At 68.9% G+C, this 56,962-nt stretch carries 51 protein-coding genes, 1 tRNA gene and 7 pseudogenes (2 of these 59 only partly in view); 33 read left to right on the top strand and 26 right to left on the bottom strand.

Annotation, left to right across the window (positions count from 1 at the left end; genetic code table 11):
* Positions 1-430 carry the 5' end (the start) of a Zn-ribbon domain-containing OB-fold protein gene (locus NF20_RS01410; RefSeq protein WP_003877146.1) on the bottom strand. The gene continues 566 nt to the left of window position 1, outside the view, so only the first 430 of its 996 coding nucleotides appear in the window; its start codon is at positions 428-430; its stop codon lies off the left edge, out of view.
* Between the two features lie 66 nt (positions 431-496).
* Between NF20_RS01410 and NF20_RS01415 the strand changes: the two genes are divergently transcribed.
* Entirely contained in the window at positions 497-1,528 is a 1,032-nt protein-coding gene (locus NF20_RS01415; protein WP_023864170.1) for an LLM class F420-dependent oxidoreductase, read from the top strand.
* 98 nt (positions 1,529-1,626) lie between these two features.
* On the opposite strand, the gene NF20_RS01420 is transcribed toward NF20_RS01415, so the two are convergent.
* Positions 1,627-2,349, bottom strand: coding sequence for an acetoacetate decarboxylase family protein (locus NF20_RS01420; protein ID WP_023864169.1), 723 nt, complete (start codon positions 2,347-2,349; stop codon positions 1,627-1,629).
* 42 nt (positions 2,350-2,391) lie between these two features.
* On the opposite strand from NF20_RS01420, the gene NF20_RS01425 reads away from it, so the two are divergent.
* Positions 2,392-3,612, top strand: a complete 1,221-nt coding sequence (locus tag NF20_RS01425; RefSeq protein WP_003875704.1) for a cytochrome P450 — start codon at positions 2,392-2,394, stop codon at positions 3,610-3,612.
* A gap of 119 nt (positions 3,613-3,731) precedes the next feature.
* Here NF20_RS01425 and NF20_RS01430 read toward each other — a convergent pair whose 3' ends face one another.
* Both NF20_RS01430 and NF20_RS01435 read right to left on the bottom strand, forming a co-directional pair.
* Entirely contained in the window at positions 3,732-4,604 is an 873-nt protein-coding gene (locus tag NF20_RS01430; RefSeq protein ID WP_023864168.1) for a DUF559 domain-containing protein, read from the bottom strand.
* Between the two features lie 154 nt (positions 4,605-4,758).
* Positions 4,759-5,571 (bottom strand): crotonase/enoyl-CoA hydratase family protein, encoded by an 813-nt coding sequence (locus NF20_RS01435; protein ID WP_003875706.1) that lies wholly within the window; start codon positions 5,569-5,571, stop codon positions 4,759-4,761.
* A 64-nt stretch (positions 5,572-5,635) separates the two neighbouring features.
* Here NF20_RS01435 and NF20_RS01440 point away from each other — a divergent pair, with 64 nt between their 5' ends.
* The 4 genes from NF20_RS01440 to NF20_RS01455 are packed head-to-tail and all read left to right on the top strand — an operon-like array spanning position 5,636 to position 10,450.
* Positions 5,636-7,276: an acyl-CoA synthetase gene (locus tag NF20_RS01440; RefSeq protein ID WP_033713106.1), complete on the top strand. Its 1,641-nt coding sequence runs from the start codon at positions 5,636-5,638 to the stop codon at positions 7,274-7,276.
* A gap of 9 nt (positions 7,277-7,285) precedes the next feature.
* A complete protein-coding gene (locus NF20_RS01445; RefSeq protein WP_009974821.1) occupies positions 7,286-8,053 on the top strand; it encodes a fructosamine kinase family protein in 768 nt (255 codons plus the stop codon).
* 22 nt (positions 8,054-8,075) lie between these two features.
* Positions 8,076-8,903 carry an amidohydrolase family protein gene (locus NF20_RS01450; protein ID WP_023864166.1) on the top strand — a complete coding sequence of 276 codons (828 nt, stop codon included), beginning with the start codon at positions 8,076-8,078 and terminating at the stop codon, positions 8,901-8,903.
* Complete coding sequence (locus NF20_RS01455) at positions 8,900-10,450, top strand: acetolactate synthase large subunit (protein WP_023869803.1); 1,551 nt, start codon at positions 8,900-8,902, stop codon at positions 10,448-10,450. Before NF20_RS01450 ends, NF20_RS01455 begins: the two co-directional genes overlap by 4 nt.
* Here the strand turns inward: NF20_RS01455 and NF20_RS01460 are convergent.
* The 4 genes from NF20_RS01460 to NF20_RS01475 form a co-directional block, all read right to left on the bottom strand.
* The gene (locus NF20_RS01460) at positions 10,436-11,149 is read right to left on the bottom strand and encodes a serine hydrolase (protein WP_009974825.1); all 714 of its coding nucleotides are present in this window, start codon (positions 11,147-11,149) and stop codon (positions 10,436-10,438) included. The genes NF20_RS01455 and NF20_RS01460 overlap by 15 nt on opposite strands.
* Positions 11,150-11,537: 388 nt before the next feature.
* Entirely contained in the window at positions 11,538-13,049 is a 1,512-nt protein-coding gene (gene fadD17, locus NF20_RS01465) for a long-chain-fatty-acid--CoA ligase FadD17 (protein WP_019732613.1), read from the bottom strand.
* Between the two features lie 5 nt (positions 13,050-13,054).
* Positions 13,055-14,152, bottom strand: coding sequence for an acyl-CoA dehydrogenase family protein (locus tag NF20_RS01470; RefSeq protein ID WP_023864163.1), 1,098 nt, complete (start codon positions 14,150-14,152; stop codon positions 13,055-13,057).
* Between the two features lie 29 nt (positions 14,153-14,181).
* The gene (locus NF20_RS01475; RefSeq protein ID WP_023871427.1) at positions 14,182-15,360 is read right to left on the bottom strand and encodes an acyl-CoA dehydrogenase; all 1,179 of its coding nucleotides are present in this window, start codon (positions 15,358-15,360) and stop codon (positions 14,182-14,184) included.
* Positions 15,361-15,573: 213 nt separating this feature from the next.
* Between NF20_RS01475 and NF20_RS01480 the strand changes: the two genes are divergently transcribed.
* The 12 genes and pseudogenes from NF20_RS01480 (at position 15,574) to NF20_RS01535 (ending at position 27,454) form a co-directional block, all read left to right on the top strand.
* Positions 15,574-15,765: a ferredoxin gene (locus NF20_RS01480; protein WP_003877155.1), complete on the top strand. Its 192-nt coding sequence runs from the start codon at positions 15,574-15,576 to the stop codon at positions 15,763-15,765.
* Between the two features lie 36 nt (positions 15,766-15,801).
* Positions 15,802-16,716 carry a 3-oxoacyl-ACP reductase gene (locus tag NF20_RS01485; protein ID WP_033713070.1) on the top strand — a complete coding sequence of 305 codons (915 nt, stop codon included), beginning with the start codon at positions 15,802-15,804 and terminating at the stop codon, positions 16,714-16,716.
* A gap of 237 nt (positions 16,717-16,953) precedes the next feature.
* Complete coding sequence (locus NF20_RS01490) at positions 16,954-17,718, top strand: MlaE family ABC transporter permease (RefSeq protein ID WP_003875718.1); 765 nt, start codon at positions 16,954-16,956, stop codon at positions 17,716-17,718.
* Positions 17,719-17,737: 19 nt separating this feature from the next.
* Positions 17,738-18,580, top strand: a complete 843-nt coding sequence (locus NF20_RS01495; protein ID WP_003875719.1) for an MlaE family ABC transporter permease — start codon at positions 17,738-17,740, stop codon at positions 18,578-18,580.
* Between the two features lie 21 nt (positions 18,581-18,601).
* Positions 18,602-19,805, top strand: a pseudogene (locus tag NF20_RS01500) (virulence factor Mce family protein).
* A complete protein-coding gene (locus tag NF20_RS01505; RefSeq protein ID WP_011723688.1) occupies positions 19,805-20,857 on the top strand; it encodes a virulence factor Mce family protein in 1,053 nt (350 codons plus the stop codon). Before NF20_RS01500 ends, NF20_RS01505 begins: the two are co-directional and overlap by 1 nt.
* Entirely contained in the window at positions 20,847-21,911 is a 1,065-nt protein-coding gene (locus NF20_RS01510) for a virulence factor Mce family protein (RefSeq protein ID WP_003875722.1), read from the top strand. Before NF20_RS01505 ends, NF20_RS01510 begins: the two co-directional genes overlap by 11 nt.
* Positions 21,908-23,245, top strand: a pseudogene (locus NF20_RS01515) (virulence factor Mce family protein); the annotation flags it as partial. The gene NF20_RS01510 and the pseudogene NF20_RS01515, both read left to right, overlap by 4 nt.
* Positions 23,246-23,329: 84 nt before the next feature.
* Positions 23,330-24,484 carry an MCE family protein gene (locus tag NF20_RS01520; RefSeq protein WP_009974841.1) on the top strand — a complete coding sequence of 385 codons (1,155 nt, stop codon included), beginning with the start codon at positions 23,330-23,332 and terminating at the stop codon, positions 24,482-24,484.
* A 12-nt stretch (positions 24,485-24,496) separates the two neighbouring features.
* Positions 24,497-26,220: pseudogene (locus NF20_RS01525) on the top strand (virulence factor Mce family protein).
* Between the two features lie 11 nt (positions 26,221-26,231).
* Positions 26,232-26,963: a hypothetical protein gene (locus NF20_RS01530; protein ID WP_019733175.1), complete on the top strand. Its 732-nt coding sequence runs from the start codon at positions 26,232-26,234 to the stop codon at positions 26,961-26,963.
* Complete coding sequence (locus tag NF20_RS01535) at positions 26,963-27,454, top strand: hypothetical protein (protein WP_003875730.1); 492 nt, start codon at positions 26,963-26,965, stop codon at positions 27,452-27,454. The genes NF20_RS01530 and NF20_RS01535 overlap by 1 nt, the downstream gene beginning before the upstream one ends.
* A gap of 7 nt (positions 27,455-27,461) precedes the next feature.
* Here the strand turns inward: NF20_RS01535 and NF20_RS01540 are convergent, their stop codons facing one another.
* From NF20_RS01540 to NF20_RS27035, 3 genes are all read right to left on the bottom strand, one after another.
* Complete coding sequence (locus tag NF20_RS01540; RefSeq protein WP_003877164.1) at positions 27,462-28,040, bottom strand: hypothetical protein; 579 nt, start codon at positions 28,038-28,040, stop codon at positions 27,462-27,464.
* 92 nt (positions 28,041-28,132) lie between these two features.
* Positions 28,133-29,611, bottom strand: coding sequence for an alpha,alpha-trehalose-phosphate synthase (UDP-forming) (locus NF20_RS01545; protein WP_009974848.1), 1,479 nt, complete (start codon positions 29,609-29,611; stop codon positions 28,133-28,135).
* Entirely contained in the window at positions 29,612-29,776 is a 165-nt protein-coding gene (locus NF20_RS27035) for a hypothetical protein (protein WP_003875733.1), read from the bottom strand.
* Positions 29,777-29,857: 81 nt separating this feature from the next.
* Here NF20_RS27035 and NF20_RS01550 point away from each other — a divergent pair, with 81 nt between their 5' ends.
* From NF20_RS01550 to NF20_RS01570, 5 genes are all read left to right on the top strand, one after another.
* Entirely contained in the window at positions 29,858-30,613 is a 756-nt protein-coding gene (locus NF20_RS01550) for a phosphate ABC transporter ATP-binding protein (protein WP_081759490.1), read from the top strand.
* Entirely contained in the window at positions 30,610-31,392 is a 783-nt protein-coding gene (locus tag NF20_RS01555) for an ABC transporter permease (protein ID WP_003875735.1), read from the top strand. Before NF20_RS01550 ends, NF20_RS01555 begins: the two co-directional genes overlap by 4 nt.
* A gap of 82 nt (positions 31,393-31,474) precedes the next feature.
* The gene (locus NF20_RS01560) at positions 31,475-32,410 is read left to right on the top strand and encodes an enoyl-CoA hydratase (protein WP_003875736.1); all 936 of its coding nucleotides are present in this window, start codon (positions 31,475-31,477) and stop codon (positions 32,408-32,410) included.
* A 90-nt stretch (positions 32,411-32,500) separates the two neighbouring features.
* Entirely contained in the window at positions 32,501-33,346 is an 846-nt protein-coding gene (locus NF20_RS01565; RefSeq protein ID WP_003875737.1) for an SDR family oxidoreductase, read from the top strand.
* Between the two features lie 14 nt (positions 33,347-33,360).
* Positions 33,361-34,152, top strand: a complete 792-nt coding sequence (locus NF20_RS01570; protein WP_009974856.1) for an SDR family NAD(P)-dependent oxidoreductase — start codon at positions 33,361-33,363, stop codon at positions 34,150-34,152.
* Positions 34,153-34,156: 4 nt separating this feature from the next.
* Here the strand turns inward: NF20_RS01570 and NF20_RS01575 are convergent, their stop codons facing one another.
* Together NF20_RS01575 and NF20_RS01580 are read right to left on the bottom strand one after the other, a co-directional pair.
* The gene (locus NF20_RS01575; protein ID WP_085989539.1) at positions 34,157-35,719 is read right to left on the bottom strand and encodes an LCP family protein; all 1,563 of its coding nucleotides are present in this window, start codon (positions 35,717-35,719) and stop codon (positions 34,157-34,159) included.
* Between the two features lie 310 nt (positions 35,720-36,029).
* Positions 36,030-36,299 carry a hypothetical protein gene (locus NF20_RS01580; RefSeq protein ID WP_019732234.1) on the bottom strand — a complete coding sequence of 90 codons (270 nt, stop codon included), beginning with the start codon at positions 36,297-36,299 and terminating at the stop codon, positions 36,030-36,032.
* Positions 36,300-36,449: 150 nt separating this feature from the next.
* Between NF20_RS01580 and NF20_RS27535 the strand changes: the two genes are divergently transcribed.
* Complete coding sequence (locus NF20_RS27535; protein WP_003875741.1) at positions 36,450-36,626, top strand: hypothetical protein; 177 nt, start codon at positions 36,450-36,452, stop codon at positions 36,624-36,626.
* A gap of 24 nt (positions 36,627-36,650) precedes the next feature.
* On the opposite strand, the gene NF20_RS01585 is transcribed toward NF20_RS27535, so the two are convergent.
* Entirely contained in the window at positions 36,651-38,147 is a 1,497-nt protein-coding gene (locus NF20_RS01585; RefSeq protein ID WP_019732235.1) for an amidase, read from the bottom strand.
* 61 nt (positions 38,148-38,208) lie between these two features.
* Here NF20_RS01585 and NF20_RS01590 point away from each other — a divergent pair.
* The 4 genes and pseudogenes from NF20_RS01590 (at position 38,209) to NF20_RS27895 (ending at position 41,349) form a co-directional block, all read left to right on the top strand.
* Positions 38,209-39,077: pseudogene (locus NF20_RS01590) on the top strand (alpha/beta fold hydrolase).
* A gap of 82 nt (positions 39,078-39,159) precedes the next feature.
* Positions 39,160-39,828, top strand: a complete 669-nt coding sequence (locus NF20_RS01595) for a S1 family peptidase (protein WP_003877170.1) — start codon at positions 39,160-39,162, stop codon at positions 39,826-39,828.
* A 131-nt stretch (positions 39,829-39,959) separates the two neighbouring features.
* Positions 39,960-40,430: a lipoprotein LpqH gene (locus NF20_RS01600; RefSeq protein WP_023866584.1), complete on the top strand. Its 471-nt coding sequence runs from the start codon at positions 39,960-39,962 to the stop codon at positions 40,428-40,430.
* Between the two features lie 751 nt (positions 40,431-41,181).
* Positions 41,182-41,349, top strand: a complete 168-nt coding sequence (locus NF20_RS27895) for a hypothetical protein (RefSeq protein ID WP_155947427.1) — start codon at positions 41,182-41,184, stop codon at positions 41,347-41,349.
* A 130-nt stretch (positions 41,350-41,479) separates the two neighbouring features.
* Here the strand turns inward: NF20_RS27895 and NF20_RS01610 are convergent.
* Positions 41,480-42,419: pseudogene (locus NF20_RS01610) on the bottom strand (transglycosylase SLT domain-containing protein).
* 140 nt (positions 42,420-42,559) lie between these two features.
* Here NF20_RS01610 and NF20_RS01615 point away from each other — a divergent pair.
* On the top strand, positions 42,560-43,309 hold the full coding sequence (locus NF20_RS01615; RefSeq protein WP_019733301.1) for a DUF732 domain-containing protein: 750 nt from the start codon (positions 42,560-42,562) through the stop codon (positions 43,307-43,309).
* 146 nt (positions 43,310-43,455) lie between these two features.
* The gene (locus NF20_RS01620) at positions 43,456-45,315 is read left to right on the top strand and encodes a tetratricopeptide repeat protein (protein ID WP_019733300.1); all 1,860 of its coding nucleotides are present in this window, start codon (positions 43,456-43,458) and stop codon (positions 45,313-45,315) included.
* Positions 45,316-45,396: 81 nt separating this feature from the next.
* Here NF20_RS01620 and NF20_RS01625 read toward each other — a convergent pair.
* Positions 45,397-45,468 (bottom strand) — tRNA-Thr (locus NF20_RS01625).
* Between the two features lie 29 nt (positions 45,469-45,497).
* Positions 45,498-46,214 (bottom strand): hypothetical protein, encoded by a 717-nt coding sequence (locus NF20_RS01630; RefSeq protein ID WP_003875751.1) that lies wholly within the window; start codon positions 46,212-46,214, stop codon positions 45,498-45,500.
* Positions 46,215-46,372: 158 nt separating this feature from the next.
* On the opposite strand from NF20_RS01630, the gene phoP reads away from it, so the two are divergent.
* Positions 46,373-47,092, top strand: a complete 720-nt coding sequence (gene phoP, locus NF20_RS01635; protein WP_003875752.1) for a two-component system response regulator PhoP — start codon at positions 46,373-46,375, stop codon at positions 47,090-47,092.
* Positions 47,093-47,138: 46 nt separating this feature from the next.
* Positions 47,139-48,585: pseudogene (locus NF20_RS01640) on the top strand (sensor histidine kinase).
* A gap of 79 nt (positions 48,586-48,664) precedes the next feature.
* Here NF20_RS01640 and NF20_RS01645 read toward each other — a convergent pair.
* From NF20_RS01645 to NF20_RS01685, 9 genes and pseudogenes are all read right to left on the bottom strand, one after another.
* Positions 48,665-48,961, bottom strand: a pseudogene (locus NF20_RS01645) (HIT family protein); the annotation flags it as partial.
* Positions 48,962-48,995: 34 nt separating this feature from the next.
* Entirely contained in the window at positions 48,996-49,418 is a 423-nt protein-coding gene (locus NF20_RS01650) for a ketosteroid isomerase family protein (RefSeq protein WP_003875755.1), read from the bottom strand.
* 69 nt (positions 49,419-49,487) lie between these two features.
* Complete coding sequence (locus NF20_RS01655) at positions 49,488-50,615, bottom strand: NDMA-dependent alcohol dehydrogenase (RefSeq protein WP_003875756.1); 1,128 nt, start codon at positions 50,613-50,615, stop codon at positions 49,488-49,490.
* 172 nt (positions 50,616-50,787) lie between these two features.
* Positions 50,788-51,336 (bottom strand): hypothetical protein, encoded by a 549-nt coding sequence (locus NF20_RS01660; protein ID WP_003875757.1) that lies wholly within the window; start codon positions 51,334-51,336, stop codon positions 50,788-50,790.
* Between the two features lie 3 nt (positions 51,337-51,339).
* Positions 51,340-51,549, bottom strand: coding sequence for a ferredoxin (locus tag NF20_RS01665; RefSeq protein WP_003875758.1), 210 nt, complete (start codon positions 51,547-51,549; stop codon positions 51,340-51,342).
* 12 nt (positions 51,550-51,561) lie between these two features.
* A complete protein-coding gene (locus tag NF20_RS01670; RefSeq protein ID WP_009974879.1) occupies positions 51,562-52,917 on the bottom strand; it encodes a cytochrome P450 in 1,356 nt (451 codons plus the stop codon).
* The gene (locus NF20_RS01675; RefSeq protein WP_003875760.1) at positions 52,914-53,741 is read right to left on the bottom strand and encodes an SDR family oxidoreductase; all 828 of its coding nucleotides are present in this window, start codon (positions 53,739-53,741) and stop codon (positions 52,914-52,916) included. Before NF20_RS01675 ends, NF20_RS01670 begins: the two co-directional genes overlap by 4 nt.
* Positions 53,742-54,968 carry a cytochrome P450 gene (locus tag NF20_RS01680; protein ID WP_003875761.1) on the bottom strand — a complete coding sequence of 409 codons (1,227 nt, stop codon included), beginning with the start codon at positions 54,966-54,968 and terminating at the stop codon, positions 53,742-53,744.
* Positions 54,965-55,612 (bottom strand): TetR/AcrR family transcriptional regulator, encoded by a 648-nt coding sequence (locus NF20_RS01685; protein WP_003875762.1) that lies wholly within the window; start codon positions 55,610-55,612, stop codon positions 54,965-54,967. Before NF20_RS01685 ends, NF20_RS01680 begins: the two co-directional genes overlap by 4 nt.
* Positions 55,613-55,825: 213 nt before the next feature.
* Between NF20_RS01685 and NF20_RS01690 the strand changes: the two genes are divergently transcribed.
* Positions 55,826-56,962, top strand: partial view of an aldehyde dehydrogenase gene (locus NF20_RS01690; RefSeq protein WP_033713078.1) — the 5' portion only. The gene runs 333 nt beyond the window's last position; 1,137 of the gene's 1,470 nt are visible here — the first part of the coding sequence; its start codon is at positions 55,826-55,828; its stop codon lies off the right edge, out of view.

The raw sequence follows: 56,962 nt of genomic DNA on the forward strand, positions 1-56,962 counted from the left end.
GCTCGTCGGCCCAGTGCACGTGCACCCGGGTACCGGACTTGATGGCCTTGGGCTCGCCGGCGTCGACCGCGTGCAGCAGCGGGGTGTCCGCGCCGTCGAGCTTGATCAGCGCCCACGCGAACGGCCGGTCCAGCGGCTGACCTTCGATCGGGTCGGGCTGCCAGGCCCACGAGACGACGGTGCCGACCGGCGACACCGGTACCATCTCGCCCAGCGGTTCGTAGGTGACCGGGTCATACTCCGGCGGCGGCACGTGTACCCGGCCATCCGATCCGCGCACACCCAGGACGCGGCGCTCACGCAGTGCGGTGAAGAACTTGCTCAGCGTGGGGCCGACTGAACGGGTGTAGTCGAACGACAACGTCAACGGCGCGGAGAGCGGTGGCTCAGGGTGATCCGTCAAGGTCGGGCTACTCGAGCTGGCTGTCACGCCATCGAGTAGAACAGGTTCTAAGAACGGATTCAACATCGGGTCTACTACCGAAGGGCGAAGACCATGAAGCTGGGACTGCAGCTGGGATATTGGGGCGCCGCGCCGCCGGAAAACCACGGCGAGCTCGTCGCCGCCGCCGAGGAAGCCGGGTATGACGCCATCTTCACCGCCGAGGCGTGGGGATCCGACGCCTACACCCCACTGGCCTGGTGGGGCTCGTCGACGTCGCGGGTGCGGCTGGGCACCTCGGTGGTCCAGCTGTCCGCCCGGACCCCGACGGCCTGCGCGATGGCGGCGCTGACGCTGGACCACCTCTCCGGCGGCCGGCACATCCTGGGCCTGGGCGTGTCCGGCCCGCAGGTGGTCGAGGGCTGGTACGGACAGCGGTTCCCCAAGCCGCTGGCCCGCACCCGCGAATACATCGACGTCATCCGGCAGGTGTGGGCCCGGGAGAAGCCGGTGACCAGCGACGGCCCCCACTATCCGCTGCCGTTGACCGGCACGGGCACAACGGGTCTGGGCAAGGCTTTGAAACCCATCACGCACCCGCTGCGCGCCGACATCCCGATCTTCCTGGGTGCCGAGGGGCCGAAGAACGTCGCGCTGGCCGCCGAGATCTGCGACGGCTGGCTGCCGATCTTCTACACCCCGCGGCTGGCCGACATGTACAACGAATGGCTGGACGAGGGATTCGCCCGGCCGGGCGCGCGCCGCAGCCGCGCGGACTTCGAGATCTGCGCGACCGCCAACATCGTCATCACCGAGGACCGCGGCGCGGCGTTCGCCGCGATGAAGCCCTACATCGCGCTCTACATGGGCGGGATGGGCGCGGAGGACACCAACTTCCACGCCGACGTCTACCGTCGGATGGGCTACGCCGAGGTCGTCGACGACGTGACCAGGCTGTTCCGCAGCGGACGCAAGGACGAGGCCGCCAAGATCATCCCCGACGAGGTGATCGACGACGCCGCGATCGTCGGCGACGTCGACTACGTGCGTAAGCAGATCAAGGCCTGGGAGGCCGCCGGCGTCACCATGATGGTGGTGTCCGGGCGCAGTACAGAGCAGGTCCGCGAGCTGGCCACGCTGATCTGAACCCGGCGCACCACCAACTAGAACACGTTCTAGTTTTCTTGCCAGTGGCCTAGAACACGTTCTAGATTGGCCGGATGGCAGGCCCGACGACGATGCAGTCAGCCCAGCGGGTGGGCGTCGCCGAAGGTCATCTCGACGTGGCCGACCGATCCGGAGATCATCGCGCGCGTCGGCAGGCCCAGCGACGCCAGCTCCTGGGCGTAGGGGTGGGTGCCCAGCCGCAACGTGGCCCCGCCGGGCCGGCCGCGCAGCCCGCGCACCCGCATCTCCCAGGGCACCTCCCGGGTGGTGCCTTCGGCGAAGGTGTAGGTCTTGAGCACCTGCGGCCGCGACGTGAACAGCGACGGCACCGGCAATCCGGGCGCGAAGTCGATGCCGGCGATGTGCGCGCCGTCGGCGCTGACGTCGAACCTGAAGCGGCCCTGCTCGCGAACGGTGAAGTCCGCCATGATCTTCGGGAATCCCCAGATCGAGCGTCCGGCCTCCAGGGTGAAGCTCTGGTCGACGGGCAGGTGATGGATGAAGGCGGCCGCCTCGCCCAGCGCCCGCCAGCCGCGCGCCGTCGAGCCGGGCGGGTTGACCATCACGCAGGTGCCGAATTCGTGGTACTGGCCCAGGTCGCCGTCGATGTAGCGGGCCAGCATCAGGTTGACCACCGCCCGGCCGGGCCGGTGCTGGCAGACCTTCAGGCCGCTGTAGTCGATAAGCCGTTGTGCCGCTTGTGCATCCACCGAAAACATCGCGGTGTGGACGTCCGCTTTTCGGATCCGCACCGGCATGGTGAGGACTGTCCCCGCAACGATGTGTTGTGACTCGGTCATGCCGGTTACTGTAATCCTTTCGTCAACATTTGGAGGCTGTAGATGACTTCGACCATCCCGGAAGCGATCGCGAACATCGATCTGGCCGACGGAAATTTCTACGCCGACCGGCGCGCGTCGCGCGAGGCGTATCGCTGGATGCGCGCCAACCAGCCGGTGTTCCGGGATCGCAACGGGTTGGCCGGCGCCACCACCTATCAGGCCATCCAGGACGCCGAGCGCAATCCGGAGCTGTTCTCTTCCACCGGCGGCATCCGTCCCGACCAGCCCGGCATGCCCTACATGATCGACATGGACGATCCCGCACATCTGTTGCGGCGCAAGCTCGTCAACGCCGGGTTCACCCGCAAGCGGGTGAAGGAGAAGGAGCCGTCCATCGGCACGTTGTGCGACACCCTGATCGACGCGGTGTGTGAGCGCGGCGAATGTGACTTCGTCCGCGACATCGCCGCCCCGCTGCCGATGGCGGTGATCGGCGACATGCTGGGCGTGCTGCCCACCGAACGCGGCATGCTGCTGAAGTGGTCCGACGACCTGGTGTGCGGCCTGAGTTCGCACATCGACCCCACGTCGGCCGAATTCCAAACGGTGATGGACGCTTTCGCCGCCTACACCGCCTTCACCATGGACATCATCGCCAAGCGGCGGGCCGAGCCCACCGACGACCTGTTCTCCATCCTGGTGAACGCCGAGGTCGAGGGGCAGCGGATGTCCGACGACGAGATCGTCATGGAGACGCTGCTGATCCTGATCGGTGGCGACGAGACCACGCGGCACACGCTGTCCGGCGGCACCGAACAGCTGCTGCGCCACCGCGACCAGTGGGACGCGCTGGTGCGCGACCCGTCGCTGCTGCCGGGCGCCATCGAGGAGATGCTGCGCTGGACGTCGCCGGTCAAGAACATGTGCCGCACCCTGACCGCCGACACCGAATTCCACGGCACCGAGCTGCGGGCCGGGGAGAAGATCATGCTGCTGTTCGAGTCGGGCAACTTCGACGAGTCGGTGTTCGACGACCCGGACAGCTTCGACATCCGGCGAAACCCGAACAGCCACATGGCGTTCGGCTTCGGCACTCACTTCTGCCTGGGCAACCAGCTGGCCCGTCTCGAGCTGTCGATGATGACCGAGCGGGTGCTCAAGCGGCTGCCGGACCTGCGGCTGGCCGACGACGGCGATCTGCCGCTGCGCCCGGCGAACTTCGTCAGCGGCCTGGAGGCCATGCCGGTGGTGTTCACCCCGAGTGCGCCGCTGCTGCGCTGAGCGGGCCCGGTCGGCTGCGCGGGCTCGGCGGGCTCGGTGGGCTGCGCTAGCTCCGCTAGCTCCGCTGGCTCCGCGAGCTCCGCTGGCTTCCCGAGCGCCGCTCCTCCCCGAGCGTGTACTCACCGCGAATTTCGGGCCGGTTTTTCGCTGCCAGTGCACGTTCGGCGCGTCCAGGCCGTCGACACCCGGGCGATGATGCCGGCGGGCGTGTCCTCGGCCGTGACCCGGACGACCGTCCACCCCAACTCGGCGAGCACCTCCGCGCGCCGAATGTCCTTGGTGAATTGTCTTCGGTCGGTGCGGTGTTGGTCGCCGTCGTACTCGACCGCCAGTTTGATGTCCTCCCAGCCCATGTCGAGACAGGCGATCAGCGCACCGTATTGGCGAACCGGTAGCTGCGTGCGCGGCCGCGGGAAACCCGCGCGGAGCAGGAGAAGCCGCAGCCACGTTTCCCGGGGAGACTCCGCGCCCGCGTCGACAAGCGGCAGCACGCTGCGGGCACGGCTGATGCCGCGGCGGCCCCGGTAGCGATCGGCGAGCAACTCGATCTCCAACACCTTCAGCTCGGTTGCGCGCGCCAGCGCGTCGATCGCGGCGACGGCCTTGTCGACGGGGGAGCGGCAGGCGATGTCGAGAGCCGTCCGTGCGGGCGTCGTCACCGGCATGCCTCCGATCGTCTGGATTTCGTCACCGACCAGCCGGTCCGACCACGTCTGGATGCCATCCGGCGGGCGGCGGTACGGGTACAGCAGCTGGGCGGGGGCGCGGTCGTCGATCCATTTCGTGCCGTACAGGGCGGCCGCGGATCTGCCCGCGACGACGCCGCGCCGACGAGACCACAACCAGGCCGATCGGGCGCGCAGTCCGGCGGACAGCGCGGTGCCGGCCGGGACGTACACGTCGGGATGGACCCTGACGAACCGGCTCCGCAGCGCGTACGGGGTCACCAGGCCGGACGCGACGGCCTCGCTTCCGATGAAAGGCTCCGCCATGGCAGGAGTGTGCCGGGGAACCCCGACAAGCGTGCCGAGCGTGCACTGAGCGCGAAAATCGGGCCCGAAAGTCGCAGTAGGTACACGCTCGGCGAGAAGAGGAAGCCGGGCGCACGCCAAGAAGGCGCCCCGCGCGCCGAGCGACCCGACCGGGCTAGCGGTTTTGGAAGTTGGGTTTGCGCTTCTCGGCGAATGCGCGCGGGCCTTCCTTGGCGTCCTCGGACAGGAACACCTTGATGCCGATCTGCGTGTCGATCTTGAACGCCTCGTTCTCGTGCATGCCCTCGGTCTCGCGGATCGCCCGCAGGATCGCCTGCACGGCCAGCGGCCCGTTGTTCTCGATCACCTCGGCGATCTCGAGGGCCTTGGCCAGCGCCTGTCCGTCGGGGACGACGTGCCCGATCAGCCCCATCTCCTTGGCCTCGGCGGCGGTGATGTGCCGTCCGGTCAGCAGCAGGTCGCAGGCCACCGTGTAGGGGATCTGGCGCACCAGTCGCACCGCCGAGCCGCCCATCGGGTACAGGCTCCACTTGGCCTCCGAGATGCCGAACTTGGCGCTCTCGCCGGCCACCCGGATGTCGGTGCCCTGCAGGATCTCGGTGCCGCCGGCGATCGCGGGGCCCTCGACGGCCGCGATCAACGGCTTGGTCAGCCGCCGGCCCTTCAGCAGGGCATCGATTCGCGACGGGTCGTAGCTGCCGTCCTTGAAGGATTCGCCCGGCGGTTTCTTGGTCGCCGCCTTGAGGTCCATGCCGGCGCAGAAGTAGCCACCGGCGCCGGTCAGGATGCAGCAGCGGATGTCGTCGTCGTTGTCGACGCGGTCCCAGGCCTGCACCATGATCTCCATCATTTCGGTGCTCAGCGCGTTGCGCGCGTGCGGCCGGTTCAGCGTCACGATGAGGGTGTGACCGCGCTGCTCGACCAGCGCGTCGGGACCGGTTTTTTCGTTTGCTGACGCCTCGGCCACGGGTACCGCCTCTCACTCGACATCGGGCATGAGCTTGCCTCGAAATGTAACACGTTCTAATTTGGTGGCCGTGGCCCTGAATATTGCCGATCTTGCAGAGCACGCCATCGACGCTGTGCCCGACCGTGTCGCCCTGATCTGCGGCGACGAGAAGCTGACCTATGCCGAGCTGGAGGAGAAGGCCAACCGCCTCGCCCACTACCTGCTCGACCAGGGGGTGAAGAAGGACGACAAGGTCGGGCTGTACTGCCGCAACCGCAACGAGATCGTCATTGCCATGCTCGGCATCGTCAAGGCGGGCGCCATCCTGGTCAACGTCAACTACCGCTACGTCGAGGGCGAGCTGCGCTACCTGTTCGACAACTCCGACATGGTGGCGCTGGTCCACGAGCGCCAGTACTCCGACCGGGTGGCCAACGTGCTGCCCGACACCCCCAACGTCAAGACCATCCTGGTCGTCGAGGACGGCAGCGACAAGGACTACCAGCGCTACGGCGGCGTCGAGTTCTACTCGGCGCTGGAAAAGGGCTCGCCCGAGCGGGATTTCGGCCCGCGCAGCGCCGACGACATCTACCTGCTCTACACCGGCGGCACCACCGGGTTCCCGAAGGGCGTGATGTGGCGCCACGAGGACATCTACCGGGTGCTGTTCGGCGGAACCGACTTCGCCACAGGCGAATTCGTCAAGGACGAGTACGACTTGGCCAAGGCCGCCGCCGAAAATCCGCCGATGATCCGCTACCCGATTCCGCCGATGATCCACGGCGCCACCCAGTCGGCCACCTGGATGTCGATCTTCTCCGGCCAAACCACGGTGCTGGCACCGGAATTCAACGCCGACGAGGTGTGGCGCACCATCCACGAGCACAAGGTCAACCTGCTGTTCTTCACCGGCGACGCGATGGCCCGCCCGCTGCTGGACGCGTTGAACAAGGACCACGACTACGACCTGTCGTCGTTGTTCCTGCTGGCCAGCACCGCGGCCCTGTTCTCGCCGAGCATCAAGGAGCGCCTGCTCGAGTTGCTGCCCAACCGGGTCATCACCGACTCGATCGGCTCCTCGGAGACCGGGTTCGGCGGCACCAGCATCGTCTCCAAGGACGCGCCGCACGCCGGCGGGCCGCGGGTGACGATCGACCACCGCACCGTGGTGCTCGACGAGGAGGGCAACGAGGTCAAGCCGGGCTCCGGTGTGCGCGGGCTGATCGCCAAGAAGGGCAACATCCCGGTCGGCTACTACAAGGACGAGAAGAAGACCGCCGAGACGTTCAAGACGTTCAACGGCGTGCGCTACGCCATCCCCGGCGACTACGCACTGGTCGAGGAGGACGGCACGGTCACCATGCTGGGCCGCGGCTCGGTGTCGATCAACAGCGGCGGCGAGAAGATCTACCCCGAAGAGGTCGAGGGCGCGCTCAAGGGGCATCCCGACGTGTTCGACGCGCTGGTGGTCGGCGTGCCCGATCCCCGGTACGGCCAGCATGTGGCCGCCGTGGTGCAGCCCCGGCCGGGGACCCGGCCGTCGCTGGCCGAGTTGGACCGCTTCGTGCGTTCGGAGATCGCGGGATACAAAGTGCCGCGTAGTCTTTGGCTGGTCGATGAGGTGAAGCGGTCGCCGGCGGGCAAGCCCGACTACCGCTGGGCCAAGGAGCAGACCGAGGCCCGCCCGGCCGATGACGTGCACGCCGCCCACGTCTCCGCCTGATCCGGCTGGGTGACCGATTTCGTCAAGCAGCACCCCCGGCCCCCCGAGGGCTTCTTCGGGTGGGAGGCCGCCGGGTTGCGCTGGCTGTCGAGCGTCGACGGCGGCGTGCCCTGCGCCCGGGTGGTGGCGGTCGACGCGACCAGCCTGACCCTGCGCCGGCTGCAGTCGGTGCCCGCCGGCCGGGACGCGGCGCACGAGTTCGGCCGCCGGCTGGCCGTCACGCATGACGCCGGCGCGGCCGCGTTCGGGGCGGGCCCCGACGGATGGGACGGGCCGGGATACTTCGGGCCGCTGTCGCAGCCGTTGCCGATGTCGCTGCGGCGGCACCGGCATTGGGGCAGCTTCTACGCCGAGGAGCGGCTGGTGCCGATGGCCGAGCGCGCCGCGCCGAGGCTGGCGGCCTCCACCCGCGACGCGATCGGCGCCGTGGCGGCCCGCTGCCGGGCCGGTGACTTCGACGACGACGACGGTCCCGCCCGGCTGCACGGCGACCTGTGGAGCGGCAACGTGATGTGGACGCCCGACGGCGTGGTGTTGATCGACCCGGCCGCGCACGGCGGGCACCGCGAAACCGACCTGGCGATGCTGGCGCTGTTCGGCTGCCCGCACTACGACGCCGTGCTGGCCGGCTACCAACAGGTGCGAGCGCTGAAACCGGGCTGGCGCAACCGGATTGGGCTGCACCAGCTCTATCCGCTGCTGGCGCACGTGGTGCTGTTCGGCGGCGGCTACGCGGGCCAGACGGACGCCGCGGCCCGCGCCGCGCTGGCCGCATGACCCCGGTCTAGAGTCGGGTCGCATGACGATCGATGTGTGGATGCAGCATCCCACCGTCAGGTTCCTGCGCAGCGACATGCTGGCCTCGCTGCGGCGCTGGACCGGCGGGTCGATCCCCGACACCGACATCCCCATCGAGGCGACCCTGGCGTCGATGGACGCCGCCGGCGTGCGCTACGGGCTGCTCAGCGCCTGGCGCGGTCCCAACGGGCAGGATCTGGTGTCCAACGACGAGGTGGCGCAATGGGTCGCCGCGCACCCGAATCGGTTCGCCGGCCTGGCCGCCGTCGACCTGGACCGCCCGATGGAAGCCGTCCGCGAGCTGCGACGCCGGATCGCCGACGGCGGATTCGTCGGCCTGCGGGTGGTGCCGTGGCTGTGGAACGCCCCGCCCACCGATCGCCGCTACTACCCGCTGTTCGCCGCGTGCGTGGAGGCCGGAGTGCCGTTCTGCACCCAGGTCGGGCACACCGGCCCGCTGCGGCCGTCGGAGACCGGCCGCCCGATTCCCTACATCGACCAGGTGGCCCTGGACTTCCCGGAGCTGGTGATCGTCTGCGGCCACGTCGGCTACCCGTGGACCGAGGAGATGGTCGCGGTGGCCCGCAAGCACGAGAACGTCTACATCGACACCTCGGCCTACACCATCGAGCGGTTGCCGGACGAACTCGTCAGGTTCATGAAAACCGGGACCGGGCAGCGAAAAGTGTTGTTCGGCACCAACTATCCGATGATCACCGCCGAGCACGCGCTGGCGGGACTGGACGGACTCGGGCTGTCCGACGAGGCCCGGCGGGATTTCCTGCACGGCAACGCCGAGCGGGTGTTCAGACTGGAGGCAGCCACGTGAACGGTGCTCAGGCGCTGATCCGGACCCTGGTCGACGGCGGCGTCGACGTGTGTTTCGCCAACCCGGGCACGTCGGAAATGCACTTCGTCGCGGCGCTGGACAGCGTTCCGCGGATGCGCGGCGTGCTGGCGCTGTTCGAGGGCGTGGCCACCGGCGCGGCCGACGGGTACGCCCGCATCGCCGATCGGCCGGCCGCGGTGCTGCTGCATCTGGGCCCCGGGTTGGGCAACGGGCTGGCCAACCTGCACAACGCCCGCCGCGCGCGGGTGCCGATGGTGGTGGTCGTCGGCGATCACGCCACCTACCACAAAAAGTACGACGCCCCACTGGAATCCGACATCGACGCGCTCGCCGGCAGCGTCTCGGGATGGGTGCGCCGGACCAGCGACGCCTCCCAGGTTTCGGCCGACGCCGTCGAGGGCATCGCCGCCAGCCGGTGGGGATCGCAGATCTCCACGCTGATCCTGCCCGCCGACGTGTCCTGGTCCGACGGCGCGCAGCTGTTCTCCACCATGGACGCGCGGCCGGCGGGTGCCGACCCGCTGCTGGCGCCGGAGGTGGTCGAGGTACTGCGCTCGGGGGAGCCGACGGTGATCCTGGTGGGCGGCGACGCTACCCGCCGCGCCGGGCTGGCCGCGGCCGCCCGGATCGCCGCGGCCACCGGCGCCCGGGTGCTGTGCGAAACCTTCCCCACCCGGATGGAGCGCGGCGCCGGCATCCCCGCCGTCGAGCGGCTCGCCTATTTCGCCGAAGCCGCCGCCGCCCAGCTGGACGGCTCCAAGCATCTGGTGTTGGCCGGCGCCAAGTCGCCGGTGTCGTTCTTCGCCTACCCGGGCATGCCGAGCGATCTGGTGCCCGCCGGTTGCGAGGTGCACGTGCTCGCCGGGCACACCGGCGCGGCGGATGCGTTGAGCGCCTTGGCGGATCAGCTCGCGCCCGGGACGCCGGCGCCGGTGGCGGCGGCGTCGCGCCCGGCCTTGCCGACGGGCCCGCTGACGTCGGCATCGGCGGCCGACGTGATCGGGGCGCTGCTGCCGGAACGGGCGATCGTCGTCGACGAGTCGAACACCTCCGGCGTGCTGCTGGCACAGGCGACCGCCGGCGCGCCGGCGCACGACTGGCTGACCCTGACCGGCGGGGCGATCGGCTACGGCATTCCGGCCGCGGTCGGTGCCGCCGTCGCCGCCCCGGATCGTCCGGTGCTCTGCCTGGAATCCGACGGCTCGGCGATGTACACGATCTCGGGATTGTGGACCCAGGCCCGGGAGAACCTCAACGTGACCACCGTGCTGTACGACAACAGTGCCTACGACATCCTGCGCATCGAGCTGCAACGCGTCGGCGCCGGATCGGCCCCCGGGCCCGAAGCGCTTTCCCTGCTCGATTTGTCGGATCCCGCAATGGATTTCGTGAAGATCAGCGAAGGCATGGGCGTGCCGGCCCGGCGGGTCAGCACCGCGGAGGAATTCGCCGACGCGCTGCGCGCCGCCCTCGCCGAACCGGGGCCGCACCTGATCGATGCCGTGGTGCCCTCAATAGCGGGCTAGGCTGGGTAGCCGGCTGAGCAGCCAGTCGGTCAACGTGTCGAGCACGTCGACCCCGGTCTCGAACACGCCGTCGTGGGTATCCGCCGCCAGCGCCACCCCCCAGTTTCCCGTCGGGGTGGGGACGACGCCGAACTGCCGGACCAGGTATTCACCGCGGCCGCCGGGGCCCCAACCCCCCTTGGCGGCAAGCCCTTTGGCGGCCAGCCCCCACCGCTGGGTAGGGCTGAGGCGCTGCATCATGTCGATCACCTCGGCCGCGTCCGGGATGGTCGACAGCTCCGCGGCGAACCGCGCCTGGCGCTGCAGGCTCCACTGGGTCTGACCGAAAGCGGTGAAGCCACGGCGAAGCCGGCGGGACTCCACCACCGTCGCGGTGTCGCCGCCCTCGGCCACCACGGCCTGGACCTGCCGCGCCGCCTCGGCCGGTTCGCCCAGTTGCGACCACAACTGCTCGGAGGCGCGGTTGTCGGATTCGGTGACGGCCTTGGTGGCCAATTCGCGGGCACCCAGCCAGTCCTTGCGCAGGGCCGCGATCGCCAGCGGCACCTTGATCGTCGACCACGCCACCCCCGACCACCAGCTGCCCAGGGAGAACGTGCGGTCCGGGCGGGCGACGGCCACCCCGACCTTCGCCGGCACCGTCGCGGCAAGCTGGTCGAAGCTGGCCTCGAGCGCCAGTTCGAGAGGACGTGAAGTCATGCGCCGCTTCCGGTGTCGGCTCGCGTGACGATGCCGCCGGAGCATGGGGCCGGCGCAGCAACCATCGCGTCTCCTCGTGTCGGCGGCACGTTCATGCAGTGTCGCACAGTGCGGCCGCCGGCGACCGCTAGCCCGACGGCGGCGGCGGGAGCTCGGCGGCGGGAGGAGCTTCCGGCGGTTCGGATTCCGGCGTCGGCGGCGCCCATACCAGCGGCGGGGCGGCGGCATCGGAGGCGGCGGGGCGGGTCGGCCGCGGCGCGGCCGGCGCCCGGCCCGAGGCCGCCGGCCAGCGACCCGACCAGTAGCGAACCGGCGATGAGCTTGTGCACCTTCGTCATCCGTCCGAGCCCTTTCTCGTTGCGGCCGAAGCGTATTCGGCGCCGCCGCGTCAGCGGCCGATCTTCCACACCGGGTCACCGCAGTCGACGCCCTGGGCGGCCAACTGCCGCTTGAGCACCTTGAAGGTGACCGTCCGCGGGAGTTCGGTGCTGATCCGCACGTACGACGGCCACTGCTTGGGCCCCAGGTCGGGTTGTTCGGCCAGGAAGGCGCGGAACTTCTCGTCGTCGAACTCGGCGCCCGGTGCGAGCACCAGCGCGGCCATCACCTGGTCGCCGACCGTCGGGTCCGGCACCGGGTACACCGCCACCTCGGTGACGTCGGGATGGCGCAGCAGCACCCGCTCGATCGGTGCGGCCCCCAGGTTTTCGCCGTCGACCCGCATCCAATCACCAAGGCGCCCAGCGAAATACGCGTAGCCGGCCTCGTCGCGGTAGGCGAGATCGCCGCTGTGGTACACCCCGCCGGCCATCCGCTCGGCCTCGGCGGCCTCGTCGTTGTAGTAGCCCTCGAAACGCCCCGGCCCGGCGGTGTTCACCAGCTCGCCGACCACCCCCGGGGGGCAGGACGCGCCGGTATCGGGATCGACGATGTCGATACCCGCCGGCAACGGGCCCAGCGAACCGGGCGGCGTGTCGGGGGTGCGGGCGATGGCCACACCGCCCTCGGTGGAGCCGAACCCGTCCTGCACGACGCACCCGAACCGGCGGGCGAAGCGCTCGATGTCGGCGGGCACGCCCTCGTTGCCGTACACCGCGCGCAGCGGGTTCTCGGCGTCGTCGGGCCGCTCCGGCGTGGCCAGCACGTAGGACAGCGGCTTGCCCACGTAGTTCGCGTAGGTGGCCCCGTAGCGGCGCACGTCCGGCAAAAATCCCGAGGCACTGAACTTGCGCCGCAACGCCATTGAGCCCTGGCAGGCCGCGGGCACCGCCCAGCCGACCAGCACCGCGTTGGAATGGAACAGCGGCATCGACACGTAGCAGACGTCGTCGCGGCCCAGGCCGAAGCGCTGCGTCATGGTCACGCCGGCGATGGCGACCTTGCCGTGGCTGCACTTGACCGCCTTCGGCTCGCCGCTGGTGCCCGAGGTGAAGATCAGCATGAACAGGTCGGCCGGCGAGGCGGATTGAAAAACGATCGGGGCGCCGCGGTGCGCGGCCACCTCGTCGGCCCATGCGGCGGAGTCGACGTTCAGGTGCTCGATATCGCCCAGCGTCCCAGCCGAATTCGCGTCGGCCAGCACCAGTTGGCAGTCGGCCCTGGCGATGTCGCGCCGCAGCGCATCGCCGCGGCGCACCGGGTTGAGCCCCACCGGCACGATCCCCGACATTCCGGCCGCCACCAGCACCGCCGAGAAGAACGGGGTGTTCTCCAGGAGCACGCCGACGTGCGGCGGGCGGGCCGGGTCGAGCCGCGCCCGCAACGCCGCGGCGATCGCGGCACCGTGCTGCAGGTGATCGCGCCAGCTGGTGAACGAGTCCTCGAAGTAGACACCCCGATCGTCGATCTCGGTCAGCGGCACCAGCAGTTCGGTGACCGTCAGATCGTCGCTGAGTTCCATTGCGCCTAGGCGGGCGTCTCCGCCAGCTCGCGGCCGATCCGGCGCAGCTGCCCGGTGGCGCCGCCCAGCGCGAACTCGGCCTGTTTGGCGGCCAGGAAGTAGCGGTGCACCGGGTGATCGGTGTCGACGCCGACGCCGCCGTGTACGTGCACGATGGTGTGCGCCACCCGATGCCCGGCGTCGGCGGCCCAGAACGCCGCGGTGGCGACGTCGACCTCGGCCGGCAGGTCCTCCGAGACCCGCCAGGCGGCCTGGGTGAGCGTCAGGCGCAAGCCCTTGACGTCGATGTAGCCGTCGGCCAGCCGCTGCGACACCGCCTGGAAGCTGCCGATCGGGCGGTCGAATTGCTCACGGGTGCGGGCGTATTCGGCCGTCATCTGCAGGCCGCGCTCGAGCACCCCGAGCTGGAAAGCGGCCCGCCCCAAGGTGCCCAGCGTGCCCAGCCAGGCCGCGACCTCGGCGCCTCCGACCTGGCGGGTGCCGTCCACCTGGGTCCCGTCCAGCACCAGATGCCCGACGCTGCCCAGGCCGGTGGTCTCCAGCGCGGTCACCGTGACGCCCGGGTCGTCGGCGGCAACCAGGAAAACCGCTGTGCCGGAATCGGTTTCGGCGGGAACCAGGAAGGCGTCGGCGACGGGGCCGAAGCCGACCTGGGTGCGGGTGCCGGTCAGCCGGTAGCCGGCGCCGGCGCTGACCGCCTGCACCGGTCCCTCGCCCATCTCCGGGTCGAGGGCGACGGTCAGCGTCTTTTCGCCGCTGACCGCCGGCACGCCCCAGCCCTGCTGCAGCTCCTCGGTGCCGAACCGGGCCAGCGCCCCGGCGCCCAGCACCACCGACTCCAGGTAGGGCACCGCGGCCAGCTGGTGACCCAGTGCCACCAGGATCGCGATCTGCTCGAGCGCGCCGAAGCCGTCGCCGCCCAGCGATGTCGCCGACGCGCTGGACAGGATGCCGGCGTCGATCAGCTTGGCCCACAGGTCGCGGTCGAAGCGCTGTTCGAGGCCGTCGAGCTCGCGTTGGTGTTCGGGTGTGCAGACCGAGTACACGATGGTGTCGACCAGGTTGCCGAGATCGTGCGCCGCTTCGGTGGTGGTGAAGTCCATGAACGTCCGTCCTTGTCTGCAGATGCGGCTCAGCGGTTGCGGGGCAGTCCCAGCGCGACCATGCCGATGATGTCGCGCTGCACCTCGTTGGTGCCGCCGCCGAAGGTCAGGATCAAACACGCCCGGTGCATCCGCTCCACCCGGCCGCGCAGCAGGGCGCCGGGCGAGTCCTGACGGACGGTGGCCGCGGTGCCCAGCACCTCCATCAGCAGCCGGTAGGCCTCGGTGGCCAGCTCGGTGCCGTACACCTTGGCCGCCGAGGCGTCGGCCGGCCCCAGGGCGTGGCCGTCGGAGGAGGCCAGCTCCCAGTTGATCAGCTTGAGCACCTCGGCCTTGGCGTGCACCCGGGCCAGGTTGATCTGCACCCACTCGGAGTCGATGAGCCGGGCGCCGCGGGCGTCCTTGGTGTTCTGCGCCCATTCCCGCACCTCGCGCAGCGCCAAATAGATCGGCGCCGGCGAGACCAGCGCGACGCGCTCGTGGTTGAGCTGGTTGGTCACCAGCTTCCAGCCGCCGTTCTCCTCGCCGACCAGGTTGGTCACCGGCACCCGCACGTCGGAGTAATAGGTGGCGCTGGTGTCCGGGCCGGCCATGGTGTGCACCGGCGTCCAGGAGAAACCCTCCGCGGTGGTGGGCACCACCAGCATCGAGATGCCGCGGTGCTTCTTGGCCTCGGGGTTGGTGCGCACCGCCAGCCACACCCAGTCGGCGTAGGCGATCAGGCTGGTCCACATCTTCTGGCCGTTGATCACATAGTCGTCGCCGTCGCGCACCGCGGTGGTGCGCAGGTTGGCCAGGTCGGTGCCGGCGCCCGGTTCGGAGTAGCCGATGGAGAAGTGCAGCTCGCCCGCGGCGATCTTGGGCAGGAAGTACTTCTTCTGCTCGTCGGTGCCGAACGCCATGATCGTCGGCGCCACGCTGTTGATCGTCAGGAACGGCACCGGCGCGCCGGCGATGGCGGCCTCGTCGGTGAAGATCAGCGAGTCCATCGGGGAGCGGTCCTGGCCGCCGTACTCCTTGGGCCAGTTCAGGGTCAGCCAGCCGTCCTTGCCCATCTGGGCGACGGTTTCGCGGTAGACGTTGCCGACCCCGTATTCGCCCTGCGTCGAGCTCAGCGCCTCGCGGCGCTGGGGCGTCATCAGCTTGGTGAAGTACGACCTCAGCTCGCGACGCAGGTCCTCCTGCTCCGGGGTATAACTGATGCGCATTTCGGCCGTCCTTGAGGTCAACGTCGTTCGGAGTGACAAGCCACGTCGCGTGGTGCGGCTCGACCAACGGCTACCCGTTCGTCTTCCCGGTTGTAACACGTTCTAGTCTGGGAATCCAGCGACCGTTTCCCCAGAGGTGTCGGGGTCCTATGGTGGACCTACATACTGACGAGGCGTGTCCTCAGTTCGAAGGCCAGGTTCAAGGAGGGTGCTGTGCGGGTGATCGTGGACCGTGACCGGTGCGAAGGTAACGCAGTGTGCTTGGGAATTGCCCCAGATATCTTCGACCTCGACGACGAGGACTACGCCGTGGTGAAGCTGGACCCGATTCCCGCCGATCAGGAGCAGTTGGCCGAGCAGGCGATCGCCGAATGCCCGCGCGCGGCGCTGTCGCGCGGCGACTGAACCGGGCGGAACACAGAAACTAGAGGTATTCATAAATTGACTAGCAGCACGAACGCGACCGATCTGTCCGGAAAGGTCGCGGTGGTCACCGGTGCGGCCGCGGGGCTGGGACGCGCCGAGGCGCTCGGGCTGGCACGCCTGGGCGCGACCGTCGTCGTCAACGACATCGCCACCGCGCTGGACGCCTCCGACGTCATCGACGAGATCAACGCCGCCGGCTCCAAGGCCGTCGCGGTGGCCGGCGACATCAGCGAACGCGCCACCGCCGACGAATTGGTTGCTCAGGCCGACGGGCTGGGCGGGCTGGACATCGTGGTGAACAACGCCGGCATCACCCGCGACCGGATGCTGTTCAACATGTCCGACGAGGAGTGGGACCTGGTCATCGCCGTGCACCTGCGCGGCCACTTCCTGCTGACCCGCAACGCCGCCGCCTACTGGCGCTTGAGGGCCAAGGAGGCCGGCGGCCGGATCTTCGGCCGCATCGTCAACACCGCGTCGGAGGCCGGCCTGGTCGGCCCGGTCGGGCAGGCGAACTACGGCGCCGCCAAGGCCGGCATCATCTCGCTGACCCTGACGGCCGCCCGCGCGCTGGGCCGCTACGGCGTGTGCGCCAACGCGATCTGCCCCCGGGCGCGCACCGCGATGACGGCCGACGTGTTCGGCGATGCGCCCGAGGTCCCGGCCGGCGGGGTCGACCCGCTGTCGCCCGAGCATGTGGTCAACCTGGTCACGTTCCTGTCGTCGCCGGCCGCCGCCGAAGTGAACGGGCAGGTGTTCATCGTCTACGGTCCACAGGTGACACTTGTCGCTGCGCCGACCGCCGAGCACAAATTCAGCGCGGAAGGCCCCGCGTGGGACCCCGCCGAACTCAGCGCGACGTTGCAGGGTTACTTTGCTGGACGTGATCCCGAGCACAATTTTTCGGCGAGCGCACTGATGGAGCAATAGCTGGGGGCAGCTAATCGGCGGGGGGAAATCAGCAGGTAGAACGTGTGTCAGTTTGACACGTGACAAGTGCGTCTGACCTGCTGAATTAACGGTTGGGATAAAGAAATGCTGTTCATTGACATGGTGAACTTGTTCTGAGTTAATATGATCCGGCTCACACCGGCCCGGGTGCGAACCTAAACGACGCAAAGGCCAGCCATAGACTTCGCCGAGACCTATCGAGGGGGGAATCTCAAGTTGATCGAACAACTTGCGGTCCCCGCCCGCGCCGTCGGCGGTTTCTTCGAAATGATGATCGATACCGGCCGGGCGGCGTTTCGCCGGCCGTTCCAGTTCGGCGAGTTCTTGGATCAGACGTGGATGATCGCCCGGGTGTCGCTGGTGCCCACGCTGTTGGTGTCGATCCCGTTCACGGTGTTGGTGGCGTTCACCTTGAACATCCTGCTGCGCGAGATCGGCGCGGCGGACCTCTCGGGGGCCGGCACGGCGTTCGGCACCATCACCCAGCTGGGTCCGGTGGTGACGGTGCTGGTGGTGGCCGGCGCGGGTGCGACGGCGATCTGCGCGGATCTGGGTGCGCGCACCATCCGCGAGGAGATCGACGCGATGCGGGTGCTGGGCATCGACCCGATCCACCGGCTGGTGGTGCCCCGGGTGCTGGCGTCGACGGTGGTGGCGTTGCTGCTCAACGGATTGGTCTGTGCCATCGGGCTTTCCGGTGGGTATGTGTTCTCGGTCTTTCTGCAGGGCGTCAACCCGGGTGCGTTCATCAACGGGCTGACGGTGCTGACCGGTCTGCGTGAATTGGTGCTGGCCGAGGTCAAGGCACTGCTGTTCGGGGTGATGGCCGGGATGGTGGGCTGTTATCGCGGGCTGACCGTCAAGGGCGGGCCCAAGGGGGTGGGCAACGCGGTCAACGAGACCGTTGTCTATGCGTTCATTTGTCTGTTCGTGATCAATGTGGTGATGACCGCCATCGGCGTGCGAATCTCGGCGAAGTGATGGGACGGGTGGGCACGCCATGAGTTATGACGCCACGCTGCGATTTCGGCGGTGGTTCTCGCGGCTGCAGGAACCGGTCGACGACTTCGGTGAGCAGGCGCTGTTCTACGGGCAGACCATGCGCTACGTGCCCAACGCGCTCACCCGGTACCGCAAGGAGACGATCCGGCTGATCGCCGAGATGACCATGGGCGCAGGCGCTTTGGTGATGATCGGCGGCACGGTGGGGGTGGCGGCCTTTTTGACCCTGGCCTCGGGCGGGGTGATCGCCGTGCAGGGGTATTCGTCGCTGGGCAACATCGGCATCGAGGCGCTGACCGGGTTCTTGTCGGCCTTCCTCAACGTGCGGGTGGTCGCGCCGGTGATCGCCGGCATCGCGCTGGCGGCCACCATCGGCGCCGGCGCCACCGCGCAGTTGGGGGCGATGCGGGTCTCCGAGGAGATCGACGCCGTCGAGTGCATGGCGGTGCACTCGGTGTCCTACCTGGTCTCCACCCGGCTGATCGCCGGCTTGATCGCGATCGTTCCGCTGTACTCGCTGTCGGTGCTGGCCGCGTTCTTCGCCGCCCGCTTCACCACCGTCTACATCAACGGGCAGTCAAAGGGCCTCTATGACCACTACTTCAACACCTTCCTGATCCCCTCGGACCTGCTGTGGTCGTTCCTGCAGGCCATCGTGATGTCCATCGCGGTCATGCTGGTGCACACCTATTACGGCTACAACGCGCACGGCGGCCCGGTCGGCGTGGGCATCGCCGTCGGCCAGGCCGTGCGCACCTCGCTGATCGTCGTGGTCGTCATCACTTTGTTCATCTCGCTCGCCGTCTACGGGGCATCGGGTAACTTCAACCTCTCCGGATAAGAGAACCGCTTAACAAGGGACATGGCAGACACAGGAGCGCGACGCACCACCGTCCGGCTGGCCGCAGCAGTGCTGGCCGGCCTGATGGTGGCTTTCGCTGTGCTGACCTATCTTTCGTACACGGCGGCCTTCGCGCCGATCCGACACCGTCACCGTGTCCGCGCCCCGCGCCGGGCTGGTGATGGAGCAGGGCGCCAAGGTCAAATACCGCGGCATCCAGATCGGCAAGGTCGAGGCCATCGAGTACTCCGGCGACCAGGCGCGGCTGACGCTGGGCATCAACAGCAAGGACATGCATTTCATCCCGTCCAACGCCACCGTGCACATCGCCGGCAACACCATCTTCGGCGCCAAGGCGGTGGAATTCATTCCGCCGCAAACACCTTCGCCGACCTCCCTGCGCCCCGACGCCCACGTCGCGGCCACCTCGGTGCAGCTGGAGGTCAACACCTTGTTCCAGTCGCTGATCGACCTGCTGCACAAGATCGACCCGGTCGAACTCAACGGAACGCTGAGCGCGTTCTCCGAAGGCCTGCGCGGCCACGGTGACGACCTGGGCGGCATCCTGTCGGGGCTGAATACGCTGACCCGCCAAGCGAATCCGAAGCTGCCGGCGTTGCAGGAGGACTTCCGCAAGACCGCGGTCGTCAGCAACGTCTACGCCGACGCCGCGCCGGACCTGAACACCGTCTTCGACAACCTGCCCACGATCAACAAGACCGTGGTGGACCAGCAGAAGAACCTCGACACCACGCTGCTGGCCACCATCGGCCTGGCGAACAACGCCTATGACACGTTGGCCCCGGCCGAGCAGGACTTCATCGACACCATCAACCGGGTGCGCGCCCCGCTGAAGGTGGCCGCCGACTATTCACCGGAATTCGGCTGCCTGTTCGCCGGCATCGAGCGCGGCATCAAGGAATTCGCCCCGCTGCTCGGCGTCCGCAAGGCGGGCCTGTTCACCTCGTCCAGCTTCGTGCTGGGCGCGCCGTCGTACACCTATCCCGAATCGCTGCCGATCGTCAACGCCTCCGGCGGGCCGAACTGCCGTGGGCTGCCGGACATCCCGACCAAGCAGACCGGCGGCTCGTTCTACCGGGCGCCGTTCCTGGTCACCGACAACGCCAACATCCCGTACGAGCCGTTCACCGAACTGCAGGTCGACGCGCCCTCCACGCTGCAGTTCTTGTTCCACGGCGCCTTCGCGGAACGGGACGACTTCTGATGGCCGGCTCCGGAATGCCCTCGCATCGCTCGATGGTGATCAAGGTCAGCATCTTCGCGGCGGCCATGCTGTTGGTGTCGGCCGGACTGGTGGTGGTCTTCGGCGACTTCCGGTTCGGCCCCGAAAGCACTTACCACGCAACGTTTGTCGACGTGTCCCGGTTGAAGGCCGGCCAGAAGGTGCGCATCGCCGGTGTACCGGTCGGTGCGGTGGAGGCCGTGAAGCTCAACCGGGACAACACCATCGACGTGACCTTCGGGGTGGACAAGCGCTACACCCTGTATTCGTCCACCCGCGCGGTGATCCGCTACGAAAACCTGGTCGGCGACCGGTATCTGGAGATCACGTCGGGCCCCGGCGAGCTGCGCAAGCTGCCGGCGGGCGGGACCATCAACAGCCAGCACACCCAGCCCGCACTGGATCTCGACGCGTTGCTGGGCGGACTGCGGCCGGTGCTCAAGGGCCTGGACGCCGACAAGGTCAACACCATCAGCAGCGCGGTCATCCAGCTGCTGCAGGGCCAGGGCGGGGCGTTGTCCAACGTGCTGGCCGACACCAGCGCGTTCACCTCGGCGCTGGGTCAGCGCGATCAGCTCATCGGTGACGTGATCAACAACCTCAACACGGTGCTGACCACCGTCGACCAGCGCAGCGCACAGTTCTCGGCCAGCGTCGACCAGTTGCAGCAGTTGATCACCGGGCTGGCCAAGCACAAGGACGACATTGCGGGAGCCATCCCGCCGTTGGCCTCGACGACGACGGATCTGACTGAGCTGCTGCAGAATTCGCGCCGGCCGCTGCAGGGCGTACTGGAGAACACCCGCCCGCTGGCCACCGAGCTGGACAACCGCAAGGCCGAGGTGAACAACGACGTCGAGCAGCTGGGCGAGGACTATCTGCGGCTGGCCGCACTCGGCGCCTATGGTTCGTTCTTCAACATCTACTTCTGTTCCGTGACGATCAAGATCAACGGCCCGGCCGGTAGCGACATCCTGCTGCCGCTCGGCGGCCAGGTGGATCCCAGCAAGGGGAGGTGCGCTTTTGTCAAGTAACGCACCGCGTGAGCGCGATCCACTGCGCACCGGCATCTTCGGTGTGGTGCTGGTGGTGTGCGTCGTGCTCATCGCGTTCGGTTACGCCGGATTGCCGTTCTGGCCGCAGGGCAAGATCTACGACGCCTACTTCACCGACGCCGGCGGCATCAATCCCGGTAACGCCGTGTACGTTTCGGGCCTCAAGGTCGGCAAGGTGACCGACGTCGGCCTGGCCGGCGACAGCGCCAAGATCAGCTTCAGCGTCGACCGGCACGTGGCCGTCGGCGACCAGTCGCTGGCCGCCATCCGCACCGACACCATCCTCGGCGAACGCTCCATCGCGGTGACCCCGGCCGGCGGCGGCAAGGCCACCACCATCCCGCTGAGCCGGACCACGACGCCCTACACGCTGGCCGGTGCGCTCGAGGACTTGGGATCCAACGCCAGCAACCTGAACAAGCCCCAGTTCGAGCAGGCGCTGCACGTGCTGACCGACACCCTGCACGACGCCACCCCGGAGCTGCGCGGTGCGCTGGACGGTGTGACCTCGCTGTCGCGCACCCTGGACCGCCGCGACGAGGCGCTGCAAAGCCTGCTGGCGCACGCGAAGTCGGTCACCGGTGTGCTGTCCCAGCGCGCCGAACAGGTCAACAAGCTGGTCGACGACGGCAACGAGTTGTTCGCCGCGCTCGACGAGCGGCGGGCCGCCCTCGGCCGGCTGATCTCGGGGATTCAGGGCCTGTCGGCGCAGATCTCGGGCTTCGTCGCCGACAACCGCAAGGAATTCGGCCCGGCGCTGAACAAGCTCAACGACGTGCTGGCCAACCTCAACGAGCGACGCGACTACATCACCGAGGCCCTCAAGCGGCTGCCCACCTACGCCACCGAGCTGGGCGAGGTGGTCGGCTCGGGCCCCGGGTTCAACGTGAACGTCTACGGCGTCATCCCGGCGCCGCTGCTGGCGACGATGTTCGACTTCTTCTATCAGCCGGGCAAGATGCCGGCCAGCCTGGCCGACTACCTGCGCGGCCTGATTCAGGAACGCTGGATCATCAGGCCGAAGTCACCATGATGCAGCGGTTGGCCGGCAGCAGGGGGCTGCGCTACACCACCATCATCGCGCTGGTCGCGGTGTTGGTGGGTGGCGTGTATGTGCTGACGTCGCAAGCGAAAACCCGCAAGATCGTCGGCTACTTCACCTCGGCGGTCGGGTTGTATCCCGGCGACCAGGTTCGCGTCCTCGGCGTCCCGGTCGGCACCATCGACACGATCGACCCGCGGCCCACCGACGTCAAGATCACCATGTCGGTGTCCCAGGACGTCAAGGTGCCCAAGGACGCCAAGGCCATCATCATGTCGCCAAACCTGGTGGCGGCCAGGTTCATTCAGTTGACGCCGGCCTACACCGGGGGGCCGGTGCTGGCCGACGGCGCCAGCATCGGCCTGGACCGCACCGCCGTCCCGGTGGAGTGGGACGAGGTCAAACAGTCGCTGACTCAGCTGGCCGTCCAACTCGGACCGACGGCCGGATCTATGCAGGGACCGTTGGGCGCGGCGATCAACCAGGCCGCGGACACCTTCGACGGCAAGGGCGAGTCGTTCCACAGCGCACTGCGTGAACTCTCGCAAGCCGCTGGGCGGCTTGGGGATTCGCGCGGCGACATCTTCGGCACGGTGAAGAACCTGCAGATACTGGTCAACGCGCTGTCGTCCAGCAACGAACAGATCGTCCAGTTCGCCGGCAACGTCGCCTCGGTGTCGCAGGTGCTCGCCGACAGCTCGCGGCACCTGGACACCACCCTGGGCACCCTCAACAAGGCGCTGTCGGACATCCGCGGGTTCCTGCACGAGAACAACTCGACCATCGTCGATACGGTCAACAACCTCAACGACTTCGCCAAGACGCTCAGCGACCAGAGCGACAACATCGAGCAGGTGCTGCACGTCGCGGGTCCGGGTATCGCCAACTTCTACAACATCTACGACCCCGCGCAGGGCACGCTCAACGGGCTGCTGTCCATCCCGGAATTCGCCAACCCGGTTCAGTTCATCTGCGGTGGGTCCTTCGAGACGGCCGGGGGCCCCCGGGCGCCGGACTACTACAAGCGCGCCGAACTGTGCCGCGAGCGGCTGGGGCCGGTGCTGCGCCGGCTCACGGTGAACTATCCGCCGCTGATGTTCCACCCGCTCAACACGATCACCGCCTACAAGGGGCAGATCATCTACGACACCCCGGAGACCCAGGCCAAGTCGGCGACCCCGGTGCCGCAGCTGACCTGGATTCCCGCCAAGGGCGCCCAGACCCCGCCGGCCGCGCAGAACCCGGCGGACCTGCAGGCCCTGCTAGTGCCGACGGCCCCGCAATCCGGTCCGGCGCCGGCCGGCGCCGCCCCGCCCCGGGGCCCGCCCCGGGCAGCGCGTTCGGCCTCGGCCCGGCCCGCCCCCGGGCCAGGCGCCCGGCGGGCTGGGCGCCGACTTGGGCGGTGGCGGATGAGCCGAATGTGGTTGCGCGCCGGCGGATTGGCGACGGGCAGCATGCTGCTGGCCGGCTGCCAGTTCGGCGGGCTGAACTCGCTGGCGATGCCCGGCACCGCCGGTCACGGCAGCGGCGCCTACTCGATCACCGTCGAACTGCCGGACGTGGCGACGCTGCCGCAGAACTCCCCGGTGATGGTGGACGACGTCACCGTCGGCAGCGTCGCCGGCATTTCGGCCGAACAGCGCTCGGACGGATCGTTCTATGCGGCAGTGAAATTGGCGCTGGACAAGAACGTGGTGCTGCCGGCCAACTCGACCGCGACGGTCGCCCAGACCTCGCTGCTCGGCTCGATGCACATCGACCTGAACCGCCCCAAGGACAGGCCGGCCGTCGGCCGGCTGACCGACGGGTCGAAGATCGCCGAGGCCAACACCGGTCGCTACCCCACCACCGAAGAGGTGCTCTCGGCGCTCGGTGTCGTGGTGAACAAGGGCAATGTCGGTGCGCTGGAAGAGATCACCGACGAGACCTACCGGGCCGTCGCGGGCCGCCAGGACCAGTTCGTCGACCTGGTGCCCAGGCTGGCCGAGCTGACCTCGGGGCTCAACCGTCAGGTGAACGACATCATCGACGCGGTCGACGGATTGAACCGGTTCTCGGCGAGCCTGGCCCGCGACAAGGACAACCTGGGGCGGGCGCTGGACACGCTGCCCGAGGCGATCCGGGTGCTCAACAAGAACCGGGACCACATCGTCGAGGCGTTCAGCGCGCTGCACAAACTGGCCGACGTCACCTCGCACATCCTGGCCAAGACCAAGGTGGACTTCGCCGCCGACCTCAAGGACCTGTACGCCGCCGTCAAGGCCCTCAACGACAACCGCCGCAATTTCGTCACCTCGCTGCAGTTGTTGCTGACCTTCCCGTTCCCCAACTTCGGCATCAAGCAGGCGGTGCGCGGCGACTACCTCAACGTGTTCACCACCTTCGACCTCACCTTGCGCCGGCTCGGCGAAACCTTCTTTACCACGGCGTATTTCGACCCGAACATGGCCCACATGAACGAGATCCTCAATCCGCCCGACTTCCTGGTCGGCGAGATGGCCAACCTGTCCGGACAGGCGGCCGACCCGTTCAAGATCCCGCCCGGCACGGCTTCGGGACAGTAAGGGGCGGACGCAATGCATGACAGACTGACCAAGATCCAGCTGGCGATCTTCGCCGTCATCACGGTCATCACGCTGACCGTCATGGCGGTCTTCTACCTGCGGCTGCCCGCCACGTTCGGCATCGGAACCTACGGTGTGAGCGCCGATTTCGTGGCCGGCGGCGGCCTGTACAAGAACGCCAACGTCACCTACCGCGGCGTGGCCGTGGGCCGGGTCGAGTCGGTGGGGCTGAGCCCCAACGGCGTGATCGCGCAGATGCGGCTCAACAGCGAGACGGCCATCCCGTCGAACGTCACCGCCACCGTCAAGAGCGTGTCGGCGGTGGGCGAGCAGTACATCGACCTGGTGCCCCCGAGCGCGCCGGCATCGACCAAGCTGCGCAACGGATCTCGCATCGAGCGGCAGAACACCCGGATCGGCCAGGATGTGGCCGAGCTGTTGCGGCGGTCCGAGACGCTGGTCAACAGCCTGGGCGACACCCGGCTGCGGGAGCTGCTGCACGAGACGTTCATCGCGGCCAACGGCTCGGGCCCCGAGCTGGCCCGGCTGTTCGAGTCGGCCCGGCTGCTGGTGGATGAGGCCAACGCCAACTATCCGCAGGTGTCGCAGTTGATCGATCAGGCCGGCCCGTTCCTGGAGGCCCAGATCCGCGCCGGCGCCGACATCAAGTCGCTGTCCGACGGGCTGGCCCGGTTCACTTCCGAAGTGCGGCAAGCCGATCCGCAACTGCGCGACACCCTGGCGACCGCGCCCGCCGCCACCGACGAGGCCAGCACCGCGTTCTCCGGCATCCGTCCCTCCTTCCCGGCGCTGGCCGCCAGCCTGGCCAACCTGGGCCGGGTGGGCGTCATCTACCACAAGTCGATCGAGCAGCTGCTGGTCGTGCTGCCGGCGCTGTTCGCCGCGATCACCACCGCGGCCGGCGGCGGGCCGCAGGACGAGGGCGCCAAGCTGGACTTCAAGCTCGACCTCAACGACCCGCCGCCGTGCGCCGTCGGGTTCCTGCCGCCGCCGTTGATGCGCACCCCCGCCGACGAGACGGTGCGCGAGCTGCCCAAGGACATGTACTGCAAGACCGCGCAGAACGATCCGAGCACCGTGCGCGGCGCGCGCAACTACCCCTGCCAGGAATTCCCCGGCAAACGCGCCCCCACGGTGCAACTGTGCCGCGACCCGAAGGGCTATGTGCCGATCGGGCGCAACCCGTGGCGCGGCCCGCCGGTGCCCTATGACACCCCGGTCACCAACGGGCTGAACGTGTTGCCGCCCAACAAGTTCCCGTACATCCCGCCGGACGCGGAGCCCGACCCCGGCACGCCGATCGTCGGGCCGCCGCCGCCGGGGGTGGTGCCCGGGCCGGGGCCGCTGCCCAACAAGCAGCCGGCCTACGCCCCGCCGCCCCCCAACGACAACGGGCCGCCGCCGCCGTTCACCTCGTGGCAGCCGCCGGGGGTACCGCCGGTGCCGCCCCAGCTGCCGTACCCCAAGTGGCTGCCGCCGCCGGCGCCGCCGGAGGGCATCAATCCGCCGCCGGCGGGTCCGGGCCGGAGAAGCCGTGGGGGCCGCCGCCCGCCGGGCAGCCGCAGGCCAGCGGCCCGGCGTACGCCACCTATGACGAGAAGACCGGCGCGTTTGTCGATCCGGCCGGTGGCACTGGTATCTTCGCGGCCGGCGCGACCGGGACCTCCGGCGCCGAGAACTGGGTGGACCTGATGCGTGATCCAAGGCCTATGTGATGGAGCCGGTAATGGACCCTGCCGGGGCGGACGCCGCCGCGGCCGACCAACCGACGAGCAGGCCGCGTGCTCGTCGGCGCGCCTCCCGCGCGGCGGGCCCGGCCAAGAGCGAGTCGAGCCAGGCCGTGACCGTCGCGACCGAGGTGGCCGCACCGGCGCCCGCCCCGAAACCGTCGGCCAAATCCGGCAAGACGCTCAAGTCGCTCAAGCCGCCGCCGCGGCGCCAGCCGCACCGGACGCTGGTGGCGTGGATCTCGTTCGCGGCGGCCGTGTTGGCGGTGGGGGCGCTGGCCGGTGGGGTGGCGGTGCTGTTTGTCCAGCAGCGCGACGCCCAGGCCAAACAGTCCCGCGACCAGCGTTTCGTCGACACCGCCACGCAGACGGTGGTCAACATGTTCAGCTACAAGCAGGACAACATCGACGAGAGCGTGAACCGGTTCGTCAACGGCACCAGCGGGCCGCTGCGCGGCATGCTCAGCGCCAACAACAACGTCGAGAACCTCAAGGGGCTGTTCCGCTCCACCAACGCCACGTCGGAGGCCGTCGTCAACGGCGCCGCCCTGGAAGGCGTTGACGCCGTTACCGATAACGCGTCGGTGCTGGTGTCGGTGCGGGTCACGGTCGCCGACATCGACGGGGTCAACAAGCCGTCCATGCCGTACCGGTTGCGGGTGATCGTGCACGAGGACGACGCCGGGCGGATGACCGGCTACGACCTGAAGTATCCAGACGGGGGCAATTGATGCGATGGCGGCGCCGGCTGCTCGTCGTCGCGGGTTACCTGCTGGCCGTGGCGTTCGTCGGGCTGTCCGCGGTGGCCGGCGCGATGTATTGGGACCGGGTCCAGACCCGCGGTGAGCAGGCGGCGCGCGCGGTGCTGCCCGGCCTGGCCGCCAAGGAGATCCCCGAGGTCTTCGCCTACGACTACCAGACCGTCGAGCGCAGCCTGTCGGCCGCGTACCCGTTGTTGACGCCGGACTATCGCGCGGAGTTCCAGAAGAGCGTCAACAACCAGATCATCCCCGAGGCCAAGAAGCGCGAAGTGGTGGTGCAGGCCAACGTCGTCGGCGTGGGAGTCATGTCCGCCCAACGGGATTCGGCGTCGGTGATGGTGTACATGAACCGGACGGTGACCGACAAGTCCCGCCAGCCGCTCTACGACGGCAGCCGGCTGCGGGTGGACTTCAAAAAGATCGGCAAGCAGTGGCTGATCGCCTACATCACGCCGATCTAACCCCGGTTCAGTAGCACATCGCAATACCGTTGCAGTACAACGGGTATCGCTCGATCGGGCTGGGCGGCGGACCGGTCATCTGCAGCGAGAACGGCTGCTTCTTCATCTCCGGCTGCAGCCCGCACACCGCGCCGTGCAGCGTGGTGTGGGTGCCGCTCATGGTCTCGTCGCTGAACGCGTAGGTCTCAGTGGTGGGCGCGGTGCCCCCGCCCGGGCAGGACACCCCGTTGTCCTTTTGCACCTTGAACGTCCACAGCATGCTCGACATCCGGGCGCGGCCGCTGAAGTTCTGCAGCTTGTCGGCGGCGCTGATCTGCTCGGGCGTCGAACTGACGATGTTCAGCGCGCAGTTGAACGCGAAGACGATCGGGTCGGAGTAGTCGTTCATGTTGCGGGTCCCGGACGGCTGATCGCACAGCGCCGAGATGGTCCAGGTGACCCCGGAAACGCCGGCCTCGTTGTAGTTGTAGGTGCCGTCCGCCGGCGGGCCGACGGCTTTGGCCGGCTGCCCGGATTGCACCGCGATTCCGGTGCCGACTGCCATGACGACGGCGGCGCCTGCGGCCAGGCCGTGACGGAGCTTCATCGCAACCGCCTCTCCTTCACGTTCGACGCTGACTCTGAGTATCACAGCGTTGCCGGGCCGGCACCATGGGTCCCCCCGGCGAGAGCGCCCGATCAGCCGTCTCGCGGCCCCGACTCGGCGAGCGCGTCGAGGAACGAACGCGCCCAGCGGTCGACGTCGTGCGCGAGCACCTGGCGGCGCAACGACCGCATCCGGCGCCGGCCCTCCTCGACCGATTGGTTGAGCGCGGCCTCGACGGTGTCCTTGACGCCCTCCAGGTCGTGCGGGTTGACCAGATACGCCTGCCGGAGTTCGGCTGCGGCGCCGGTGAATTCGGACAGCACCAGCGCCCCGCCGAGGTCGCTGCGACAGGCCACGTACTCCTTGGCGACCAGGTTCATCCCGTCGCGCAGCGGCGTGACCAGCATGACGTCGGCCGCCACGAAGAACGCGATGAGTTCGTTGCGGGGGACCGGCCGGTGCAGGTAGTGCACCACCGGATGCCCGACCTCGCCGTACTCGCCGTTGATGTGGCCGACCTGGCGTTCGATGTCGTTGCGCAGCTGCTGATAACTGTCCACCCGCTCCCGGCTCGGGGTGGCCAGCTGCACCAGCACGGTGTCGTCGCGCTTGGCGCGGCCCTCGGCCAGCAGCTCCGAAAAGGCTTTCAGCCGAACGTCGATGCCCTTGGTGTAGTCCAGCCGGTCGACGCCCAGCAGCACCTTGCGCGGGTTGCCCAGCTCGGCCCGGATCTCGCGGGCGCGGCGCCGGATATCGCGGTGCCGGGCCGTCTGGTCGAGCGCCGTGGAGTCGATGGAGATGGGGAAGGCGCCCACCCGGACCACGCGGGACTCCAGCTCCACTTCGCCGTAGCGTGACCGCACCCCGACCGCGCCGCGGGAGGTGTTGGCGCCGATCAACCGCCGGGACAGGAACAGGAAATTCTGGGCGCCGCCGGTCAGATGGAACCCGACCAAATCGGCGCCGAGCAGGCCCTTGACGATCTCGGTCCGCCACGGCAGCTGCATGAACAGCTCCACCGGCGGGAACGGGATGTGCAGGAAGAAGCCGATGGTCAGGTCGGGTCGCAGTTCGCGCAGCATCGCCGGCACCAGCTGCAGCTGGTAGTCCTGCACCCACACGGTCGCGCCGCGCGCGGCGGCGCGCGAGGTGGCCTCGGCGAAGCGGCGGTTCACGGCGACGTAGCGGTCCCACCATTCGCGGTGGTAGATCGGTTTGACGATGACGTCGTGATACAGCGGCCACAGCGTGGCGTTGGAGAAGCCCTCGTAGTATTCGGCGACGTCGTCGGCGCTCAGTTTGACCGGCCGAAGCTCCAGGTCGTCCTGGACGATCGGGTCGTCCTCGTGGTCGACGTCCTCGTCGACGATCCCGGGCCAGCCCACCCATGCCCCGCGCTGGCGGCGCAGCAGCGGTTCGAGGGCGGTGACCAAGCCGCCGGGGCTGCGCTTCCAGGCCGTGCTGCCGTCGGGAAGCCGCTCCTGATCCACCGGCAGCCGGTTGGCGACCACGACGAAGTCGGAATTGCCGTAGCTGGCCGTCTTCGAGCCTCGCCCTCCCCCGGGAGCCATTTACGTGTCGAGCTTCGCCGGCCCAATACCGAGCATGGACAGGAAGACCCGGCACTCGTCGGCGTCGTTGGCGTACGCCGCCACGACCCGCCTGGCCTGGCTCGCAGTGCTGTCGGCGACCGGCTCGACGTCGCCGATTTCGCCCGGATCAGATTTCGTAGGCATGACTTAACTGTAAGCGACGCGCGCGAGCGGCCGCAGCTGTGTCTCACCAGCTAACGGGCGTCGAGCGTATTTATCGCCGGTTTGCAGGGATTCGCCGCGCCGCGCGCGAAGACACGGTCGGCCGGCGCCGCGGTGTTGCAGGATGAGCGGGTGACCGCTGAGGAGCCGGTGTTCGAGTTCGTCGACGTCGTCGTCGAACGGCGCGGGCTGCGGGCGCTGGACGGGCTGACCGCCGCGATTCCCGGGCGCGGGGTGACGGCGGTGTTCGGGCCGTCGGGATCGGGCAAATCGACCCTGCTGCGGTTGTGCAACCGGCTGGAGCTGCCGACGAGCGGGCGGGTGTCCTTCTACGGCTCCGACATCGCCGGGCTGGACCCGCTGTGGCTGCGGCGCCGGGTCGGCATGTGTTTCCAGCGCCCGACCCCGTTCCCGGGCACCGTCGCGGACAACCTGCGGGTGGCCGACCCGGACGCCGACGAGGCGCGCATGCGCGAGACGCTGGACCGAGTGGCGCTGACCGGTGCGTGGTTGGACCGCGACGTGCTCGCCCTGTCCGGCGGCGAGGCGCAGCGGGTGTGCCTGGCCCGCACGCTGATGGCCCGCCCGCAGGTGTTGCTGCTGGACGAACCCACCTCCGCCGTCGACGCCGAAGCGGCCGAAGTCATCGAGCGGGCGGTGCGGGAGCTGGCCGCCGACGGCACGCCGGCGCTGTGGGTGACCCATGACGCGGCGCAGGTGACGCGGGCGGCCGACCGGGTGCTGCGGCTGGAGCGCGGCCGCAGCCTGGGGCTCAGCCCGGTCGGCAGCGGGCCCGACGACGGCGCGGTGCCGCGATGAACGGCCAGGTCGGCTGGCTGGGCCTGGCGACGTCGCTGATCCTGGTGGCGTTCGCGGGCGCGATCTCGCTGTGGCGGCGGTTGGGCCTGGAGCGCCAGCTGCTGTGGGCGGCCTCCCGCGCGTTGGTGCAGCTGCTGCTGGTGGGCGGCGCGCTGACGCTGCTGTTCGAGCCGGGCCGGTCGCTGTGGTGGTCGTGGGCCTGGGTCGCGGGGATGGTCGGCTACGCCGGGGACGTGGCCCGGCGGCGGGCGCCCGAGGTGCCGCGGTTCGCCCCGCTGGCGGTGGCGGCGTTCGCCGCCGCCGCGGTGGTGACGCTCGGGGTGCTCTTTGGGCTGCGGGTGTTCCCGCTGCAGGGGCGCACCCTGGTGCCGGTGGCGGGGATGATGATCGGCAATTCGATGACCGCCATGGTGCTGGTGGCCCGGCGGTTGGTCGACGAGCTGCGCGACAAGCGCGACGAGGTCGAGGCCAGGCTGGCACTGGGGCAGCCGTCGGGCCAGGCCGCCTCCCCCTACCTGCGGATCGCGTTACGGTCGGCGATATCCCCGCAGATCGAGACGACCAAGGCCACCGGCCTGGTGTTCCTGCCGGGCGCGATGACCGGGCTCATCCTGGCCGGCGTGCCGCCGCTGCAGGCGGTGCTGGTGCAGGCCGTGGTGATGTTCTTGATCCTGGGTTCGGTCGCGGCCACCACGGTGGTCGTCGCGCTCGGCATCGTCCGGCTGGTGTTCACCCGCGACCATCGGCTGCGGCCGCTGGATCAGCGGCCGCCGGATTGACCGTCAACCCCGGGGCGTTCCGGTTACACACTGGCCGTAATGTGTAAACAATCCTGAGCCGACGACAAGCGAGGTGGGCGCAATGACTCTCTCCGAACAAGCGGGGGCGCAGCCCGGCGCCCGGCCGGCCGAGGAGCTGGTGACCTACGAAACCCTCGACGAGGGCCGCATCGCGCGCATCTGGCTCAACCGGCCCGACGCCCACAACGCGCAGAGCCGCGGGTTGCTCGTTCAGCTCGACGAGGCGTTCGTGCGGGCCGAGGCCGATGACGCCGTTCGGGTGGTCATCCTGGCTGCGCGCGGCAAAAACTTCTCCGCCGGTCACGACCTGGGCTCGGAGCTGGCGCTCGCCGAACGCCAGCCCGGGCCCGGCCAGCATCCGACCTTCCGGTTCAACGGCGCCACCCGCGATCCCATCGCGGAGAAGACCTACCTGCAGGAGTGGCACTACTTCTTCCAAAACACTTGCCGCTGGCGCGATCTGCGCAAGATCACCATCGCCCAGGTGCAGGGCAACGCGATCTCGGCCGGCCTGATGCTGATCTGGGCGTGCGATCTGATCGTGGCCGCCGACAACGCCAAGTTCAGCGATGTGGTCGGCGTCCGCATGGGCATGCCGGGCGTCGAATACTACGCGCACCCTTGGGAATTCGGCCCCCGCAAGGCCAAAGAGCTGCTGCTGACCGGTGATGCGCTGGACGCCGACGAGGCCTACCGGCTGGGCATGGTGTCCAAGGTGTTCCCGGCCGACGAATTGGCCGACAAGACACTGGAATTCGCGCGCCGCATCGCCGAGCGGCCGACTATGGCCGCCCTGCTGATCAAGGACTCGGTCAACGCCGCCTCGGACGCGATGGGCTTCACGGAGGCGCTGCGGCACGCGTTCCACATCCACGAGCTGGGTCACGCGCACTGGGCGGCGCACAACGAGAACAGGTATCCGGTCGGCCTGCCGCCCGACGTCGAGGACTGGCGCAACGCGAAGCCGACCAGGCTGGCCCGCCGCGACACCCCGTAGCGAGCCCTAACGAGACCGGGGGTAGCGATATTCACCCCGAGGGGACATGCTTCTATAGCTAGAACCTGTTCCAGTTCGAAAGGGCCTCGCGTGCAGCTTTCCTTCCAAGACCGGACCTATCTCATCACCGGCGGCGGCAGCGGGATCGGCAAGGGCGTGGCCGCGGGCCTGGTCTCGGCCGGGGCGTCGGTGATGATCGTCGGCCGCAACCCGGACCGGCTGGCCGGCGCCGTCGAGGAGATCGCACCGCTGGCCGACCGCGCCGGGAACGGCGGGGCGATCCGCTACGAGCCCACGGACGTCACCAACGAGGACGAGGTGGCCCGCGCGGTCGACGCCGCGACGGCATGGCACGGCCGGCTGCACGGGGCCGTGCACTGCGCCGGAGGCTCGTTGACGGTCGGGCCGATCACCCACACCGACTCGGAGGCATGGCGAAACACCGTCGACCTCAACGTCAACGGCACCATGTACGTGCTCAAGCACGTCGGGCGCGAACTGGTGCGCGGGGGCGGCGGCTCGTTCATCGGGATCTCCTCGATCGCCGCCAGCAACACCCACCGCTGGTTCGGGCCCTACGGCGTCACCAAGTCGGCCATCGACCACATGATGATGCTGGCCGCCGACGAACTCGGGGAGTCGTGGGTGCGGGTCAACAGCATCCGCCCGGGCCTGATCCGCACGGATCTCGTTGACGCCAGTGTGATTCAGTCGCCGGAGATCAGCGCGGACTACGCCCAGTGCACGCCGCTGCCCCGCGTGGGCGAGGTCGAGGACGTCGCCAACCTGGCGATGTTTCTGCTCAGCGACGCCGCCGGCTGGATCACCGGCCAGTGCATCAACGTCGACGGCGGCCACATGTTGCGTCGCGGCCCCGACTACTCGTCGATGATGGTGCAGATGTTCGGCCAGGACGCGCTGCGCGGCGTGGTCTGAGCCGGGAGAATCGCATGAAAAGGCTTGAGGGCAAACGGATTCTGGTGACCGGCGCCGCGTCGGGCATCGGCCAGGCGACCGCGCTGCGGTTGCTGGACGAGGGCGCCGCGGTGGCCGCCTCCGATGTCGCCGTCGACGGGCTGGAGCGGACCCGCGACCGGGCGGCGCAGGCCGGCACCGCCGAGCGGCTGGTCACCGTGACCATGGACGTGGGCCGCGAGGACGCGGTGGTCGACGGCGTGCGCGTCGCCGTCGAGCAGCTGGGCGGCCTGGATTCGCTGGTCAACGCCGCCGGCATGCTGCGCGCCGCGCACACCCACCAGACCAGCCTGCAGCTGTGGAACCAGATCATCGGCGTCAACCTGACCGGGACCTTCCTGGTGGTCCGGGAGGCGCTGCCGGCGCTGCTGGACAACGCGCGCAGCGCGGTGGTGAACTTCAGCTCCACGTCGGCCTCGTTCGCCCATCCCTATATGGCCGCCTACGCCGCGAGCAAGGGCGGCATCCAGGCCTTCACCCACTCGTTGGCGCTGGAATACGCGCGCCGGGGCCTGCGTGCGGTGTGCGTGGCGCCGGGCAGCATCAAGTCCGGCATCACCGACGCCACCGGCGGCTACATCCCCGAAGACGCCGACTGGTCGCTGTTTTCGCGGTTGCTGCCGGTGCTGCCGACCACGGTGGAATCCAGCGGCACCGGGATGGCCGAGCCCACCGCCGTCGCCGGGGTGATCGCCATGCTGGTGTCCGACGACGGCGCGTTCATCACCGGCACCGAGATCCGCATCGACGGCGGAACCCACGCCTGAGAGTTCAGTTCACGCACGGCACGCCGCCGCCGTCGATCGGTTTCCCCTGATCCGGCGTCGGATACGTGGTGGTGGTGCCGTTGTAGTAGTAGGTCTTGGCCTTGCTCGACGTGGTGGTGCTGCTGGTGCTCGTCGTGTCGTCCAGCTGGGTGTCGTCGGTGGTGGGCATCGTGAAGTTGGTGTCCACCGTCAGCCGGATGTGGCCGGGCGCGATGCTGGGGCTGGGCTGGTTGGGCGCGTCCAGGCTGAGCAGGTTGGCCAGGTTGCGCGCGTCGTTCTGGGCGCCGGCGCCGTACTCGATGGTGGTGGCGGCCGGGTCGCCGGACTCGCGGTCGCGGACCTGGCCCGTGGTGTAGCCCCGCTTCTTCAGCGCGTGCGACACCTCGCTGGCCAGCCCGCTCATGCTGCCGGAGTTGACCACGTCGACCACCGTGGACGGATCGGGTGCGACGGACGTGCTGGTGGGCGCGGACGTCGGCGCGTCGGCGCCGATCGCGGCCGCCACCTCCGCCTTGATCGCCGCGGGGTCGACGATGTTGACGTCCTGACCGTCGATGTTGTCGTAACGCACCACCGGCAGCGTGCGGAATTCGATGTTGCCGCCGGCCAGCCCGCCCAGCCGCTGGATCATGTCGTCGGTCCAGCCCGCCGACAGCACCACGTCCTTGCGCGCCACCGCCATCAGATTCTTGAGCTTGTCGATGTTGGTGAAGGTGCCCGCCGCCTGCAGCTCCTGCATGACCGAGGAGATGAACGCCTGCTGGCGGTGGGTGCGGTCCAGATCGCCGTTGTCCAGGCCGTGCCGCTGCCGGACGAACGAGAGCGCCTCGGACGCGTCCAGCCGCTGGCGCCCGGCCGGGAAGTCGGCGCCGGAATACGAGTCGTAGACGGGATGGTTCAGGCACACCTCGACGCCGCCCAGGGTCTGCGCCAGGTCGTAGAAGCCGGCCAGGTTGACCTCGGCGAAGTAGTCGATGGGCACCCCGGTCAGGTTGCGCACCGCGCGCAGGGTCGCCGCCCGACCGGCTTCGCGGCCTTTGGTCTCGAGTTCCTTCTGGCTGCTGGTGCCCTGGTTGGCCAGCTTCTGGGCGACGTACTGCTTGGTCAGCCCGTACGCCTCCTTGATCTTGATGTGGTTGTATCCGGGCACCCCGCTGAACGGCACCCAGTCGTCGCGGGGGATGGAGAACGCGACGACCTTGTTGTCGGCGCTGACGTGCACCAGGATCAGCGTGTTGGTGTTGTAGCCGCCGTCGTCGGAATCGCCCGCGTGCAGGTGCTTCAGGATCGAATACGGTAGGTCGTTGCCGTCCTGGTCCTTCCGCGAGTCCAGCCCGATCAGCAGGATGTTCATGTTGTCGCCGCTGGAGCGGGGATCGTCGGGTTGCAGCGCGTTGGACACCGTGATGCCGCCCAGCGCGCCGTGCGCGACGTAGTATCCGGCGCCGGTCAGCCCGATCGCCGCCACGGAGACCAGTGCACCCAGGGTGCGCGTCAGCCCCTTACGGAAACGGGAGGGCTGACGGACGGCTCGATGACGGCGATGGGCACCGCCCGAGCGGGCCATCACAAACCTCTGCCCACACCCAGCACATCGCCGGGCGCCGTGACGGCGGTTTGCGGCGATGTTGCTCCAAGCATGGTGACAAGTATGCGTTAGCTCGCTGTGAAGCCCCCAATCGAGAGCACCCGTCACCAGGGGCAACCGGGCGCGTGGGTGGCGCCGGTTTGCGCCGGCGATCGCCGCCCCACCTGCGTGTTTACCCCCGACTGGGGCCGGGTGGGGCCGCGCCGATCTCCGGGAGGTCTCGGGCCGAACACGGCGCTGTCCGGATCGACTCGCATTCGTTACCGCGCCGACACCGCACCTGGCCGCCCTAGCGGGCCTTGACCAGGTCTTCGCCCGATTGGTAGAAGAGCGCGATGTTGCTGCCGGTGACGATCTCGGCGAGGTAGACGCCGACGGGTTCGACCTCGTAGTAGTAGTGGGCGTTGCCCTCGGTGTCCAGCGTCGAGGCGCAGGACAGCCCCGGCGCGCCGCAGCGCTGCTTGATGGGCGCCGCGAGGGCGGCGAGCAGCACGACCACGGCGATGCCGATGGTCAGCGGGATTCGGTGCACCAGTGACCCCGTTCGCGCCAGATTCACGGCTGGAGTGTAAGCGGCCGACCCCGCGGGTACGCGGCCCTGAGCCGAGCGAAGGGCCGAGACACGCTTGCGGCCGCTCGCGGTGGCGCGGCCGCGAAATTCCGAGCCGCCCGAGCGCGAGGCGGACGCGAACAGGATTGGAGGGCAGGCATGCGCGCCGAGGAAGGCGACGAATCCGTCAAGGACTATGCAAAGGAAAGCCGGGAAACCCTGGGTCGCATCAAGGCCTCCCAACATGGCGGCGGCCGGCTCGGTGCCATCGCCCGCCGCTTCGCGCGGCTGTGGCGCGGACCCCGCGGACCGGAGGACGCCGGTCCCGCCCGCTGAGCGCGTAAGCGCTTGGGCCGCAGGTTAATTCGGTGGGGTGACCGGCGCCGGGTGGCGCTGCGCCCACGGCCGGGCCTGCTCGAGTTGCGCGGCCAGTTGCAGCAGATCCCCGTCGGCGCCGAGCTTCCCGACGAACTGCACACCGAGCGGAAGGCCGTCGTCGGTCCAGTGCAGCGGCACGCTGATCGCGGGCCGCCCGGTCAGGTTGGCCAGCTGCGTGTAGGGCACCCAGCCCAGGCTCTCCCGGATGAGGTCATCGAGAATCCCGCTGAGCCGCATCAGTTTACCGCCGCGCACCCTGCTGACCAGGCGGGCCGCGCGCTGCAGCGCCGCCGACGTCGAGGTGGCACCGACCACCAGGGGAGGGGTGGCCAGGGTGGGCGTGAGGAAGAAGTCGTAGCCCTCGTGGAACGCCGCCAGCGACTGGATGTAGGTGTTCCTGTTCTCCAGGGCGGACATCACCGGCAGCACCCCGCCGGACCGGCCGAGCTCACTGATTGCCAAGGTGTCGGCCTCGAAGTCGTTGTCGCGGGCCCCGGTTCGCCTCCTGATGTCGGCGACCTGCTGGTGCAGCTGGGCGAACCAGATGGTCAGGAAGTCACGCCCCAGCGCGGCGTCGTCGTAGGGCGGGGCAACCTCGCGCACCCGGTGGCCTAACTCGCTCAGCAGGGCCGCAGTGTTCTCGACGGCGGCGAGGGCCTCGCGGTCCGGGCGCGGGTTGAGCGCCGAACGGGCCGAGTACCCGATTGTCAGAGGTCCCGGAGAGCGCGTGATCTGTTCGGCAAAGGGCTTGTCCGGCAGCGCAACTCGGTAGGACGCGTCGGGGTGGTGCCCGATGATCGCGTCCAGCAGCGCGGCGCTGTCGCGCACCGTGCGGGTGACCACACCCTGGGTGGCCATGCCCAGCATCAGCTCGCCGGTCTGCGGGCCGTAGGGTGCCAACCCCCGGCTGGGCTTGAGGCCGACGAGGCCGTTGCAGGCGGCCGGGATGCGGATCGACCCGCCACCGTCGTTGGCGCCCGCGGCCGGGACAATGCCGGCCGCCACCGCCGCGCCGGATCCGCCCGACGAGCCGCCGGGGGTGCGTTCGGTGTCCCACGGATTGCGGGCGGGTCCCCAGTAATCGGGCTCGGTCACCCCCTTGGCCCCGAACTCGGGCGTATTGGTCTTGCCGAAGATCACCAGCCCCGCGTCCAGGAACCGCTGGGTGACCAGCGCGTGCCGGTCGGCGACGTCGTTGGCCAGCGACCGTGACCCGCACGAGGTGGGAAAGCCGCGATACTCCTGGCCGAGGTCCTTGAGCAGGAACGGCACCCCGGCGAACGGCCCGCTCAGGTTCGGGTCGGCGGCTTGCCGGTCGGCGACGTCGTCGAGCCGGCACACGATGGCGTTCAGGCGCGGATTCACCGCGTCCGCGCGCTGCCGTGCCAGCGCGAGCAGTTCGGCCGGCGTGACCTGCTTGTCCGCCACCAGCCCGGCCAGGGCGGTCGCATCCAACGCCATGTACTCGTCCAGACGCATGCCGTTGACGTTAAGCCACCGCGGGCCCGGCCGGGGGCCGCCTTAGTATCACCTGGTGCCCATGGCAGCCGAACCCTTCACGATCCGCGGCCCCGGCGGCGTTCAGATCGTCGCCGACCGTCTCGGGGATCCGCGGGCGCGCGCCGTGGTGTTCCTGCACGGTGGCGGGCAGACGCGGCGGTCGTGGGGCAAGGCGGCCGCCGCCGTCGCCGCGCGCGGGTGGCAGGCGGTCACCGTCGACCTGCGCGGGCACGGCGAATCGGACTGGTCCGGCGACGGCGACTACCGGGTCGTCAGCTTCGCCGCCGACGTGCAGGCGGTGCTGGGCACGCTGCCCCGAAGCCGGTGCTGGTCGGCGCCTCTCTCGGCGGTTTCACCTCGATGCTGCTCGCCGGCGAACTGTCCCCTGGCATCGCGAGCGCGGTCGTGCTGGTGGACATCGTGCCGAACATGGATCAGTCCGGGGCCAACCGGATTCACGCCTTCATGGCCGACCGGGTGGACTCGGGATTCGCCTCGCTCGACGAGGTCGCCGACGCGATCGCCGAATACAACCCGCACCGGCCGCGGCCAACCGATCTGGAGGGCCTGACCACCAACCTGCGTCGCCGCGGCGATCGCTGGTATTGGCACTGGGATCCGCAATTCATCAGCGGCACAGCGGCTTTCCCGCCGTTCGAGGTCACCGACCCGGATCGGATGCACGCGGCCGTCGAGGCGATCCTGCGCGACGGCGTGCCCATCCTGCTGATCCGCGGCCAGATGAGCGACCTGGTCAGCCAGGAGCGCGCCGACGAGTTCCTGGCGCGCTTCCCCCAGGTCGAATTCACCGACGTGCGCGGGGCGGGGCACATGGTCGCCGGCGACCGCAACGACGTTTTCGCCGACGCCGTGCTGGATTTCCTGGCCCGCCGCCTCGACGTCGAATGAACCGTGGGAAGGGCTGGGCGCCGGCCTCTTTCGGCCGGGCGGCGCTGCTACTATCTGCCGGGCGCAAGCGGAGGAGGGCGGCGTGACCGTGTCGTGGCTGCGGGGGTCGGGGCTCGTCGGGGCGGTGTTGGTGGCCGCCACGGCGGTGGCGAAAACCGCGGGCGCGGCACCGCCTCCGGCCCTGCCGGCCCCGCCGCCGTCGCCGGGCATCGGCGTCGATCACGAAAACGGCAGGTGCACAGCCGGATTCGCCGCCCAGGGTTCCGACGGCAGCTACTACCTGATGACCAGTGGGCACTGCGACGCGCACGACGGCGCGGAGTGGACGTACGGGAACGACGCTCCGCTGGGCAGGATCTCGGCCAGTGAACACGAGGGCGACAAGCGGGACGCCGCGATCATCCGGCTCGAGCCGAGCGTCGGCATGCCCGTCGGTGACGTCGGTGGCAGGTATCAGGTGCGGGATGTGTTGAGCCGCCCGCAGATTCAGGTCGGCATGCCGTTCTGCAAGATCGGGGCGGTCACCGGGGAGACGTGCGGTGCCATCAAGGGCGTCGACGGCGACGTCGTCGAGGCCAGCGTGTTCAGCCTGGACGGCGACAGCGGCAGCCCGGGGTTCGTGATGAATCCCGACGGCAGCGTGAGCGCGGTGGGCCTATTGATGTCCTCGCCCGACGGGGACGACTACACCACCTACTTCATGCTGGTCAATCCGCTGCTGGACCGGTGGGGCCTGCGGATTCTGCCGTGACGTTTGCGCATCTGGGGCATGGGGTATCCGCCGCACCGGCCTCGAACGCGTCGGCCCCGGGACCGTTGACGGGCTGTCGGCGCGGCCAACGTCAAGAGGCGGGCGGAACCAGCGACACGAAGGGAACAGTAGTGAAGCGTGGGATCGTAGTGGGGGTGGCCGGAGTGGCCCTGGTGATCGGGGCGAGCGCCGGTTGTTCGAGCAACAAGTCGAACACCGGGGCGTCCGGTTCGTCGGGCGCGCCGGCAGCGGCGGCCCCGCAGCTCATCGTCGACGGTCAAACCCAGAACGTCAGCGGGCAGGTCACCTGCACCACCAACGGTGACAAGACCACCATCGGCATCGGCGACCCGACCGCCGGCCTGGGCGCCGTGGTCAGCAACGGCAATCCGCCCCTGGTGCATTCGGTCGGCTTAGGCACCGTCAACGGCGTCGCGCTCGGCTTCTCCGACGCCGCCCCGAATCAGGGCGGCAACGCCGGGGCCGCGGTGAACGGAAAAACGTGGGCGATCAAGGGCACCGCGACCGGCGTCGACATGAGCAACCCGCAGCAACCACAGCAGGTAACCAAGTCATTCGAGTTGGACGCCACCTGCCCGTAGTGCAGGCCGTCGGACACCCAAGGGGGACGCAGCTATGTCAATGAAACGTGTGGTCGGCGCCGCCGCGGTGGCGGCCGGCCTAGGCATCTCCGCGGCGTCGCTGAACGCCGGATCGGCCTACTCGGCTCCGCTTGACCCCCCGCCGCCGTGCCCGAACTGCCACGGTGGTGGTGGTGGCAACCCCGGCGGGCCGGGCGGTGGGTCCGGCGGCCAGCCGGCCGGTCCCGGGGGCGGCGCCGGCGGCCAGCATGGCGGCGGCAACACCCCGCCGCAGGGCGGGCAGAACAACGCGCCGCAGAACGGCCCGAACAACCGCCGCAGAACGCCCGAACAACCCGCCGCAGGGCGGGCAGAACAACCGCCACAGGCGGCAGAACAACCCGCCGCAGAACGGCCGAACAACCGCCGCAGGCGGCCCAACAACGCGCCGCAGAACGGCCCGAACAACCCGCCACAGGCCGGCAGAACGAGCCCGGCGGCCAGTACCCGCCGAACCAGCACGGCCAGAACCCGCCGCAGAACGGGCAGAACCAGCCGCCCTACGACCACGACCAGAACCCGCCGACGCCGGGCGGACCGACCAATGCGCCGGCGAACACCAGAACCGCCGCCGCCACCGGAGCGGCAGCGCTACGCGGCGCTGAACCGCCAACACCCAGCCGCCGCACCCGCCGTACGTGCCGCGTCACGACGTCGTCACCGCCAGTGCCCAGATCGGCGGCCGGCCGGTGCCGACGTCCAATTCAGCATCGTGGGTCGCGGCGCGCCCCCGCCGCCGCGCGAGCACGGCTACGGCTGGAACGACGGCCCGCCGCCGCACCACCCGCCGCCGAACTGGTACGGGCCGCCGCCTCCCGGCGGCTGGACGGTCCGCCGCCTCCGGTGGCTGGAACCGGCCGTGGGACGGACCGCCGCGTGACGTGGCGGTGGCGCGGGCCGACTTCGGCCCTTCAGCTACAACACCTTCACCGTGATCCCGGTCTTCAACTGGCAGTACGGCGGTTGGGCTACTGGTTCTTCGGTGTGTGGTGCCGCTGTACTGATCCGCGTCACTGCGGGTGCGCCGCCACGTAGTCGGCGGCCGGGATCGGTGACGACGCGTCGTAACCGATGGGCAGCAACACGTCGCCCGCCGTCGTGAAGCAGTAGACGTCCCACCGGTAGTAGGCGGTGAAGGTTGCGGGGTCGGCGGCCATCAGCGCCGCATACTGGTCGACCGCGCGCACGTATTCGCTCGCGTGGTTGTAGGCGTAGATGGCGTGGTCCCGATCGGCGGCGAAACCGTTGGCCGCCAGGTAGCGGCCCGCGGCCAGGATGCTGTCGCGCGGCGAGTGGATGTCGCCGCCCTGCCCGTAGCCGGCGAAGGTCGACGGCAGGAACTGCATCGGCCCCTGCGCGCCCGCGGTGCTCGCGCCGACGATGCTGCCGAACCGCGTCTCGATGAAGTTGATCGCCGCCAGGTAGTTCCAGCCGACACCGGACTCCGCCTCGGCCTGGTGGTAGTAGCCGAGCAGCTCGTCGGCGGGGGCCGGCGGCTCGATTCGCCACGCCGGCAAGGTGTTTCGCACCGGAGTCAACGCGGTGAGCTGCCGGCGGGCGTCGACGTTGCGGTCGTAGACGTCGATGAGCTCGGCCGGGATCCGCCCCCGCGCGGTTGCCTCCCACTCCGGATGGCGGGCGATGGCGCGATAGGCCGCCTGTTCGCGGTGCGCGGCCGCCGTCAGGCCGGCTCGGCGTACCCGGGTCGCGCAGGGCGCGCTCGTCGGCGACGAGGTCGTCGCCGAGCTGCGCCGGGTCGGAGGCCAGCCGCGGCTGCGCGCCACCGGGCGTGTCCGCGTCGGCGGGCACCATTCGCGACGCCGGCGCCGAGGGCGCGGCGGTCCGCGTCGCCGTTGGGCGCGGCACGGCCGACGGGTGCGACGGCGAACAGCCGGCGAGTGCGACCAGGACCGCGGCGGCGACGAGCGGTGCGGTGCGCCGATTGCTCACGGTGAATCCTTAGGGCCGACGGGTTCACAGCGAGTCTTTCGCATCCGGGCGCGCCACATCAATGCCGCGGCGGCGATCGATCGGGATTGGTCGGCGCCCGGGGCTTGTGACAATGCCGCGACACTCTCAAACTGGTTGATATGCGCGACCGCGAGACCATCGACGCGGAATTGCGGCGCATCGCCCTCGCGCGCCGATCGATTCACCGGCAAGGCGGCCAACCGTCATCGCGCGAGGTCGACGAACTGCTCGACGAGCTGCTGGCCCACAGCGCCGGCCAGGCCGTCCCCGACCAGGCGGCATCGCCGGAAACCGCGGCGGCCGCCACGCCCCGCCGGCACGGCGGAGCGCTGCGCCGCGCTGGCCTACTCGCGGCGTTGCCGCTGTCGCTGATCGCCGTCGCAGCCGCTGCGGTGATGATTTTCTTTGTCCACCAACGCGATTCGACGGCACCGGCGACCCAACCCGCGCCGTCGGCCGCGCCGCCCAAAGCGGCGGTGCCCAAACCGCCCGCGCCGCGGATCGAGATGGCCGACATGGCGTTCATCGCCGCGCTGAAGCACGAGGGCGTGCCGGTGCCCAGCCAGGACTACGTGATGAAGCAGGGGCACGCGGTGTGCGACTTTCTGGCCCAGCAACACAATTTCGCCGACGCCATCGGGTTCGTGCAGCGCTCGTCGATCTGGAACGCCGAGCAAAGCGCCGAGGTCACCGCTGGCGCCATCGTCGCCTACTGCCCGCAGTCGCAAGCCACCGCGGCCGACCTGACCGGCCCGGCCTATCAGAACACCCTCTCGGATCTGCAGGCCATCGAGGGAAAACTGCAGGGCATCGAGGGCGATCTGCAGGGAATTCAGCGGGACCCGGACAACATCCCGGGCCACCGGTAACCGTAGCCGGCGCGCAGCGGTTCGGTCATATCGCCGCAGCGCCACCGGTTTGCGGCATAAAGTCCCCTTCGTCCCGATGATTCTGCCGGCGCGCGACGGGGGAAATCATGTTCGATGCAGTCCGCTGGCGTTTGTCGGCGGGCGCGATGGCCGTCGCTGTCACCGTCGCCGCATGCTGTGCGCCGTCCGAACCGGCGGATCCCTGCATGGTCGCCTCCGGCGCGGCAGACGAGTCGCAGGGCATGGATGCCATGGCGATGGCGACCGAGGCCTGTCCGCTGGTGCGGCTGACCGAGAACGATCCCGACCCGCCGTTGTATCCCTACCTCGGAAGCGCGCATTGGCACGTGCCCTGGGCGCAGGAGTATTTCGATCAGGGCTTGCGCTTCTACTTCGGGTTCAACAACCGCGAGGCCTATCGCGCATTCAAGAAAGCGGCGCGTGACGCCGAGGACAACGACATCGCCTGCTCGGCGTGCTATTGGGCGCAGGCCCTCGTCCTGGGCGTCGACCTGAACATGCCGAGGGAATTGGAGCCCGACCGCGACGCCGCGAACAACGCGCTGCGCCGCGCCGCCCGGCAAAAGCCGAACCGGGAAGACGACAAAATCATCGCCGCCCTAACCGGACGCTATCGGGACTGCCCGAAAACCGTCGACCCCAGGAAATGCCAGGCGGGCCGCAACCAGGCCTACTACGACGGGATGAAGGCGGTGGTGGACGAGTTCGGCCGCGACGACCCCAACGTCATCACCCTGTTCGCCGACGCGGCGATGAACATGACGCCGTGGGCGTACTGGAAGGACGGGAACCCCGTGTCCCCGCGGACCACGCAGGCGCGGGAGTATCTCGAAAAGGCTTTGGAATTAAGCCAATACCCGCCGAACGAGGGCCCCATCCACTGGTACATCCATCTGATGGAGCAGTCCCGCACACCGGGCGCGGCGGGCAAGTACGCGGACCGGCTCGCGGCGCTGGCGCCGAACTCCGGTCATCTGGTGCATATGCCGTCGCACATCTACTACCGGATGGGCGACATGCCGAAGGCGATCAGGGCCAACAAAGAGGCGATCGACGCCGACGAAAGGTATTTCGCGACCGAACCGCATCTGTACCGCCCGGACGGCGACCGCTACCGGTACGGATATTATTTGCACAACATCCATTTCGTGATCGCCGCCGCCGCGTTGAGCGGAGACGACGACGAACACGACGTCAACCGTTACGCGGATAAGTTGCTGCAGTGGCTGCCCGACAACGCCAGCGGTTTCCGCGCCGACGTCTACCGGTCCGCCTACTATTTGGCCAAGATCAATTTCTCCAGCACGGCCGACATCCGTGGCGTCGATCCGCCGAGCCCGTTCAATCAGCAGCCGCTGGCCACCATCGCCTACGACTTCGCGCGGCTGATGGCCGATATCTGGGACAAAAACAATTCCCCGCACTGGCTGGACACGCTGGACGGCGACGTCGCCAGATACCGCCAACACGCAACCGCCAGCGGCAAACCGAACGCGGACTGCGATCCGAAGCTGGAGCTCCCGAAACCCGAGCTGTGCCTGGCCGCGATCCTGCGTGACCTGGGGCATGCGCGGGCGTCGGCGGCCAAGGCCGATTGGGGCGCCGCGGCCGATGTTGCCAACGAAGCCGTCGACATCCAGGACAAGCTGCCCTACGACGAGCCGCCCCTGTGGCCCTACCCCGTGCGCCAGACGCTGGCGTCGATCCTGATCCGCCGGGCGATCGCCGCCGGCAACCCGATGGAGCGGGTCCTGCACCTGGCGGCGGCCAAGGAGCTGCTGCTGAAGAGCCTCAACAAGGGCAAGGGCGACGACCCCGAGCAGACCCCGATCGGGACCTACCCCGGCAACGGCTGGGCGTACTACGGGCTGCTGGAGATCGCGACGCGGGACGGCTCCCGACCGGAGGTCGTCAAGGCGGCCGACGCCGAACTGGCCCGGCACTGGTTCGGCGGTACCGGCTACCGAAACCTCGATCGCCTCTAGGCCGCGCCTGAAGGGCGTGCGAACCCGAAGCCGTTGCCGGGCAAGGCAATCGAAGGCCGCCCGAAGGCGACCGATGCTGCGAGCCCCCTGTCAGGATTGAACTGACGACCGCTCGCTTACAAGGCGAGTGCTCTACCACTGAGCTAAGGAGGCGGGGTAAAACCGGACCCCAGCCTAATCGCTCACTCGTCGGTGTCGATCACGCGTGCCGATCGCACCGCGCGCGACGACGGGCGCCGCCGGCCCGGCAACGGGATCCGGTCGGCGATGTTGCTCAGCGGGTTGACCACCATGGTCAGCGCGACGACGGCGTCCTGCAACGTGGCGATCGCGGGCTCGAGCGCCTCCATCCCGGGCGTCAACCGCGCCAGGGTGTCGGCGACGTCGGCGAGCTGGTCCAGCGGCCCGTGCTTGGCGGTCAGCTTGTCGATCAGCCCGCCCTCGGCCAGCAGCCGGTCGGCCAGCCCGTCCTCGGCCAGCAGCCGCTCGATCAGCCCGTCCTCGGCGACCAGCTGGTCGGCCAGCCCGCCGGGCTGCAGGGTGCGTTGCAGGGCGCCGCCCTCGGCGGTCAACCGGTCCAGCAGGCCGCCCTCGCTGGTCAGCATGTCGACCACCCCGCCCGGGCGCAGCAAACGGTCGAGCGGCCCGTCCGGCGCCACCGCCCGGCCCAGCGGCGCGTCGTCGTCGAGCAGCCGGGCCAGCCGGTTGGCCCGCACGATCGCGTCGTCGATGCCCAGCATCGACGTCATCGCGTTGGTGCCGGCGGTGCCGCTGTCGCCCAGCGCCCGCTTCGCCACGCCGACGGCCGCGCTGGCCACGCTCAGACCCGCGTCCGCCGCGGCCAGCCCCGCCCGGGCCGGAGCGGTCGCGGCCGACACGATGTTCTTGGCGAGGTTCATTCCCCGAGTCTATGCACGATGAGGCCCGGAAAACCCCGATCCGTCCCAAGGCAATGCGATGATTCCTGGCAGACTACTATCAGTCTGTTGGCACTGAGCTCGCAGGAACCACACAATCTTTCCATAGCAAACGTTCAAGCAAGGGACACCAGCACCTCATGACATCGGCCACCCCCACTGACGCCAAACCGGAGGCCCGCGTTCTCGTCGTCGACGACGAGGCCAACATCGTCGAACTGCTCTCGGTGAGCCTGAAATTCCAGGGGTTCGAGGTCCACACCGCCACCAACGGCGCCCAAGCCCTGGACCGGGCGCGCGAGGCCCGTCCCGACGCGGTGATCCTGGACGTGATGATGCCCGGCATGGACGGGTTCGGGGTGCTGCGCCGGCTGCGCGCCGACGGCATCGACGCGCCCGCGTTGTTCCTGACGGCGCGAGATTCCTTGCAGGACAAGATCGCCGGGCTGACCCTGGGCGGCGACGACTACGTGACCAAACCGTTCAGCTTGGAAGAGGTGGTCGCCCGGCTGCGGGTCATCCTGCGGCGCGCCGGTAAGGGCGGGGCCGAACCACGCAGCGCCCGACTGACTTTCGCCGACATCGAACTCGACGAGGAAACCCACGAAGTGTGGAAGGCCGGTCAACCGGTCTCGCTGTCGCCGACCGAATTCACGCTGCTGCGCTACTTTGTCATCAACGCGGGCACGGTGTTGAGCAAGCCGAAGATCCTCGACCACGTGTGGCGCTACGACTTCGGAGGTGACGTCAATGTCGTCGAGTCCTACGTGTCGTACCTGCGCCGCAAGATCGACACCGGCGAGAAGCGGCTGCTGCACACGCTGCGCGGCGTCGGCTATGTGCTGCGGGAACCGCGCTGAGCGCGCGCTCGGCCACCGGCGGTAGCGAGGAATCGGTCAGATGGTGGTGACAAGGCCTCGACGCGGACTACCCCTGCGGGTGGGGCTGGTCGCCGCCACCCTGGCCCTGGTCGCCTGCGGTCTGGCCGTCTCCGGCATCGCGGTGACGTCGATCCTGCGGCACAGCCTGGTCAGCCGCATCGACTCCACCCTGCTCGACGCCTCCCGCGGCTGGGCGCAGGCACCGCGGCGCCAGTCGTCCTCGGCCTACGAGGGCCCGGATCCGGGCCGCCCGCCGTCGAAGTTCTACGTGCGCGGCGTCAGCACCGACGGGACGCCGTTCACCGCCATCAACGACCGCAACGCCGAACCGGCGCTGCCCGCCGACAACGACGTCGGACCCAACCCGACGACGTTGCCCTCGGTGAACGGTTCGGACATCCAGTGGCGCGCCGTGTCGGTGCGCGGCCCGCACGGGCTGACCACGGTGGCCATCGACCTGTCCGACGTCCAGCACACCGTCAGCTCGCTGGTCTGGCTGCAGATCGGCATCGGGGTCGCGGTGCTGGCCGTGGTGGGCATCGCCAGCTTCGCGGTGGTGCAGCGCAGCCTGCGGCCGCTGGTCGAAGTCGAACAGACCGCCGCGGCGATCGCCGCCGGCCAGCTGGATCGCCGTGTGCCGGAACGTGATCCGCGCACCGAGGTGGGCCGGCTGTCGCTCGCGCTCAACGGCATGCTCGCGCAGATCCAGCAGGCGCTGGCGTCCTCGGAGTCCTCGGCCGAAAAGGCCCGCGGCTCCGAGGACCGGATGCGGCGCTTCATCACCGACGCCAGCCACGAGCTGCGCACCCCGCTGACCACCATCCGGGGATTCGCCGAACTGTATCGCCAGGGCGCGGCCCGCGACGTCGCGATGTTGTTGTCGCGCATCGAAAGTGAGGCCTCGCGGATGGGCCTGCTGGTCGACGACCTGCTGCTGCTGGCCCGGCTGGACGTACAGCGGCCGCTGGAACACCACCGGGTGGACCTGCTGGCGCTGGCCAGCGACGCCGTGCACGACGCGCAGGCGATGGACCCCAAGCGCACCATCACCCTGGAGGTCCTCGACGGCCCCGGCACCCCGGAGGTGTTCGGCGACGAGCCCCGCATCCGGCAGGTGCTGGGCAACCTGATCGCCAACGCCCTGCAGCACACCCCGGAAAGCGCCGACGTCACGGTGCGGGTGGGCACCGACGGCGACGACGCGGTCCTCGAAGTCGCCGACCGGGGTCCCGGAATGAACGAGCAGGACGCGTCGCGGGTGTTCGAGCGGTTCTACCGCACCGACTCGTCAAGGGCGCGGGCCAGCGGCGGCACCGGGCTGGGGCTGTCCATCGTCGAGTCGCTGGTGCGCGCGCACGGCGGTACCGTCGGCGTGACGACCGCGCCCGGCCAGGGCTGCTGCTTCCGGGTGACGTTGCCGCGGATCAGCGACGTGCCCGCGGTTCAGGCCAGCTGAGCCAGGGCCGCCTTGATCTTGGCCTGGGCCTCGTCCAGGGACTCCGGGGACGGATTGCGGTCCACGTTGGCGAAGCCGAAGTCGCTGAGGCTGCGGGTGGGGAAGACGTGCACGTGCAGGTGCGGCACCTCCAGCCCGGCGATGATCAGGCCGGACCGTTCGGTCCGGAACGCCTTGCACACGGCCTTGCCGATCAGCTGGCTGACACCCATGACCCGGTTGAAGGCCGCGCTGTCCACGTCCTGCCAGTTGTCGATCTCCTCGCGCGGCGCCACCAGCGTGTGGCCCTGCGTCATCGGCTCGATCGTCAGGAATGCGACGACGTCGTCGTCCTCGTAGACGAAGCGGCCGGGGAGTTCGCGGTTGATGATCTTGGTGAAGATCGACGCCATGGGCCCAGCATAGGTGCGCCGGATTCGGCGCGGCTCACGACTCCTGGCCGAACTGCATCATGTCCAGGTTCCAGTACCCGCGCATGTTGGTGATCAGCCCCGCCTCGTCGACCTTGTAGGTGAACACCCCGCGTACCGAGCTGGTGACGCCGCCGTCGAACCTGCTGTTGAGCACCAGGATGTGGGCGATCTCGTCGGGCGACGACGACGGGAAGGTCTCCTCGCAGGTGATGGAGAGCTGGTTGGCCGCGATGTTGGCGTCGAAGAACGCGCCGACGGCCTCCTTGCCGCGGACCCCGGTGCCGTCCGGGTTGGTGACGGACTTGCCGATCGGGTCCTCGATGACGACGTCGTCGGACATCAACGCCAGCCAGCCCGCCCGGTCGTGCGCCTGCACGCACCGCCACGAGGCCTGCGACGCGGCCAGCGCCGGGGATGCCGCTGCGGTTTCGGTCATCTGTACTCCTGATGTTGCGCACCCCATGGCGCCGATTCGTCCCGGCGCCACGGGGTGGCCGAAAACGGGTTACCGGTCGGCGTCGGTGTAGCGGATGACGCCGCGAATGTTCTTGCCGTCCAACATGTCCTGGTAGCCGTCGTTGATCTGCTCGAGCCGGTACTGGCGGGTGATCATGTCGTCCAGGTTGAGCTTGCCGGCCTTGTACATCGACAGCAGCTGCGGGATGTCGTACTGCGGGTTGCCGCCACCAAAGATGGTGCCCTGCAAGTTCTTCTGCATCAGGGTCAGCATCGCCAGGTTCAGCGTCACGTTGGTGTCCAGCAGGCTGCCGATGGCGGTCAGCACGCAGGTGCCGCCCTTCTGGGTGATGTTGAGGTAGTTGTCGACGTCGGCGCCCTGCAGTTCGCCCACGGTGACCACGACCTTGTGGGCCATCAGGCCGTAGGTCACCTCGGCCATGCCGGCCATGGCGGCCATGATGTCGGGGTAGACGTGGGTGGCGCCGAACTTCAGTGCCTGGTCGCGCTTCCACTCCACCGGGTCGATCGCGAAGATGTAGCGGGCGCCGGCGTTGACCGCGCCCTGCAGCGCCGCCATGCCCACGCCGCCGACGCCGACGATGGCGACGTCCTGGCCCGGCCGGATGTCGGCGGTGCGGACCGCCGACCCGTAACCGGTGGTGACGCCGCAGCCGACCAGCGCGGCCACCTCGAACGGGATCGACGGGTCGATCTTCACCACCGAGCTGCGGTGCACCACCATGTACGGAGAAAACGTGCCCAGCAGTGTCATGGGGTAGACGTTCTGGCCGCGGGCCTGGATGCGGAAGGTCCCGTCGGACACCGCTTCGCCGCCCAGCAGACCCGCACCCAGGTCACACAGGTTGCGCATGCCCGCCTGGCAGGTCGGACAAGAGCCGCAGGACGGGATGAACGACAGCACCACGTGGTCGCCCGGGGCGATGTCCTCGACGCCGGGGCCGACCTCGGTGACGATGCCCGCGCCCTCGTGCCCGCCGAGCACCGGGAAGCCGGCCATCGGGATGCCGCCGGTGACGAGGTGATGGTCGGAGTGGCACATGCCCGCCGCTTCCATCTGGATCTTGACCTCATGCGCTTGCGGGTCGCCGATCTCGATTTCCTCGATGGACCAGGGCTGGTTGAACTCCCAGATCAGTGCGCCTTTTGTCTTCACGATGGTCCTGACCCCATTTCGCCTTTGAATTGAGACCGACCGGCCCCTTCATGCCGGCCAGCTAGGTGACGGGTGCCACAGGCACCCTTGTCGCGTCAGCATAGCGCGTGCAACGAATCAAATGCTTGGTTGGTACCCGCGGCGATCGCAAGCGCGGCGGGGCGATCGGTGTTCACCAGATCGGAACGGGCGCCTGGCCGAGCGGGTAGTAGCCCGGCAGCTTCTCGCCGGCGACGCTGCGCTCGATCCGCTTCTGCATGCCCGCGGACAGATCGCCGGATTCGATGAGCTTGCCGAACATCTTCGCGACGTGACCGAAGTCGAAGAAGTCGCGCTGCCATTCGATGAGGTTGTCGCTGTTGAGCCGAAACCAGCTGCCGCCGATGCCGTAGATCTCGTCCTGGGTGCCGTCGGCCTTGTTGACGATCTGCTTCCAGAAGCCGACGATCTCGCCCTGCTTCTCGTCGATGAGCACCTTCTGGTATTCGTAGACCCAGTTCTCCAGGCCTTCCATCTCCAAACCCAGTGCGATATCCCGGATTTCGTCGACCCCGACGCACATCACGTCTTCCTTGGGGCCGATGTTCCAGCCGTAGGTGGCGTCCTTGGCGTAGAAGTCCGCCAGCGGCCGCCAGTCTCCGGCCTTCTCACAGTCCTTGTTGGCCTGCAACCAGCGGTCGACCCAGGCCTCGAGTTCTTCGCGTGACGCCGTTGCTGTCATGGGTCAGTCTTCTTTCTCTTTGATGAACAGTGCTTGGGTTGGGCACATTTCGACCGCGCGCTCGACCTCATCGCGCGCGTCTTCGGGCGGCTCGGGGTCGACGATCTCGACCTTGCCCCGCTTGGGAACCCGGAAGTAGTCCGGGGCCTCGAGTTCGCACATGGCGTGGCCCTGACACAAATCCAGATCCGCTTCGATTCTGAATCCGCTCATCGGACGTACTCCTTACGCATTGCGCTTGCGGTAGCGGACCTTCGCCGGCCGGGCGAGCTGCACCACCATCTTGGAGTGGTCGTTGCGGTAGCTGTCCGCGGGTTGCGCCATCTCGAAGTCGTACTCGCGCAACAGGACCGAGAAGATCGCCTTGATCTGCATCTGCGCGAACGCCGCACCCACACAACGGTGCCGGCCCGCGCCGAACGGAATCCAGGTCCACCGGTTGACGATGTCGGCCTGCTCGGGCTTGTTGTAGCGGTCGGGCTTGAACGCGTCCGGGTCGGGAAAGTCCTCCGGGATGCGGTTGCTGATCGCCGGGGAGGCCGCGACGTAGTCGCCCTCGTGGATGGGGAAGCCCTCGACCTCGAACTCGCCCTTGGCCACCCGCATCAGGATGATCAGCGGCGGGTGCAGCCGCAGCGTCTCCTTGACCACGTTGTCGAGCTTCGGAATCGACCGCAGCGCATGGAAACTCACCTCCTGGCCGTCGGCGTAGAGCTCCTCGAGCTCGGCCAGCACCTCGGCGTACACGTCGGGATGGCGGATCAACTCGATCAGCGTCCACGCCGAGGTCCCGGAACTGGTGTGGTGCCCGGCGAACATCAGCGAGATGAACATCCCGGTGATCTCGTCGGCGGAGAACCGCGGCTTGCCGTCCTCGTCCTTGATCGACACCAGCACGTCGAGCATGTCGCGGTCGGCCTTGTCCTTGGGCGGGTTGGCCAGCCGCTGGTCCATGATCTCCTGCACCAGCGCAACGAGTTTCACCCGCGCCTCGTCGCGTCGTTTGAAGCTCTCGATCGGCAGGTAGGGATCGACGTAGCACAGCGGGTCGGTGCCGCGTTCCAGGTCGTGGTAGTACTCGGCGAACCGGTGGTCGAGCTGCTCGCGGAACTTCAGCCCGATCAGGCACGCCGTCGAGGTGTAGATGGTCAGCTCGGCGAAGAAGTCGAGCAGCTCGATCTCGCCCTCGTCCCCCCAGTCGGCGATCATCTTCTTGACCTCGCCCTCGATGGTGCTGGCGTGGCCCTTCATCTGCTCGCCGCGCAGCGCCGAGTTGTGCAGCATCTCCTTGCGCCGCTCGGGGCTGGCGTCGAACACCACGCCCTTGCCGAAGATCGGCGTCATGAACGGATACGCCTCGGCCTGGTCGAGATCCTCGTCGGCGGAGCGGAAGAAGAACTCGTTGGCCTGGGCGCCCGAGAGCAGGATGACGTGCTTGTCCACCAGCTGGAACCAGCCGACGTCGCCGCACTCGTCGCGCACGCGCTGCATCAAACCGATTGGGTCGGTGCGGAATTCCTCGAGGTGGCCGTGTTCTTCCTCGCCGCCGGAAACCCGGGGCACCACGGTGCTGGTCGTCATTGTCCTGGCATCCCCTCTTCGCCGAGTGCGAGCTTCTGGCGATCCTTGTTGTCCGCCAACGGCGCTTCGGGCTGAAGCTCCATGTTCGCGATGAAGCCGCCGCGCGGTGTCTCGGCGACGAACGTGATGGCTCGCGCCAGGTCCGCCGCGCGCAGGAAGTAGTCGTGGCGTGCCTGGCCCCATTTGGCCCAGTCCTCCAGGGCCGGGCCGATCTTCTCGGCCGGCAGGCTCCATCCCATCGCCGTCTTCGTCGGGCCCGGGTGCACGACCGAGGCCCGCACCCCGGTGCCCTCGAGCTCCATCTGGAAGTTGTTGACCATCGCCACCAGCGCGGCCTTGGCCGCGCCGTAGGCGCCCATGTGCGGCCGCTGGCGCAGGGCCACGTCGGAGCCGACGAAGATCAGGTCGCCGCGTTGCCGCTCGAGCATGCCCGGCAGCACGGCCGAGGCCAACCGGAAGGCGCCGACCAGATGTATCTGCAGTTGCGACTCGAATTCGTCGCCCGCGATCTCGGCGAGCTTGCCGAAGTAGGTGTCGCCCGCGCCGGCGACCAGCACCTCAATGTCGCCCAGCGCGTCCACCGCCTGTGCGACAAAGGATTTCACCGAGTTCGGGTCGGTGACGTCCAGGTGGAATCCCACCGCTTCGCCGCCGTCGGCGTTGATCTTGCCGACGATGTCGTTGAGCTTCTCCACCCGCCGGGCGCCCAGCGCGACCGGGAAGCCGTGCGCCGCGAGCTCGATCGCGGTGGCCTCGCCGATCCCGGAGGAGGCCCCGGCCACGATGGCCGGGCGACGTTCGGGCAACGGATCAAACCGGGGCATTCAGCGGACCTCCACGCTCATGGGTAGGTGAGCGAATCCGCGGACATTGCTGGAGTGGACGCGGACGGCGTTGGCCTCGTCCACCTCATATCCGCGGATTCGCTTGAACAACTCGGTGAGCGCAACCCGGGCCTCCATCCGCGCCAGATGCGCGCCCAGGCAGAAGTGTGCGCCACTACCGAAACTCAACAGTTTGGGCCCGATTTCGCGCCCGATCAGATAATCGTCGGGGTTGTCGAAGACCCGCTCGTCGCGGTGCCCGGACCCGGGCAACAGCAGCAGGACGTCGCCCTCGGGAATGGTGGTGTCGTACAGGGTCAGCGGCCCGGAGACGGTGCGGGCCAGGATCTGGCTGGAGGTGTCGTAGCGCAACGTCTCCTCGACCCACAACGGCACCCGGGACAGGTCGTCGTAGACGGGCGTCAGCTGGTCGGGGTTCTTGTGGCCCCAAAACGCGGCATTGGCAAGCAGTTTGGTGGTGGTCTCGTTACCGGCGATTACCATCAGGAACATGAACCCGAGCACCTCGTCGTCGGTGAGCCGGTCGCCGTCGATCTCGGCCTCCAGCAGCGCCGACGTCAGGTCCCCGGTGGGCTTCTTGCGCCGCTCCTCGACCATCCCCTGGTAGTAGACGATGAGGTTGAGCGAGGCTTCGACCGCCTCCGGCGGCACGTCGGTGACCCCCTCCTCGCGGTGCATCACGCCGTCGGCCCAGGCCCGCACCTGAACTCGATCGGCCTGGGGCACACCCATCAGCTCGGAGATGACGTCCATGGGCAGCTTGCCGGCGAATTCGTCGACATAGTCGACGGCGCCGCCGGCCGCAGAGCCCGCCTTGTCCAGCATGGTGTCGAGGTGCTGGGTGGCGATCTCGGTGACCCGGGGCTCCAGTTCGCGAATCCGCCTGGGCGTGAAGCCCTTCGAGACCAGCGTGCGCAGCCGCAGATGGGCGGGGTCGTCCATCGCCAGGAACGACATCGTCTTGGACGCGTGCGGGCCGCGGGACGCCGGGTCCAGCGAGACGCCGTACTTGTTGGAAAGCGTTGTGCTGTTGCGGAATCCCTGCAGCACGTCTTGATGCCGGGACAGCGCCCAGAACTTCAGTTCGTCGTTGCGGTACAGGGGGGCCTCATCGCGAAGCCGCTTGTAGTACGGGTAGGGGTCTTCGTGGAAGTCGTAATCGTAGGGATCGAGCACCAACTCGTGGTCGCCCACATGGACGGTCATCGTGTGTCTCCAGCCTCTGTCTCTGGGCTTGCCTGTGTGGTGCCGGTCAGGATGAGCCGCACCACGTAGGCCAGCCGATCGGCGATCTCGCGGTAGCTGAACTCGCCGCTGCCGGCCTGGACCAGCGCGCCGAAGAACGACATCTCCAGCGCCGACACCGTGGTCGGGTCGGCGTCGGGGCCCATCGCCGAGGTGATCCGGCGGTGGATCTCCACCCCGATCCGGTCGCGCGCCGCGCGCACCGCGGGATCGGCGCCGCCGCTGAGCAACGCCGTCGTGCAGGCCGCGCTCACCTCCGGCTCGTCGGCGACCACCAGGGCCAGGTGCCGCAGCACCTGTTCGACCCGGGTCGGCATCGGGTCGTTGACGTCGGTGAAGTAGGGGACCTGGCGCACCAGGTCCAGGTAGACCTCGGCGATCAGGTGGTTCTTCGACGAGAAGTAGGTGTAGGCGGTGGCGGGGGCGACCTTGGCGCGGGCCGCCACCGCACGCACCGTCAGGTCGGAGTAGGACTTCTCCCGCAGCGTTTCGATCCCGGCGGCCAGCACCTTGCGGAAGGTCTCCTCCTGGCGCCGGTTGCGCGGCGGCTGACCGGTCTCACCGCCGGCGTCGGATGTGATAGTCACCAGGGCGTCGCTGGACACATGTCCAAGCTAGCGGACGGGTTCGCCACGAAGCAAGCCCGATCCGGAAAGACACCGGTTAATCAGCTGTTTTCGCGCCGTTTCGGGTGGCTTGCCGCGATCGCCCCTTGCACCGCCTGTGGGCGGGAGACTATGGTTCGATCGGACAATATCGGACAACTGTCCACTAGCTTGGCGGGCCGGCTTCGACGGTCGCGCAGACGGGAGCACGAGATGGCCTTGCTGGCCGACGGCGTGAGTGAACTGTTCATCGACGGCAAGATGTCGGCCGGCAACGCCGGCACCTTCCCGACGGTCAATCCGGCGACCGAGGAAGTGCTCGGTGTGGCCGCCAACGCCGACGCCGCCGACATGGACCGCGCGATCGACGCCGCGCGGCGGGCGTTCGACGAGACGGACTGGTCGCGCAACACCGAGTTGCGGGTGCGCTGCGTGCGCCAGCTGCGCGACGCCATGCGCGAACACATCGAGGAACTCCGCGACATCACCATCGCCGAGGTCGGCGCCCCGCGGATGCTCACCTCGGCCGCCCAGCTGGAGGGTCCGGTCGGCGATTTGAGCTTCGCCGCCGACACCGCCGAGTCCTACGAGTGGAATCAGGATCTCGGTCAGGCATCGCCGATGGGCATCCCCACCCGGCGCACCATCGCGCGGGAAGCCGTCGGTGTGGTCGGGGCGATCACGCCGTGGAACTTCCCGCACCAGATCAACCTCGCCAAACTGGGGCCCGCCCTGGCCGCCGGAAACACCGTCGTCCTCAAGCCCGCGCCGGACACCCCGTGGTGCGCTGCCGTGCTCGGTCAACTGATCGCCGAGCACACCGACTTCCCGCCCGGCGTCGTCAACATCGTCACCTCCGACGACCACGGCGTGGGAGCGCTGCTGTCGAAAGACCCTCGGGTGGACATGGTTTCGTTCACCGGGTCGACGGTCACCGGGCGCAGCGTGATGAGCGATGCCGCCGCCACCATCAAGCGGGTGTTTTTGGAGCTGGGCGGCAAGTCGGCGTTCGTGGTGCTCGACGACGCCGACCTGGGCGGCGCGTGCTCGATGTCGGCGTTCACCGCGGCCATGCACGCCGGGCAGGGCTGCGCCATCACCACCAGGCTGCTGGTGCCCCGCGACCGCTACGACGAGGCCGTCGCCGCCGCGGCCGGCACCATGGGATCGATCAAGCCTGGCGATCCCAACGACCCCGGAACCGTTTGCGGCCCGGTGATTTCGGCGCGGCAACGCGACCGGGTGCAGGGCTATCTCGATCTGGCGATCGCCGAGGGCGGCACGTTCGCCTGCGGCGGCGGCCGCCCGGCCGACAAGGACGTCGGCTTCTTCATCGAGCCCACCGTCATC

Source organism: Mycobacterium sp. MAC_080597_8934, assembly GCF_000523975.1.
Taxonomy (GTDB): domain Bacteria; phylum Actinomycetota; class Actinomycetes; order Mycobacteriales; family Mycobacteriaceae; genus Mycobacterium; species Mycobacterium avium.

Bases quoted from the DNA above. Each gene is read 5' to 3' on its own strand.
- NF20_RS01415 (WP_023864170.1), top strand. From the start codon at position 497: ATGAAGCTGGGACTGCAGCTGGGATATTGGGGCGCCGCGCCGCCGGAA.
- NF20_RS01420 (WP_023864169.1), bottom strand. From the start codon at position 2,349: ATGACCGAGTCACAACACATCGTTGCGGGGACAGTCCTCACCATGCCG.
- NF20_RS01425 (WP_003875704.1), top strand. From the start codon at position 2,392: ATGACTTCGACCATCCCGGAAGCGATCGCGAACATCGATCTGGCCGAC.
- NF20_RS01430 (WP_023864168.1), bottom strand. From the start codon at position 4,604: ATGGCGGAGCCTTTCATCGGAAGCGAGGCCGTCGCGTCCGGCCTGGTG.
- NF20_RS01450 (WP_023864166.1), top strand. From the start codon at position 8,076: ATGACGATCGATGTGTGGATGCAGCATCCCACCGTCAGGTTCCTGCGC.
- NF20_RS01460 (WP_009974825.1), bottom strand. From the start codon at position 11,149: ATGACTTCACGTCCTCTCGAACTGGCGCTCGAGGCCAGCTTCGACCAG.
- fadD17 (WP_019732613.1), bottom strand. From the start codon at position 13,049: ATGGAACTCAGCGACGATCTGACGGTCACCGAACTGCTGGTGCCGCTG.
- NF20_RS01470 (WP_023864163.1), bottom strand. From the start codon at position 14,152: ATGGACTTCACCACCACCGAAGCGGCGCACGATCTCGGCAACCTGGTC.
- NF20_RS01475 (WP_023871427.1), bottom strand. From the start codon at position 15,360: ATGCGCATCAGTTATACCCCGGAGCAGGAGGACCTGCGTCGCGAGCTG.
- NF20_RS01495 (WP_003875719.1), top strand. From the start codon at position 17,738: ATGAGTTATGACGCCACGCTGCGATTTCGGCGGTGGTTCTCGCGGCTG.
- NF20_RS01505 (WP_011723688.1), top strand. From the start codon at position 19,805: ATGGCCGGCTCCGGAATGCCCTCGCATCGCTCGATGGTGATCAAGGTC.
- NF20_RS01520 (WP_009974841.1), top strand. From the start codon at position 23,330: ATGAGCCGAATGTGGTTGCGCGCCGGCGGATTGGCGACGGGCAGCATG.
- NF20_RS01530 (WP_019733175.1), top strand. From the start codon at position 26,232: ATGGACCCTGCCGGGGCGGACGCCGCCGCGGCCGACCAACCGACGAGC.
- NF20_RS01535 (WP_003875730.1), top strand. From the start codon at position 26,963: ATGCGATGGCGGCGCCGGCTGCTCGTCGTCGCGGGTTACCTGCTGGCC.
- NF20_RS01540 (WP_003877164.1), bottom strand. From the start codon at position 28,040: ATGAAGCTCCGTCACGGCCTGGCCGCAGGCGCCGCCGTCGTCATGGCA.
- NF20_RS01545 (WP_009974848.1), bottom strand. From the start codon at position 29,611: ATGGCTCCCGGGGGAGGGCGAGGCTCGAAGACGGCCAGCTACGGCAAT.
- NF20_RS27035 (WP_003875733.1), bottom strand. From the start codon at position 29,776: ATGCCTACGAAATCTGATCCGGGCGAAATCGGCGACGTCGAGCCGGTC.
- NF20_RS01555 (WP_003875735.1), top strand. From the start codon at position 30,610: ATGAACGGCCAGGTCGGCTGGCTGGGCCTGGCGACGTCGCTGATCCTG.
- NF20_RS01560 (WP_003875736.1), top strand. From the start codon at position 31,475: ATGACTCTCTCCGAACAAGCGGGGGCGCAGCCCGGCGCCCGGCCGGCC.
- NF20_RS01570 (WP_009974856.1), top strand. From the start codon at position 33,361: ATGAAAAGGCTTGAGGGCAAACGGATTCTGGTGACCGGCGCCGCGTCG.
- NF20_RS01575 (WP_085989539.1), bottom strand. From the start codon at position 35,719: ATGGCCCGCTCGGGCGGTGCCCATCGCCGTCATCGAGCCGTCCGTCAG.
- NF20_RS27535 (WP_003875741.1), top strand. From the start codon at position 36,450: ATGCGCGCCGAGGAAGGCGACGAATCCGTCAAGGACTATGCAAAGGAA.
- NF20_RS01585 (WP_019732235.1), bottom strand. From the start codon at position 38,147: ATGCGTCTGGACGAGTACATGGCGTTGGATGCGACCGCCCTGGCCGGG.
- NF20_RS01615 (WP_019733301.1), top strand. From the start codon at position 42,560: ATGCGCGACCGCGAGACCATCGACGCGGAATTGCGGCGCATCGCCCTC.
- NF20_RS01620 (WP_019733300.1), top strand. From the start codon at position 43,456: ATGGCCGTCGCTGTCACCGTCGCCGCATGCTGTGCGCCGTCCGAACCG.
- NF20_RS01630 (WP_003875751.1), bottom strand. From the start codon at position 46,214: ATGAACCTCGCCAAGAACATCGTGTCGGCCGCGACCGCTCCGGCCCGG.
- phoP (WP_003875752.1), top strand. From the start codon at position 46,373: ATGACATCGGCCACCCCCACTGACGCCAAACCGGAGGCCCGCGTTCTC.
- NF20_RS01650 (WP_003875755.1), bottom strand. From the start codon at position 49,418: ATGACCGAAACCGCAGCGGCATCCCCGGCGCTGGCCGCGTCGCAGGCC.
- NF20_RS01660 (WP_003875757.1), bottom strand. From the start codon at position 51,336: ATGACAGCAACGGCGTCACGCGAAGAACTCGAGGCCTGGGTCGACCGC.
- NF20_RS01665 (WP_003875758.1), bottom strand. From the start codon at position 51,549: ATGAGCGGATTCAGAATCGAAGCGGATCTGGATTTGTGTCAGGGCCAC.
- NF20_RS01670 (WP_009974879.1), bottom strand. From the start codon at position 52,917: ATGACGACCAGCACCGTGGTGCCCCGGGTTTCCGGCGGCGAGGAAGAA.
- NF20_RS01675 (WP_003875760.1), bottom strand. From the start codon at position 53,741: ATGCCCCGGTTTGATCCGTTGCCCGAACGTCGCCCGGCCATCGTGGCC.
- NF20_RS01680 (WP_003875761.1), bottom strand. From the start codon at position 54,968: ATGACCGTCCATGTGGGCGACCACGAGTTGGTGCTCGATCCCTACGAT.